46 protein-coding genes and 1 tRNA gene (1 of these 47 running past the window's edge) are annotated in these 57,671 nt (G+C 58.2%); 30 read left to right on the top strand and 17 right to left on the bottom strand.

The genetic code is table 11. The features are described from left to right. The 3 genes in view from WBG04_RS19185 to WBG04_RS19175 are tightly spaced (at most 52 nt apart) and all read right to left on the bottom strand, a layout consistent with a single transcriptional unit that may run on beyond the window. A protein-coding gene (locus WBG04_RS19185; RefSeq protein ID WP_424316332.1) for an RsmB/NOP family class I SAM-dependent RNA methyltransferase crosses the window boundary here: on the bottom strand, positions 1 to 513 show its 5' end (the start). It extends 669 nt beyond the left edge of the window; the window shows 513 of its 1,182 coding nt (coding positions 1-513); its start codon is at positions 511 to 513; its stop codon lies off the left edge, out of view. Between the two features lie 52 nt (positions 514 to 565). Continuing rightward, complete coding sequence (locus tag WBG04_RS19180) at positions 566 to 1,312, bottom strand: cysteine hydrolase family protein (RefSeq protein ID WP_424316331.1); 747 nt, start codon at positions 1,310 to 1,312, stop codon at positions 566 to 568. Beyond that, on the bottom strand, positions 1,309 to 2,580 hold the full coding sequence (locus tag WBG04_RS19175) for a Zn-dependent hydrolase (protein WP_424316330.1): 1,272 nt from the start codon (positions 2,578 to 2,580) through the stop codon (positions 1,309 to 1,311). The genes WBG04_RS19180 and WBG04_RS19175 overlap by 4 nt, the downstream gene beginning before the upstream one ends. A 174-nt stretch (positions 2,581 to 2,754) precedes the next feature. On the opposite strand from WBG04_RS19175, the gene WBG04_RS19170 reads away from it, so the two are divergent. The 12 genes from WBG04_RS19170 to WBG04_RS19115 all read left to right on the top strand — a co-directional run bounded on the left by WBG04_RS19170 (position 2,755) and on the right by WBG04_RS19115 (position 15,161). Beyond that, positions 2,755 to 3,198: a hypothetical protein gene (locus WBG04_RS19170; RefSeq protein WP_424316329.1), complete on the top strand. Its 444-nt coding sequence runs from the start codon at positions 2,755 to 2,757 to the stop codon at positions 3,196 to 3,198. Further along, positions 3,195 to 4,616, top strand: coding sequence for a sodium:solute symporter family transporter (locus WBG04_RS19165; protein ID WP_424316328.1), 1,422 nt, complete (start codon positions 3,195 to 3,197; stop codon positions 4,614 to 4,616). Before WBG04_RS19170 ends, WBG04_RS19165 begins: the two co-directional genes overlap by 4 nt. 150 nt (positions 4,617 to 4,766) lie before the next feature. Further along, positions 4,767 to 5,846, top strand: a complete 1,080-nt coding sequence (locus WBG04_RS19160) for an aspartate/ornithine carbamoyltransferase family protein (protein WP_424316327.1) — start codon at positions 4,767 to 4,769, stop codon at positions 5,844 to 5,846. Between the two features lie 47 nt (positions 5,847 to 5,893). Next, positions 5,894 to 7,843 (top strand): asparagine synthase (glutamine-hydrolyzing), encoded by a 1,950-nt coding sequence (asnB, locus tag WBG04_RS19155; protein ID WP_424316326.1) that lies wholly within the window; start codon positions 5,894 to 5,896, stop codon positions 7,841 to 7,843. Between the two features lie 97 nt (positions 7,844 to 7,940). Beyond that, positions 7,941 to 8,942: a beta-ketoacyl-ACP synthase III gene (locus WBG04_RS19150; RefSeq protein ID WP_424316325.1), complete on the top strand. Its 1,002-nt coding sequence runs from the start codon at positions 7,941 to 7,943 to the stop codon at positions 8,940 to 8,942. A 30-nt stretch (positions 8,943 to 8,972) separates the two neighbouring features. Then, positions 8,973 to 10,856, top strand: a complete 1,884-nt coding sequence (locus WBG04_RS19145; RefSeq protein WP_424316324.1) for a POT family MFS transporter — start codon at positions 8,973 to 8,975, stop codon at positions 10,854 to 10,856. Between the two features lie 2 nt (positions 10,857 to 10,858). Beyond that, positions 10,859 to 11,665, top strand: a complete 807-nt coding sequence (locus tag WBG04_RS19140) for a TatD family hydrolase (RefSeq protein WP_424316323.1) — start codon at positions 10,859 to 10,861, stop codon at positions 11,663 to 11,665. A gap of 79 nt (positions 11,666 to 11,744) precedes the next feature. Then, positions 11,745 to 12,164, top strand: a complete 420-nt coding sequence (locus WBG04_RS19135) for a LysM peptidoglycan-binding domain-containing protein (RefSeq protein WP_424316322.1) — start codon at positions 11,745 to 11,747, stop codon at positions 12,162 to 12,164. Between the two features lie 27 nt (positions 12,165 to 12,191). After that, entirely contained in the window at positions 12,192 to 13,142 is a 951-nt protein-coding gene (locus tag WBG04_RS19130) for a hypothetical protein (RefSeq protein ID WP_424316321.1), read from the top strand. Positions 13,143 to 13,312: 170 nt separating this feature from the next. Further along, a complete protein-coding gene (locus WBG04_RS19125; protein ID WP_424316320.1) occupies positions 13,313 to 14,023 on the top strand; it encodes a BlaI/MecI/CopY family transcriptional regulator in 711 nt (236 codons plus the stop codon). A gap of 141 nt (positions 14,024 to 14,164) precedes the next feature. Then, a tRNA-Val gene (locus WBG04_RS19120) sits at positions 14,165 to 14,239 on the top strand. Positions 14,240 to 14,297: 58 nt separating this feature from the next. Continuing rightward, the gene (locus WBG04_RS19115) at positions 14,298 to 15,161 is read left to right on the top strand and encodes a transglutaminase family protein (protein WP_424316319.1); all 864 of its coding nucleotides are present in this window, start codon (positions 14,298 to 14,300) and stop codon (positions 15,159 to 15,161) included. Between the two features lie 54 nt (positions 15,162 to 15,215). On the opposite strand, the gene WBG04_RS19110 is transcribed toward WBG04_RS19115, so the two are convergent. Next, positions 15,216 to 16,289 (bottom strand): phosphate acyltransferase, encoded by a 1,074-nt coding sequence (locus WBG04_RS19110; RefSeq protein ID WP_424316318.1) that lies wholly within the window; start codon positions 16,287 to 16,289, stop codon positions 15,216 to 15,218. A gap of 82 nt (positions 16,290 to 16,371) precedes the next feature. On the opposite strand from WBG04_RS19110, the gene WBG04_RS19105 reads away from it, so the two are divergent. Further along, positions 16,372 to 17,166, top strand: a complete 795-nt coding sequence (locus WBG04_RS19105) for a histidinol-phosphatase HisJ family protein (RefSeq protein WP_424316317.1) — start codon at positions 16,372 to 16,374, stop codon at positions 17,164 to 17,166. Here WBG04_RS19105 and WBG04_RS19100 read toward each other — a convergent pair. Further along, positions 17,163 to 18,497 (bottom strand): alkaline phosphatase family protein, encoded by a 1,335-nt coding sequence (locus tag WBG04_RS19100; RefSeq protein WP_424316316.1) that lies wholly within the window; start codon positions 18,495 to 18,497, stop codon positions 17,163 to 17,165. The two genes, WBG04_RS19105 and WBG04_RS19100, sit on opposite strands and share 4 nt — an antisense overlap. Further along, positions 18,479 to 18,718: a hypothetical protein gene (locus WBG04_RS19095; RefSeq protein ID WP_424316315.1), complete on the bottom strand. Its 240-nt coding sequence runs from the start codon at positions 18,716 to 18,718 to the stop codon at positions 18,479 to 18,481. Before WBG04_RS19095 ends, WBG04_RS19100 begins: the two co-directional genes overlap by 19 nt. A gap of 2 nt (positions 18,719 to 18,720) precedes the next feature. On the opposite strand from WBG04_RS19095, the gene glmM reads away from it, so the two are divergent. From glmM to WBG04_RS19065, 6 genes are all read left to right on the top strand, one after another. Beyond that, positions 18,721 to 20,076 (top strand): phosphoglucosamine mutase, encoded by a 1,356-nt coding sequence (gene glmM, locus WBG04_RS19090; protein WP_424316314.1) that lies wholly within the window; start codon positions 18,721 to 18,723, stop codon positions 20,074 to 20,076. Positions 20,077 to 20,093: 17 nt separating this feature from the next. Next, positions 20,094 to 20,909, top strand: coding sequence for a hypothetical protein (locus WBG04_RS19085; RefSeq protein WP_424316313.1), 816 nt, complete (start codon positions 20,094 to 20,096; stop codon positions 20,907 to 20,909). A 37-nt stretch (positions 20,910 to 20,946) separates the two neighbouring features. Further along, entirely contained in the window at positions 20,947 to 22,788 is a 1,842-nt protein-coding gene (gene glmS, locus WBG04_RS19080) for a glutamine--fructose-6-phosphate transaminase (isomerizing) (RefSeq protein ID WP_424316312.1), read from the top strand. Between the two features lie 316 nt (positions 22,789 to 23,104). Beyond that, the gene (locus WBG04_RS19075; protein WP_424316311.1) at positions 23,105 to 23,914 is read left to right on the top strand and encodes a thymidylate synthase; all 810 of its coding nucleotides are present in this window, start codon (positions 23,105 to 23,107) and stop codon (positions 23,912 to 23,914) included. Between the two features lie 17 nt (positions 23,915 to 23,931). Next, on the top strand, positions 23,932 to 24,393 hold the full coding sequence (locus tag WBG04_RS19070) for a dihydrofolate reductase (RefSeq protein ID WP_424316310.1): 462 nt from the start codon (positions 23,932 to 23,934) through the stop codon (positions 24,391 to 24,393). A 17-nt stretch (positions 24,394 to 24,410) separates the two neighbouring features. After that, positions 24,411 to 24,782, top strand: coding sequence for a DUF3127 domain-containing protein (locus tag WBG04_RS19065; protein ID WP_424316309.1), 372 nt, complete (start codon positions 24,411 to 24,413; stop codon positions 24,780 to 24,782). A gap of 6 nt (positions 24,783 to 24,788) precedes the next feature. On the opposite strand, the gene WBG04_RS19060 is transcribed toward WBG04_RS19065, so the two are convergent. Continuing rightward, positions 24,789 to 26,021, bottom strand: coding sequence for a competence/damage-inducible protein A (locus WBG04_RS19060; RefSeq protein WP_424316308.1), 1,233 nt, complete (start codon positions 26,019 to 26,021; stop codon positions 24,789 to 24,791). An 8-nt stretch (positions 26,022 to 26,029) separates the two neighbouring features. Then, positions 26,030 to 26,395, bottom strand: a complete 366-nt coding sequence (rsfS, locus tag WBG04_RS19055; protein ID WP_424316307.1) for a ribosome silencing factor — start codon at positions 26,393 to 26,395, stop codon at positions 26,030 to 26,032. A 136-nt stretch (positions 26,396 to 26,531) separates the two neighbouring features. Between rsfS and WBG04_RS19050 the strand changes: the two genes are divergently transcribed. Further along, positions 26,532 to 33,284, top strand: a complete 6,753-nt coding sequence (locus WBG04_RS19050) for a hypothetical protein (protein ID WP_424316306.1) — start codon at positions 26,532 to 26,534, stop codon at positions 33,282 to 33,284. A 129-nt stretch (positions 33,285 to 33,413) separates the two neighbouring features. Beyond that, entirely contained in the window at positions 33,414 to 36,155 is a 2,742-nt protein-coding gene (gene glnD, locus WBG04_RS19045; protein WP_424316305.1) for a [protein-PII] uridylyltransferase, read from the top strand. A gap of 11 nt (positions 36,156 to 36,166) precedes the next feature. On the opposite strand, the gene WBG04_RS19040 is transcribed toward glnD, so the two are convergent. Beyond that, positions 36,167 to 37,426 carry a PQQ-binding-like beta-propeller repeat protein gene (locus WBG04_RS19040; RefSeq protein ID WP_424316304.1) on the bottom strand — a complete coding sequence of 420 codons (1,260 nt, stop codon included), beginning with the start codon at positions 37,424 to 37,426 and terminating at the stop codon, positions 36,167 to 36,169. Between the two features lie 88 nt (positions 37,427 to 37,514). On the opposite strand from WBG04_RS19040, the gene WBG04_RS19035 reads away from it, so the two are divergent. After that, positions 37,515 to 37,931, top strand: coding sequence for a hypothetical protein (locus tag WBG04_RS19035; protein ID WP_424316303.1), 417 nt, complete (start codon positions 37,515 to 37,517; stop codon positions 37,929 to 37,931). Between the two features lie 83 nt (positions 37,932 to 38,014). On the opposite strand, the gene ahcY is transcribed toward WBG04_RS19035, so the two are convergent. Together ahcY and metK are read right to left on the bottom strand one after the other, a co-directional pair. Continuing rightward, positions 38,015 to 39,445, bottom strand: coding sequence for an adenosylhomocysteinase (gene ahcY / locus WBG04_RS19030; protein ID WP_424316302.1), 1,431 nt, complete (start codon positions 39,443 to 39,445; stop codon positions 38,015 to 38,017). A gap of 24 nt (positions 39,446 to 39,469) precedes the next feature. Next, complete coding sequence (gene metK, locus WBG04_RS19025; protein ID WP_424316301.1) at positions 39,470 to 40,663, bottom strand: methionine adenosyltransferase; 1,194 nt, start codon at positions 40,661 to 40,663, stop codon at positions 39,470 to 39,472. A gap of 56 nt (positions 40,664 to 40,719) precedes the next feature. Between metK and WBG04_RS19020 the strand changes: the two genes are divergently transcribed. From WBG04_RS19020 to WBG04_RS19005, 4 genes are all read left to right on the top strand, one after another. After that, positions 40,720 to 41,640, top strand: coding sequence for a metalloregulator ArsR/SmtB family transcription factor (locus tag WBG04_RS19020; protein ID WP_424316300.1), 921 nt, complete (start codon positions 40,720 to 40,722; stop codon positions 41,638 to 41,640). Positions 41,641 to 41,682: 42 nt separating this feature from the next. Further along, positions 41,683 to 42,531 carry a phosphodiester glycosidase family protein gene (locus WBG04_RS19015; protein WP_424316299.1) on the top strand — a complete coding sequence of 283 codons (849 nt, stop codon included), beginning with the start codon at positions 41,683 to 41,685 and terminating at the stop codon, positions 42,529 to 42,531. 167 nt (positions 42,532 to 42,698) lie between these two features. Continuing rightward, on the top strand, positions 42,699 to 43,091 hold the full coding sequence (locus WBG04_RS19010; RefSeq protein ID WP_424316298.1) for a hypothetical protein: 393 nt from the start codon (positions 42,699 to 42,701) through the stop codon (positions 43,089 to 43,091). Between the two features lie 56 nt (positions 43,092 to 43,147). Then, a complete protein-coding gene (locus tag WBG04_RS19005) occupies positions 43,148 to 43,861 on the top strand; it encodes a hypothetical protein (protein ID WP_424316297.1) in 714 nt (237 codons plus the stop codon). A gap of 8 nt (positions 43,862 to 43,869) precedes the next feature. Here WBG04_RS19005 and WBG04_RS19000 read toward each other — a convergent pair whose 3' ends face one another. Further along, a complete protein-coding gene (locus tag WBG04_RS19000) occupies positions 43,870 to 45,411 on the bottom strand; it encodes a transposase (RefSeq protein WP_424316296.1) in 1,542 nt (513 codons plus the stop codon). Positions 45,412 to 45,597: 186 nt separating this feature from the next. Here WBG04_RS19000 and ychF point away from each other — a divergent pair, with 186 nt between their 5' ends. The 3 genes from ychF (at position 45,598) to WBG04_RS18985 (ending at position 49,942) form a co-directional block, all read left to right on the top strand. Continuing rightward, entirely contained in the window at positions 45,598 to 46,713 is a 1,116-nt protein-coding gene (ychF, locus tag WBG04_RS18995; RefSeq protein ID WP_424316295.1) for a redox-regulated ATPase YchF, read from the top strand. 183 nt (positions 46,714 to 46,896) lie between these two features. Beyond that, the gene (locus WBG04_RS18990) at positions 46,897 to 48,375 is read left to right on the top strand and encodes a trypsin-like peptidase domain-containing protein (protein ID WP_424316294.1); all 1,479 of its coding nucleotides are present in this window, start codon (positions 46,897 to 46,899) and stop codon (positions 48,373 to 48,375) included. Positions 48,376 to 48,412: 37 nt separating this feature from the next. Continuing rightward, a complete protein-coding gene (locus tag WBG04_RS18985) occupies positions 48,413 to 49,942 on the top strand; it encodes a PDZ domain-containing protein (protein ID WP_424316293.1) in 1,530 nt (509 codons plus the stop codon). A gap of 19 nt (positions 49,943 to 49,961) precedes the next feature. On the opposite strand, the gene WBG04_RS18980 is transcribed toward WBG04_RS18985, so the two are convergent. The 5 genes from WBG04_RS18980 to WBG04_RS18960 form a co-directional block, all read right to left on the bottom strand. Further along, the gene (locus WBG04_RS18980; RefSeq protein ID WP_424316292.1) at positions 49,962 to 50,420 is read right to left on the bottom strand and encodes an acetolactate synthase; all 459 of its coding nucleotides are present in this window, start codon (positions 50,418 to 50,420) and stop codon (positions 49,962 to 49,964) included. A gap of 12 nt (positions 50,421 to 50,432) precedes the next feature. Further along, a complete protein-coding gene (locus WBG04_RS18975) occupies positions 50,433 to 51,971 on the bottom strand; it encodes an ankyrin repeat domain-containing protein (RefSeq protein ID WP_424316291.1) in 1,539 nt (512 codons plus the stop codon). A 31-nt stretch (positions 51,972 to 52,002) separates the two neighbouring features. Next, complete coding sequence (tsaA, locus tag WBG04_RS18970) at positions 52,003 to 52,689, bottom strand: tRNA (N6-threonylcarbamoyladenosine(37)-N6)-methyltransferase TrmO (protein WP_424316290.1); 687 nt, start codon at positions 52,687 to 52,689, stop codon at positions 52,003 to 52,005. A gap of 69 nt (positions 52,690 to 52,758) precedes the next feature. Then, complete coding sequence (locus tag WBG04_RS18965) at positions 52,759 to 54,732, bottom strand: DNA gyrase/topoisomerase IV subunit A (RefSeq protein ID WP_424316289.1); 1,974 nt, start codon at positions 54,730 to 54,732, stop codon at positions 52,759 to 52,761. 140 nt (positions 54,733 to 54,872) lie between these two features. Continuing rightward, complete coding sequence (locus WBG04_RS18960; protein ID WP_424316288.1) at positions 54,873 to 55,811, bottom strand: hypothetical protein; 939 nt, start codon at positions 55,809 to 55,811, stop codon at positions 54,873 to 54,875. 164 nt (positions 55,812 to 55,975) lie between these two features. Between WBG04_RS18960 and WBG04_RS18955 the strand changes: the two genes are divergently transcribed. Then, a partial coding sequence (locus WBG04_RS18955; RefSeq protein ID WP_424316287.1) for a glycosyl hydrolase occupies positions 55,976 to 57,671 on the top strand: 1,696 nt, incomplete at its 3' end.

Below are 57,671 nucleotides of genomic sequence, written 5' to 3'. Positions count from 1 at the left end.
CACCTCGACATTTTCATCGGCCAACCAACTGAGGACCTCTCCCTTGGTCGCCATCAATCGGTTCACTCGGAGAAACACCGGGGCCCGCTGGTTCAGCGCTTCCAGCTCGGTGTCCCAGCGCAATCCCAGTTCGGCGCTCCCCAGTCGATCCAGCCAGTCGGGAATCGACTCCCGGATGGCACGCGGCTGTGAGTTTATCTGGAGTTCACGCGACGCCATCTCATCGAAACTTTCACCCGCCCACTCCCACCAATCCGGCAAATCAAATCCCTGCCTGCGCCACTCCGCCGCCAGCAGGCTGCGAAGGTCACCCGATCCCACGACAAACTCCAGCGCCCGTCGCCAGCGAACCACCTCCCACACCGATTCCGCGACGAATCCCCGGTCTCGCTTTCCCCACTTCGGGTTCGCCTTGAAAGCCTCCGCCATCACGCGATCAAGCACGCGACCTTCCTCGAAAACCTGTTGCAACAAGACCACACAGGCCTCCGCCAGAATACGGTGAATTCTCATCTGAATCCAAGCCTGCGCAGATCCAACGGAGTCGGGCAATGGGAACCTGTCCTCACGCCCCGCGACTGGTCAGAATCCCAGCGGTGGAAACCTGACTGAAGGTCCCGAGATCCCGCAAAACCTCCTCGACCGAAGAAATCCTTGAATACCGATCCCTCAAGGTCGCCAGCGAAGCTTCATGCAGCGCTTCGGTCACCGTCGCGCAGGCATCGTCGACCACGGTCACAAAGTAGCCGAGATCACACGCGTCTCGGGCCGTCGTCTCGACACACTCGTTGGTGTAGACGCCGGTCAGATAGAGCGTCTTGATCCCCATATTACTAAGAACGTAGTGCAAGTTGGTGCTCGAAAAGACGCCACTGGCGGTCTTGTTGATGATGATCTCGTCACCCTGAGGCGCGACTTCCTCAAGAAACTCCGCCTCCTTGCTCCCCGGAGCCGCTAGAAGATTGAGACGCCGATGTCCGGCCCCACGGTCTCGACCGTCCTTGGTCAGGGCACAAATCCGGCAGTGGATAACCTCCAGCTCGCAGCTACGAAACTTGTCCTGCAAGCGCCGGATACCCGGCAGCACGGTCTGCTTGAGACGGTCAAAGTAGTACTTCCTCCCCTCCTCCGGCACGCCACTGCTGTGAGGATCGGCGAACAGCCCGTATCCCTCCGCCGCATCCAGATACTGGACATCAATGCACATCAGCGCCACCCGGCCATCGGCAAGATGCTCGACTCGGCGCGGATTGGTAATGAAAGCCTCGCGATAATTCTCCCGCAGCGGGTCGTTGATGGGTGTGACACTCATGATTCACTTTCCTCCCCTCCTTTGAATGCGAAGCCTTCAATCGCCTGCAGCATCACCCGCGCACCGGCTTCGATGTCATCGTAATCGGTCCATTCCAAAGGAGAATGCGACCGACCGCCCTTCGAAGGCACGAAGATCATCGCAACCGGACAGATCGTCGCCATGATTTGGGCATCGTGGGCGGCGCCCGATGGCATCCGTTGATACCTCACTCCACACTTTTTGGCCGCCGTTTCCACCCCTTCGACCAGCGCAGGATCGCAGTCGACAGGATGAATCCAGCTTTCCGTTTCATAGGAAAAGGTCAGACGCCGACGGCGGGCAATCGCGCTGAGCGCCTTATTGATCGAAGTCGCCAGCTCGCTCATCACGGTCTCATCGGTATCGCGCACATCGATGGAAAAACGGGCCTCGCCTGGCACCGTATTCGCCGAACCGGGAACGAGTTCGACGCGACCGATCGTCGCACGCGATTGCTCGCCACCGTTCTCATCGAGAATCCGGGGAAGTTCGTGAGCAAAATCCGCAACACCCATGAAGGCATCGCGCCTCATCGGCATCGGAGTGGTCCCGGCATGATTGGGTTCCCCCGAAAAAGTGACACTCCATTTGAACAGCCCGGTGATCGCTTCCACCACACCCACCTGCAGATGCTCTTCGCTCAGCACCGGCCCCTGCTCGATATGCAGCTCAAGGTAGGCCGCAATCGTTCGCGGATCACGACGGGCCTCCAGCGCCTGCCATGGATCAAGCCCGAGTTCCTCCATCACGCTTGAGAGTTTCACCCCGTCCAAGTCGGAGGCGCTGTGAATCGTATCCGGCGTGATTCTACCAGCGAAAGCCTGTGAGCCAAACATGCCTCCGAAGCGACCTTCCTCGTCCGAAAATGCGATCAGCTCAATCGAACACTGCGGCACCTTCCCCGCCTCTTTCAGCGATCGCAAGCACTCAAGGCCGGTCAAAACACCCAGCGTGCCATCAAGCACTCCAGCGCAGGGAACGGTGTCGATATGCGATCCGATCAGCAGCACCGGTGCCTCCGGATCTCGACCCGTCAAACGGCCGATGACATTGCCAGCCCCGTCGCGAGAGGTCTCGAGACCAATCTCCAGCATCTGCTTTTCCAGCCAGTCTTTTCCCTCCATGTCGGCAGGCGTAAAGGCCATCCGATAGAGCCCGCCATCTTCCTCCCTCCCGATCTCAGCGAGGCACCGGAGGTCTTCCCGCAGCCTGTCGATGGATATTTCAGCTTTCGTCGTCGCAAGCATTGGAAACAGGGAAACCCACCATCGGCGATGATTCAAACCCGAAAGAAATTGCATTTCAATCATCCGCCGTCAGTCTTTCCCGGACGTTTTTGTCAAAGTAACCCGCTTTCGCTCGAACCTTTCCCTGTCACTGTCGTCATCCGTCATCTTCTTTCCAAACGACGCGCAAGTCTCTTGCTGCTCTGCTTCACCTGCATTTTCGCAGGTTTTTCCCCTGCCCTCGCTGTAGTTCCTCCCGAACTAAACTGTGCCCTTCCCGCAGAAGATGGAATCCATCGAAGTAGCGACGGGGTGGTGGATTTGAAATGGACCGATCAGCGCGCCCTCACCTATCAGCTCGAACAACAGACCAATGGGGGCGACTTCGAGCTCCGCTACGAAGGTCCCGACCAAAGCAGCGTCCGCACGGGACTATCGCAAGGGGATCACGTCTTTCGAGTCAGATCGATTGATTCTGAAGGCCAGGCAAGCGCATGGACGGATATCCGGATCCAGGTCGAATACATGGAACCGGCACGGGTTCGCCTTCTTCTCATCACTGGCGGCATCGTGGTTCTGGCGACGATCAGCGTGATCATCTTCGGTCATCTCAACCACCGAAAGGAGGAATCCGCATGATCCTCGCCCTGACACTTACCCCCACCACCGGCTGGGTCGTAGTGATCGCCCTCGGCATTCTGTGGGTCGGACTCGGTCTCTACTGGGGTCGCAAAGCAAAGGACTCCGAAGGCTTCATGCTGGCCGGACGAAACATCGGTCTCGCCTTGGGATCGGCCACCGCGATGGCCACCTGGATCACCTCCAACACCGTCATGGTCGCGCCCAAGCTGGCCTTCACCCAAGGTATCTGGGGCATGATTGGCTATTCAACCGCAGCCTTCGGCTTGATGCTCTTCGCACCACTGGCGATGCGTATTCGCCGCTTGCTTCCTGAAGGTGTGACTGCCGGAGATTTCTTCCGTCAACGCTATGGCCTGACCGGCTGGATCATCTTCTTTATCATCACGCTGGTCTATTCGATCGCCTGGCTCGTCACCATGGCCATCGCCGGCGGCGAACTGCTCAACGTCCTGACCGGCATTCCCTATGTGCAGGGCATGTCGCTGATCCTGATCGTCTGTGTGCTCTACACCATCTTTGGTGGCCTCTACGCGGTGGTCGGGACCGACTTCATCCAGAGTCTGATCATCCTGATTGGAATCGTGATCATCGGAGTGCTGGTGCTGACCCGACTCGATATCGGCGCTGCCCACGAACAACTTAGCAAGGTCCAACCCGAGCTGCTCAGTTCAACCATGCCCGTCGCCCTGCTCGCCTTCTTCAACATCATGCTGTTTGGCTTCGGTGAGGTCTTCCACAACAACGTGTGGTGGTCGCGCGCTTTTGCCATGCGAGAGAAGATCGCACCGAAAGCCTTTTTTCTCTCCGGCATCCTCTGGTTTCCGATCCCCATCGCCGCCGGATTTGCCGCGCTCGCCGCCGGTCCGCTCGGCGTCAATATCACCGACTCGAATCAGACCGGTCCGGCAGTGGCCGAACATGTGATGGCTCAAGCCGGCCTCGAAGCGTATGCGGGCTTACTGATTCTGATCGTTCTGTTTTGCTCGATTGCCTCGTCGATCGACTCGCTGCTGGCTGCAACGTCCGACCTCATCCTCAATGACTTCTCCCGCAAAGTCGGGCATCAAGAACCATCCGAGAAAAATTTCCGCCGTGGTGCCACCATCGTTACCCTATCTGTTGGTGCCCTCGCTTGGACTCTCGCCGTGCCGCGCTGGCCCTTGGTCGATGTCCTCTATTCATCCGGGCCACTGGTTGCTTCGTTGATCTGGCCGGTGATCGCCGGACTCTACTGGAAACGCATCAACCGCCCGGTGGTGCTCGGCGGGATCATCACCGGATGCACCCTCGGAGTCATCGCCTACTACCACCCGGATTTCGGCTGGTACACCGCGTCGCTCATCGGTGCCGCCATTTCCATGCTTGCAACCATCGCCGCCCGTTGGATCGCTCCCAAACCTTATCCTACCGCCTGAACCATGTTCTCCAGCGCCTTTCTCTTGTTTATCGTCGTCACCAGCCTGGTCTGGACCGCCGGCGGTGCTTTGGCGCTGATCCTGCTGCTCATCCGTGACTGGAAGAACGGGGAACTTTGGTAAAACCCTGAAATTGACCACCCCGTGACGATGAACGACTCGCTCGAACCCAATCCCGCGACGCCCTACTTGCAACCACCCCGCGGCTCCGAAGCCACTCGGCCGGAACCGCGCAACCTCTTCAAGGCCGCACCGCCCGACCTCAACGTCCTCGCTGAGTTGTCCGGACAAAACGTCCTCTACGCCCGCCAGTTCAGCTTCAGACAAGTCGCCGAACTTTGCAAACTGGCCGCCTTTCTCGAACAAATCGAAATCTGGCCTCATCACCCCCTCGACGGCAAGATCGTCACAACGGCCTTCTTCGAAGCCTCCACCCGAACTCGGACCAGCTTCGAAAGCGCCGTCCATCGACTGGCCGGGAAAGTCATTTCCATTCCCGACGGCTCCATCACCGGTGCCAAAAAAGGCGAATCCCTGCAGGACATCGGAGAGATGTTCAACGCCTACTGCGACTGCGTGGTGATGCGCCACACCGAAACGGACGCGCCGAAACGGATCCTCGAGAACCTCCGCGTCCCACTCATCAACGCCGGCAACGGCTCCGGCGAGCATCCAACACAAGCCCTCGCCGACTGGTTCGCCCTCTTGAAGTGGATGCCCTCACTGGCTGCGCCATTCGAAACCGGCGACCGCAGACTGGAGCTCGGCATCCTCGGCACTCCCGGCTCGATGCGCGCGGTAAAGTCATTCCTCTTGATGGCGCTCAACTTCAGCGACCACATCAAAAAGGTCACCGTGATTTCAGAAATGGCCGACCCCTTCGGAGAAGATGTCACCGAGAAGCTGAACAACGCGAATATCGACTACGAAGTGACCAACGACATCCGTGAAAACCTCCCCCGCCTCGATGTCATCTACATGAACTCAATCGCCTTTCTCGGCGACAGCTACAAGTCGCTCGACTCACGATACAAGCTTGATGCCGACAGCCCGCTCAAGTCCGACGCGGTGATCCTTCACCCCCTCGCTCGCCTCGACGAACTCGACACATCCTTGGACAAAACACCCCACAACCTGTACTTCTCACAAGCTCACGGTGCCGTCTTCATTCGTCAGGCCCTGCTCCTTGCCGTGCTCGGACGATTGGATCGGCTGCCCGAGTTTGCCTGAGCCAGCTCAACCACGAAACCTCTAGTTTTTACGGAAAATTCATCACTATGTGCGGTATCGCCGGATCTTTCTCAATCAAGCCACTCAATGACTCACGCGAGTCGATTCTCAACGAACAGCTTCAAGCCATTCTTCATCGAGGACCCGACGCCCAGACGACCTATCTCGACAAGCAGCACGGACTCGCCCTCGGCCACACCCGGCTATCGATCAATGACCTTGAAGGAGGCGTCCAACCGATCCGTTCCTTTGACGAACGCTTCACTGCCACCGTCAATGGCGAGTTCTACGACTTCAAGCATCACCGCTCGGTCCTGATGGCCGAAGGCCAGCGGTTCCGGACCAAGTCGGATTCGGAAATCGCGCTCGGCCTCTTCCGCAAGCACGGACTCGCCTTCACCAAATTCCTTCGTGGCGAATTCGCCTTCGCCCTGCATGACCGCGAGAAGGATGAACTCCTGCTGGTCCGCGACCGCTGGGGCATTCGCCCGATGTTCATCCACCTGCAGGACGATCACACCATCCACTGGGGTTCCGAGGTCAAGGCGCTGCTTGCCCACCCCGAGATCCCCGCCGAACTCGACGAGAAAGCTGCCCTCCACCAGCTCATGCAGACGATCGCGCCAGGCATGAGCGCGTTCAGGAACATCCACTCGCTCGATCCCGGCCACCTGCTTCGCATTCGAAAGAAGGGCGGACGGCTCGATATCGAGAAGATCAAGTACTGGGATCTCGATTTCCCCGAGGAAGGCGGCCACGACCATCCGGAGGATGAGGATTATCACGTCGAACTCGTCCGCGAACAACTGACCCGCGCCGTCGTGCTCCGACTCGAGGCAGACGTCCCCGTCGGCTGCTACCTTTCCGGTGGCATCGACTCCTGCTGCATCCTAGGCCTCGCGACCGGTGCCATGCAGTCCCCGGTCAAAGCCTTTACCATCGCCTTCGACAACGTCGACTACGATGAATCTAGTATCGCCAAAGAGATGGCCGTCTCCATGAGCGCCGATCAGGAGATGATCACGCTCGCTGCCGACGACCTCTACGGCCAAAACTACATCGACACCGTCTGGCATGCCGAACGCACGTTCTACAACACGCTCGGCGTCGCCAAGAACCTCATGTCGAAGCGCGTCTGGGACTGCGGCTACCGCTGCGTCATCACCGGTGAAGGCGCGGACGAACTGTTCGCCGGCTATCCGGGCTTCAAGCGCGACATGTTTCTCCACGGCATCGATCACGAACCGGATCACATCCGCGCGGAATACCAGGCGGCTCTTGAGAAAACCAACTCACTGTTCAAGGGAGCGATCCTCTCCGAGAACGAACGCCACCATCCGGCCTTCGAAGCCATTTGTGGTTTCACACCCTCGTGGATCCAACCATGGATGGAGACCCTGGATCTCGCTCGCCCCTTGCTCAACGACGACCTCGCTCACGAACTGCGCGATTACGACCCCATCGAGGAGATCGCCAACCGAATCGACGGCAGCATGATGGCCGGCCGCCATCCGCTCGATCGCGCCCAATACACCTGGGCCAAATGCCAGCTCGAAGGTCAGATCCTCAATTGGGGCGGCGACCGGGTCGACATGGCCAACTCGATGGAATCACGTCCCGCCTTTCTCGACCACCATCTCGCCGAAGCCGCCTTCAAGGTCCCACCGCACTACCGGATCAAAGGCAACATCGAGAAATACGTGCTGCGTGAAGCGGTCAAGGGCGTCCTGCCCGAGGTCCTCTACAAACGCGAAAAGTTCGCCTTCATGGCACCGCCGGCCCACACCGACGAAAAGAAAAAGGCCCGCGTCAATGAGCTGATCCACTCGTTTCTCAATCGCGATGCCGTCGCCAATTGCGGAATTCTTTCCCCCGACAAGGTCGACCGGTTCATCGCCGATTACCGCGCTGACCGGGACCCGACCTCGCTGGTTCGCAAAGACGCCCTGCTCAACCACCTCCTCGGCCTGCACATCCTGCACCACAAGTTCTGCTGAATTCCGGCCGCAGGTCTAGCAGTGCTGAATCAGGCCCGGCTTCCTGATTTGCATCCGCCCTTGCCCTCGCCGCCCGTGGCGCTCAAATTCCCCACCAATGAGCGACGCTACTTCCGCCGTCCCGGTCTGCATTGCCGGCACGGGCAGCTACCTTCCCGAGAAAGTCCTGACCAATGCCGACATCGAGAAAATCGTCGATACGACCGATGAATGGATTGTGACCCGCACCGGCATTAGGGAACGCCGCATCGCTGCCGAGGGCGAGTTCACCTCCCATATGGCGACCCATGCCGCCGAGAAGGCACTCGCACAGGCCGGTATCGCCGCGGAAGACATCCAGTTGATCATCGTCGCCACCATCACTCCGGATACCCTCACTCCCGCCACCGCCTGCTATGTCCAGCAGCGCCTCGGCGCCTTCGGAGCCGTCGCCTTCGATATTTCGGCAGCATGCTCGGGATTTCTTTACAGCATGAAGATCGCCAAGCGCCTGATTTCCGACGGTGCCTTCGAGAACGCCCTGATCATCGGTGCGGAAAAGCTCTCCTCGTTCGTCAATTGGGAGGACCGTAACACCTGCGTTCTCTTCGGCGATGGCGCCGGTGCCGCCGTGCTCAAAAAGGCCGGACCAGGAGATGGCGAAATCCTCGCCACGGAAATGGGCACTGACGGTCGTCAAACCCATCTTCTCAATATTCCCGGAGGCGGATCCGCGTGCCCGATCACCACCGAGAACGCCGACCAGCGGCTCGCCACGCTCGCCATGCTTGGCAAGGAAGTCTTCAAGCATGCCGTCACCCGCATGAAACAGTCGGCGGAAAAGGTCATCGAGCGCTCGAATCTAACTGCAGATGACATCGCACTGGTCGTTCCGCACCAGGCAAACCTGCGGATCATCGATGCGATTGCCGACCGACTCGACATTCCGGCCGAACGCGTTTTCACCAACCTTCAAAAATACGGCAACACCTCCGCCGCCGCCGTCGCCATTGCGCTCGACGAAGCGAACCGATCGGGCGCGATCAAGAAAGGTGAGCACGTCGTGCTGGTGGTGTTCGGTGCCGGTCTCACCTGGGCCGCGGCAGCAATCAGGTGGTAGACAATCCAAGCGAGGGAATCCCCAACTTCGATGAGCTACCGCACCTCACCCGCCGATCTGAAAGGCATGCCACCCGGCGTGCCCCACATCATCGGCAACGAAGCAGCCGAGCGTTTCTCATTCTATGGCATGAAGGCGGTGCTCGCCGTCTTCATGACCAACTACCTCCACCTCATGGACGCCACACCCGGCACTCCCATGAGCACCACCGAGGCAACCGCCCACTACCACCAGTTCAATTTCTGGGTCTATGCCACCCCGATCTTCGGGGCCCTGCTGGCAGACATCTTTCTCGGCAAGTACCGCACCATCATCCTTCTCTCAATCGTCTACTGCGCCGGACACGCAGCGCTCGCCTTGATGGGGACTTCGGGCTATTCGGGAAATTGGCTGATTGCCGGACTCGTCCTCATCGCCATCGGCTCCGGCGGCATCAAGCCATGCGTTTCAGCGCATGTCGGCGATCAGTTCGGCGCCAAGAATGCCCTTCTGTTGCCACGCGTCTTCAACTGGTTCTACTTCTCGATCAACATCGGAGCCTTCGTCTCGATGCTGCTCACGCCCTGGCTACTTGAGTGGTATGGACCCCACTGGGCCTTCGGTGTTCCCGGGGTGCTGATGGCGATTGCAACCTTCGTCTTCTGGCTCGGTCGACATCGCTTCATCCACGTTCCTGCCCACGGACTCGGTTACCTCCGCGAAATGTTTTCCCGCAAGGGGCTTCCGGCCCTCATGAAGCTCGCACCCCTCTACCTCTTCGTTGCCATCTTCTGGGCACTCTTTGATCAAACCGGATCCACTTGGATTTTCCAGTCGCAGGACATGGACCGACGCTTCCTTGGCATGGACTGGCTGCCTTCACAGATCCAGTCGATCAATTCCATCTTCGTCCTTACCTTCATTCCGCTTTTCGCCTATGTCATCTATCCGGGCATTTCCAGAATCTGGACGCTCACGCCCCTCCGAAAAATCTCTCTCGGCCTCTTCGTCATGGCTGGCTCCTTCGCTCTCATCGCACTCATTCAGGAATGGATTGATGCGGGTCAGCGACCGAATATCTCCTGGCAAATCCTCGCCTACGCACTGCTGACCATCTCCGAGGTGATGGTCTCGATTGTCGCCCTCGAATTCGCCTACACGCAGTCACCTAAGACGATGAAGTCCACCGTCATGTGCTTCTACCTGCTGGCCGTCGCACTCGGAAATCAGATCGTCGCCCAGATCAATCACTACATCCAGATTCCTTCGGCCGCCAACGAGCAGCTCGAGACCGCCATCCAGGGTCTTGAACCCGATTGGAGGGATTCCCCCCGCTCCGTGATCCTTGGCGGCTACGACGAGATCACCGGAACCGACGACGACTTCATCGCACGCATCGCCAAAGGGGGATCTAGCAGCATCGAAATTCCCGGAAGCGAGCAATATGGGAAAACACTGGAGAAACTCCGCACCATCCTTGGACCCACCGATCACTTCCCGGAAGATGACGCCTTTCTCGCCGCAAACGGCAATCAACTTGGCGACGATCCATGGGGAAACCCGATCCGTTACGAGCGGCTCAACGCCACCACCGCAAGACTCATCTCTGCCGGACCCGACAAGACCCCAAACACCCTCTGGGACCAGGGTTACCTGCTGACGAACACTCCGCCCGAGCCACCAGCCAAATCATCGTGGACCGACAAACTCCACCCCGAAAAGTCATGGCTTGAGCGACGCCAGGAAACTCTCGGTTTGAAATCGTCCGAGCAAGGCATCGAAGACCACTTCGAGTTCACTCCATTTTCAGGTGGCCAGGTGAAACTCCAAGGTGCCCCTTATTTCCGGTTCTTTACCTGGTTGATGCTTGGCACCGCCGTCGCCTTCATCCCTTTCACGCTGTTCTACAAACCGCGTGACATCCTGCAGGACTGACGATGCTCACCGATTCCCACTGCCACCTCGCGTCCCACAAGTTTCCGCCAGAAGAAGTCCAAGCCCTTCTGGAGCGCGCAGAGCAAGCGGGAGTCACCCGCATTGTCAGCCTTGCGACATCGCTCGACGACATCGAGGCCAATCTGGCGATAGCGGCCGATCACCCCCAAGTGCACGTCTGCATCGGCATCCACCCCTGCGATGTCCATCACGCTCCCGAAGACGTCATGGATCATCTTCGGCCCCATCTCGCCGACTCAAGGGTCTGCGCCGTAGGCGAAACCGGCCTCGACTACTATCACCCCGCACCCGAGGGCTGGAGCGAAGAGGCGTTTCGCCAACTTCAGCGAAAGCTTCTGGAAGCCCACTTCGTGATGGCCAAGGAAGCCGGACTGAATGTCGTGATCCACACCCGCGACCGAAATGGTGACGCCTCATTCCAAGATGCCCTTGTGATCTATCGGCGCCATGCCAGTTCGGTTCGTGCCGTTTTCCACTGCTTCATCAGCACCGAAGAAAACGCCAGAGCCGTCATCGATCTCGGAGGGCTCGTCTCATTCGGCGGAGTCGCCACTTTCAAGAATGCCCCTGAGGTCCTTGCAGTGACAAGCTCACTGAATCCCGGTGAGTTCATGCTCGAAACCGACTCGCCTTACCTCGCACCCCACCCTCATCGGGGTCAGCGGAACGAACCGGCCCATACGCGCATTGTCGCTGAGAAAATTGCCCAGGCTCGCCATCATTCCCTGGAAAGTCTGGCTCGCGAAACGAACCGGGCCGCCTTTGGGTTTTTCCGCGGAATTGAATAAATCCCCGTCCCGGCATCGTTTGTTGGACGGAACCTTCTCAGTTCTTCACAAATCCAAACCAACCTGATACTCCATCGTCATGTCGATCATTCGCCACCTCACCACCTTGACTTTCATCACCACCCTCTGCTCCTGCGGACTCGGTGGTAGCGACGAGAACTACGACACGACAGGAGGAGGATACGATACCTCTGATCCCTACGGCGTTCCCCATGACGGCGGTGTCGACGCAGCTCCCTACCAGCAGATCAACCCACCCGCTGATGCCAACCCAACCTACGGTGCCGCAGCCTACGAGGAAACGGCACCCGTTCCTCACTCCCCACCCGCGAGCATGCCCGCCACCGCCAGCACCCATGTCGTGGTCAAGGGGGACACGCTTTGGGGCCTGAGCAGAAAGTACAATGTCTCAGCCGACGCCATCCGTGCCGTCAACGGCATGGCCGCGGGCGACAACAACATTCGCCTCGGGCAAACGATCAACATCCCCTCCCAGTGAGGGGCCAATGCTTTTTCCTCCTTCGGAATGAGATGCCTGACCCTCTCCCTGCTCTTTCTCGGGCATCTGCTCGCTGAAGATGCGGAACCCGACCCCTACGCGGGGCTCAACCCGCTGCAGGTGGCCATCGAGCAAATGCTCTCTGAACGGGACTCTCCCGAGGCGCTGGAAAAAGCCATCGCGAAAGCGCGGGAACAGGGTGCGAGCGAACAGTCCATTCTTGAAGCACGTTTCATCTACCATGTCGATCGCCGCGAGGATGATTTGCTGGCCAGGATGGCGCCCCTGTTCGTCGAACGCCGCAACAAGTTCGATCTCTCCGAGTCCGAAATCTTCGGCATGCGCGAGGATTGGCTCGCCGTCGTCGAATACGTTCAAGCCATTGCGGCACTGAAGAACAACGACAAGGCCGCCTTCAAGAAGCACATCACCGAAGCCTTCTGGCTCAGCCCAAAACAGGGCGTCGCCTTCGCTCCCCACATCGAGCGCCTCCGTCTCGACGAATCGATGAAGAAGGTCAAAGTCGACTTCACTCGTCGCTTCACCACTATGGACGGTGAATCAGTCGCCCTTGCCACGCTGGTCGAGAACAAGAAGGCCCTGCTCTTCCACTTCTGGTCACCCTGGAGTCGCGAATGCGAAGCCAGCATTGACGACTTCATCGCCAGCGCACAAGAGATCACCGACAACGACGTTGCAGTGATTTCCGTTCTGGGTGACGCCTCACCGGAGGTGATCACGGATACCGAGGCGATTTTCTCAAGCTTGTCCAAGAGTCCTCCCGGAGTCTGGATCCGCGATTCCGAGAAGGCTTCACTAAGCCAACTACTGCGCATCCAGAACGTTCCAATGATGGTGCTCGTAGGCCTGGACGGCAAAGTAATCTTCAACGGACATCCGGCTGAGAACCGCTTGTGGCAAAGCCTCGAGGGCATTTCCCCGGAAATCGAGAGACCAGCACTCGACAGCGGCCACTGACGCAATACTTCTACTAGATCATTAGTAGCTCATGATCGCTCCAAGACTCACATAGGAATTTGAAACGCTTCGAAGGCAGTCAGGAAGTCCTAAAAATCTTGTAAAATTAACTTGACGGCATTTACCCCTGCAAGCTTTATGGTATCACGAAATTGCCTTTCGGAACCATCATGGCAAAAACATCCCAACCATCGAACCTTGAGTTGCAGGCACTGTCAGTGCTTTGGCACGAAGGCCCATCCACGGTAAGCACCGTACTTGACGCGTTGCCCGACGGCAAAGAGCGCGCCTACACTACCGTCCTTTCGGTAATGCAAAGTCTTGAACGAAAGAATCTCGTCAAGCGCAAGAAATCGGGACGTGCTCATGTCTATGAAGCCGCCCAGTCGAAAGACCGTGTCGTCGACCACGCGACGACTGACTTTTTGACCAATGCTTTCGGGGGCCGTCTCGGAGAGGCGATCCTCACGCTACTCTCGTCCGGAACTTTGACTCCGGAAGAGAAAACAAACATCGAACGCGAACTAAAAAGACACAAAGCCATGGCTGCTAGAAAGAAAGCAAAGAAGGCCTCAAAGAAGGCCGCTAAAAAGAAGGTTACGGTGAAGAAGAAAACCGTAAAACGCGCTACCAAAAAGGTGGCAAAGAAGGCCAAGAAGGCCGCTAAGAAAGTTGCCCGGAAGGTGAAGAAAGCGAAAAAGAAAGTCGCTCGTAAGGCCAAAAAGGCAGCGAAAAAGGTGACCAAGAAAAAAGTCGCTCGCAAAGCCAAGAAGGCCGCCAAAAAGGTCGCCAAAAAGGCCAAGAAAGCCGCCAAAAAGGTAACCAAGGCCAAAAAGAAGGTCGCTCGGAAGGCCAAGAAGGCCACAAGCCGCAAGAAGTAATTCTTCCGATTCTTCCAGAAGATTTGGAAAGGCGGGGAGCTAATCGCCCCCCGCCTTTTTTTATCTCAAAAAAGATCTTTGCAAGACCCCCGGCCACTACCTAGCCTCCCGCCACTCTTCCGGGGGATTCCTCCAAATAACGCGCGGTTAGCTCAGCGGTAGAGCACCTCCCTGACACGGAGGGGGTCACTGGTTCGATCCCAGTATCGCGCACCATCCCCTCGGGGATTTGGACACTTGGCCATCCTTCGGCTCACCCTCAAAGCCATCTCCCATGTCGCTGAACGGCCCTCCGCCCACTGCGGACTCCCTGCTTCTTCTACTTCGCCTGATTGACGACGAGACCCCCGAGGTTCGTGACTCGGTATCCTCTGCCCTCGAAGCTTTCGGTGGCGACGTCAGCGAACTCCTCAGCCAAGGCTCCCTCCGACCCAGTGCGCAAGAATTGGCCATCCTTGCTGAGCTTCTTCATCCATCCCGCCGTGAACGTTTGCGGAAAGAATGGGTGGTCCCCGCCGGAGGCGTGACGGCTTTTGGAGAGGACTGGGATTCACTGGAAGCCCTGCTAAGGATTCTCTCGGACTTTCTTCACGACGGCGTCAGCTTGCGTCAACCTCTGGGTGATGCGCTTGATCTCCTGGCAGAGGACGTCGAACCTGCCTTTGTGCAGGACGGTTGCGCGGGATTGTGCAAGGCCTTGCTCGGAGGTGGTCGCCTTGTGGCTGATCGCAAGGGTGAGATGGATCCGAAACTCCTCGACCTCGCGGCTGTCATCGCGGGCAGCCCATCAAACTCATTCGGACTCGGCATGATACTCCTGCTCGTCGCCCAGCGACTCGATGCAGCGCTCATCGGTGTCAGTCTACCTGGAGCCTTCTTCTGCCGCTATGAATCGGAGCAAGGTCAGATTCTGCTCGATCCTTCGCTGGGGGGAAAACCCGTTGACCCGGCAGAATTCACCCACCGGATCCGCCGCTACCCGAGGGAGATCCGGATGCTTGCCGGACGCGCTGTCGTGCCTGGCGAACTCCTACTACGAACGACCGAGGAACTTGCTACGGCATTTGCCGTCATGAACCTGACGGACGACGCCGAACTCATGGAGGATCTCGTAGACAGCCTACTGCCCAACTCGTAGCCAACGCGGGTTGCCGTGAGCCTGGTGTCCACGAACGATTGTTGCCTGCCTTGATCAGACTTCCCCGTCGGGATAGGCCTCGTGATACTTGATCGCCTCCACGCCGACCGCCGCTGCCGTCCCGAAGATCGTCTCCTCACTCGCGGTTCTCGGAACCTGCGCCGCCGGTCGGGCCAGGCCAACCAGGATTTGCCCGAAATTGAGCGCACCCGCGCAGTGCTGAAGCAGCTTCAGAGAAATGTGTCCGGCATCGAGGTTCGGAAACACGAGCACATCCGCTGACTGACGAACTTCCAGATTGGGGAGCTTGATCTCCGCCGCGGCTGGATCGAGCGCCACGTCCGCCTGCACCTCCCCGTCGATCAGCAGGTCCAAGTGCTGCGAACTCACCCGTTCGCGAGCCAAAGCCACACCTGCTGCCACTCTAACCGCATCCGGTGTTGAAGCCGAGCCCTTCGTCGAATGACTCAACATCGCCACCTGAACCTTCCGGCCAAGGAAGTGTCTCGCGATCTTGCCGGTTTCCACGGCGATTGACGCGAGTTGCTCGACCGACGGTTGCGGAATCAACCCGCAGTCCGCGAGAAACAACAAACCACTGCCACCAAAATGCTTCAAATGAGGCGCCGCCAAAATGGTGAGTCCATACATTTTCGGAACCTGCGGCAGCGGCTTGATCATTTGGATCAACGCTCGGAAAAGGCTCGCCGGGAGGGCTTGGTTGCCACCGACAAGCGCATCGGCCTGCCCGTATTGCACCATCATCGCTCCGAAATAGTGCGGCCTACCCACCATCTCGGCAGGGTCGATGATCTTGAGTTTGCGAAATCTGGAAATCTTGAGGAGCCGCTGGCAAAACTGGGTGAAATCCCCGGACGCCTTCGGTTCGATCACCTTCACGAATGTCAGATTAACTCCGTTGTCGCTCGCCAACTTCAAAATCCTGCCACGGTCACCGAGAAGAATGGGCACCGCAGCTTCGGCCTTCACCAGCCTCTCCGCCACTCGCAGTATCCGTAAATCCTCTCCTTCCGTAAAAACGATCCGCTTCGGATGGCGGCGGAGCTTCTCGATCAAAGGTTCAGTGAAGGAGGCGGCAGCTTGAGCTTGGCTTGATTCGTCAATCATCAGAGAATGCACGGGATTCCGCGCGACTGCGTCACTTTAGAACCGTTAAGCAATTCGCCGCAACTCGAAACCCCGCAAAGCCTTGCCGGCAGATTATCACACCCACACGCCACTCTGCCACCATGCCGAGGGTGAGCCCGAAGCCTTCATCGACGCCGCCATGGCCGCGGGCGTCTCGGAATATGGCATTTCAGACCACGCTCCTGCCAAACCGGAACCCTTCGACGATTGGAGAATGCTGGAAAGGGAGCTACCCGCTTATTGGAAATGGATCGAGCGCGCGCGGGAGCATGCAGCCGGGCGACTGCCCATCCGCAGCGGCTTGGAATGCGATTGGCTCCCTTCCTGCGAAGGTTGGATCAACAATCTCGGCCAGCGCTACCCTTGGGACTACCTGATCGGTTCGGTGCACTACCTCGATGATTGGGACTTCGACAACCCGAAGTGGCTTGGACGGTGGGCGGAAAGCGATATCGAGCACGTCTGGTCCCACTACTGGCAAACGTACAGCCGTATGGCGGAAAGCCGCCTTTTTGACATCCTCGGACACCCGGATCTCGTCAAAAAATTCTCCTACCGGCCACCGGGTGACCTCGCGCGCTTCTACGAACCCGTCATCGAAGCGATTGCTGAATCAGGCAGTGCGATCGAGCTGAATACCGCCGGCTGGCACAAGCCATGCGCCGAAGCCTATCCTGAACCACGGTTTCTCGAACTCGCCTTCGCCGCCGGCATTCCACTCGTGATCTCGTCCGATGCTCACGCCCCCGACGAGGTCGGCCGCGAATTCCCACGAGCCATCGAACTTGCGAAAGCCGCCGGCTATCGCGAAACGCTCACCTTCGAAGCACGACAAGCCTCTTCAGAGCGGCTTTAGCCAGCGACCGCGCGGACAATCTCATCGTAGATGTCTTCCGCACGAGAGACTTTGCCCGATGCACCCAGAATCACAGGCTGCTCCCCGGGTTCGACCTCGTCACGGCCGTGCGATCCCCTCACCAGGCTCGCATCGAGCGGGATCACATCGAGCAGGCCTCGAAAGCCGAGCTTCTTCTTGAGTAGGAACCGGGCGATCTTCCACTTCGGACACTTGATCGCCGGATCAATAAAGAGCTCAACCGGATCATAGCCTGGCTTGCGGTGGATATCGACCGTCCGGGCGAAATCCGGGGCCAACTCGTCATCCAGCCAGTAGTAGTAGGTGAACCAGGCATCCGGCTCAGCGACCACCACCAGGTCACCGCTTCGATCTCCATCCAGAGACTCTCTGACTTCGGAAACTCCTTCAATCCCCTCGAGAAACTCCTTCAGCTCAGCACTCGCTCCCCCTTTGGCATAAACATGGGCAATCTGATGATCAGCCACCGCAAAGACCTCGGAGCCGCCGGCATCCAGCGTTTCACGACCCAGTTCGTTCTTGATTTGAAGCCAGCCCTTTTCACGAAACAAGCGGTTGAGGTGGATCGGCCTGCTGACTGGTGAGATGCCATATTCGCTCAATACGATCACTCCCACATTACCAGACTCATAGTAGTCAATCAGATCGCCTACCACCTCATCGATCTGGCCCAAGGCTTCACTTGCTTCCGGCGTTCCCGGACCATGCTTCTGAAGACTGTAGTCCAGATGCGGAAGGTAAACCAGGCTGAGGGTCGGCGACGCCTTCTCTTCCGTCCACTTCGCGGCTTCAGCAATCCATCGCGAGCACGCGATGCCTGCAGCCGGACCCCAGAAGCTGGGAAAAGGAAACTCACCCAGCGCGGACTTCACCTCCTCCCTCCAGCCCATGGGCTGCGTGTGAATATCGAAGACCTTTCTCCCATCGGCGGGATACAAGGGCCGTGGAGTCATCGAATAATCCACCGTCGAATACATGTTGTACCACCAGAACAACTTGGCGCAGGTAAACCCCGGAATCCTTTCCCGCAGTTCGTCCCACAGCTTGCGACCCCTGACGAGGTGATTGCTCTGTTTCCAGAAGCGGACCTCCGCACTTTCACGATCATACCACCCATTGGCGACAATCCCGTGATCCGCTGGAGGCTTGCCGGTGAGCATGGAAGACTGCGCCGTGCAGGTCACCGCCGGAAAGGCCGGCCGGAAGGACTGTAATCCCGATCGCTCGGCGAATCGGGTAAGACGAGGCATCCCCTCGCCCAGGAGGGATTGGGAAAGCCCCACCACGTTGATCACCGCAAGCCGCTGCATGCGGCGAAGCGTCCCACCTCGAACGGCTCGTGACAATGCCCCAGCTCATCTTTCCAGCGGACGCCAATTCTCCCACCGGCATCCTGAAGGAGGACCACTGCAGGCCCCAAGATCAGCGGACCGTCGACCGATTCCTCCTTGATCGATGAAATTTTCCCGAACAAGCTCCGCCACCACTCCCCGAAGGCGATGGACTCACCCCATGACCTTCCTGATCCCATTTATGAAACTCTTCGGAACCGACGGAATCCGCGGTCGCGCCAACGAATTCCCCATTACTCCCGAAGTCGCCTTGCGGGCAGGCAAAGCCGTGGCGCAGGTTCTCCGTTCATCGGACGCCACACGGAACCGCGTGGTGATCGGCAAGGATACGCGGATCTCCGGCTACATGCTCGAGACGGCTCTGACCTCCGGACTCGTTTCTGCAGGCATGGACGTCCTCCTCCCTGGCCCCCTGCCGACTCCAGCAATCGCCCACCTGACGAAATCCATGGGCTGCGCGGCCGGCATCATGCTCACCGCTTCCCACAACCCGTATGAGGACAATGGACTGAAAATTTTCGGCCCCACCGGACACAAGCTCGGAGATGAACTGGAGGCTGCCATCGAGGCCCACATTCTTGGCGACCATTCTGAGTCCCCAGCCATGTCGGCCGGGAAGATCGGGAAAGCAAAGCGGATCGATGATGCTCGCGGCCGGTATATCGAGTTCGCCAAACATACCGCCGACAACATCTCCTTGAACGGGCTCAAGATCGTCGTGGATTGTGGTCATGGTGCCGCCTACTCCATCGCCCCGCTGATCTTCGAAGAGCTCGGTGCCACCGTCATCAAGACGGGTTGCGAGCCCAACGGGATCAACATCAATGCCGGATGCGGTGCCCTCCACCCGGAAACCGCCGGTGCCCTCGTTCGCGAACATCAGGCCGACCTTGGCATTTCGTTTGATGGCGATGCCGACCGGGTGATTTTCACCGACGCAACCGGCACCCCCATCTCGGGAGACCGGGTGATTGCCCTCTGTGCCCTTTCATTGAAGGATCAGGGCCGACTGCATGGAAACACGATCGCAGCCACGGTGATGAGCAACCTCGGGCTACATGAAGCCATGCGTCGCGAAGGCATCGAGGTGATCACCACCCAAGTCGGCGACCGCCACGTCATCGAAGCCCTGCGCAAGCACTCCTACTCATTCGGAGGAGAAAATTCGGGGCATCTTATTTTTGCCGAGCACGCGACCACCGGAGACGGCATCCTATCCGCCCTCCAAGTCCTCGGAATGATGAAGCGCAAGGGTGCGGCGCTTGCTGAACTCGCTGCCTGCATGCGTGAGTTTCCCCAGCAATTGCTCAATCTTCGGGTCAACTCAAAGCCCCCTCTCGAAGGGCTATCCGGGCTTCGCCAATTGATGCAGGAAGCCAATGACACCTTCGGCGAGGCCGGCCGTCAGCTTATTCGTTACTCCGGCACCGAGAATAAGATTCGGATCCTTGTTGAGCATCGGGATGCCGATATGGTCGACCTGTGGATCGGCAAGTTCGCCGCCGCAGTCGAAGAAGATATCGGGGTCCCCGCCTGATTCGAAGAAACAGACCCATGCCGCTTTCGCAAAAACACCAGATCGAGGAGTTTCCAGTGGGAAACCGCGCTTTGTCAGACCATCAGGACCGACTGGCCAAGGACGGACTGCATTTCCATCCTCACGCCTGGCTCAGCGAATCCGATCTCGACTCTCTCACGAACAACGGTCACCGAACCCTTGTGGATGCCCGTCAAACACCACTCGCATGGATGGGTGACTATCCGTCCAAGGAGAATTGCCTGCAGGCAAGCGATTCGTTTCTCATCATCCACCCTTGGGACTTCCTGCGTGCAAACGAACTCTACGTCGGTGCCCTCAGCGAGTCCGTGATCGACGGAGAAGTGCATCCCATGGCCAACATCGACGGCTTTGTTAGAATTGGCAGCGGCACACGCATTCTTCCCGGCGTTTTTATCGAAGGAAACGTGGTCATCGGTTCCGACTGCAAAATTGGACCCAACTGCTACCTCCGCGGCAACACCTCGATCGGTGATCGCTGCCACATCGGCCAGTCGGTCGAGATCAAAAATTCGATCATCCTCTCGGACACCAACGTCGGGCATCTCTCCTATATCGGCGACTCGGTGCTGGGCAGAAAGGTCAACCTCGGTGCCGGAACCACCACTTCCAACCTGAGACACGACGGAGCCAACCACCGCAGCATGGTCGACGAGACTCTTGTCGACACCGGCCGCCGCAAGCTGGGTGCCATCATTGGTGATGGCGTCCACACCGGCATCAACACTTCCATCTACCCCGGCAGGAAACTATTCCCCAACACCTCGACCCGCCCGGGAGAAATCGTCCAACACGATCTCCACGCTTCCTGAATCTTCACACCTCGGCTTCTTCCATAATTTTTCAATCATGTGCGGCATCGTCGGATACATCGGTAAATCACCTGCTCCCTCCATCCTTATCAGTGGTCTTCGCCGACTCGAATATCGAGGCTATGACTCCGCCGGTATGGCCGTGCTCGAGGACGGAAGCATCATCGTTACCAAGTCACCCGGCAAGGTCGCATCCCTCCAGGAAAAGGCCCGCGCGGAATGGCCGAGCGAACGCTTCGAGAATGCCTCAACCGGAATCGCGCACACCCGCTGGGCCACCCATGGTCCTCCGACCGAACTGAATGCCCATCCGCATCTCGACGAAACCGGCGCCATTGCTCTCGTCCACAATGGGATCATCGAAAACTATCGCCCCCTTCGGGCCCGCCTAGAGAACAAGGGGCACCACTTCGTCTCGGAAACCGATACCGAGGTGCTCTCCCACCTGATTGGCGAGAGTTACAAGGGCGATCTCTTTCAAGCCGTCTGCGATGCCCTTCACCAAGTCGAAGGCACCTTCGGCATCGCAGTCATTTCCGCGAAAGAGCCTGGCAAAATCATCACCGCTCGGCGCGGAAGCCCGATCGTCATCGGCGTGGGCGACGGCGAAACGATCGTCGCCTCCGATGCCTCGGCCATCATCTCGCATACGCGTCAGGTCATCTATTTGGAAGACAATGACATCGCTGTCGTGACGGCAAACGACGTCGAGATCCGCGACCTCGATCAGGTTCCGGTGACCCGTGAGATCGCCGAGCTGGGCTACGATTCCGGCGCGACCGAAAAGGGCGGCTTCGAGCATTTCATGCTCAAGGAAATCCACGAGCAACCTGAGTCCCTTGCCAATGCCATCCGCGGACGGCTCGACTTCAATCTCGGCACTTCCGTGCTTTCGGGAATGGGCACCTCCGCGCGCGATCTTTCGGAAATCCAACGGGTCGTCTTTCTCGGATGTGGAACGTCCCTCCACGCCGGACTCGTCGGCGAATATGCCTTCGAAGACCTCGCCGACATCCATGCCGAAGTCGAGCAGGCCGCCGAGTTCCGCTACCGCAATCCGATCATCAGCCGGTCGGACCTGGTCGTCGCCATTTCCCAGTCGGGAGAAACAGCCGACACCCTCGCCGCAGTTCGCGAGGCCAACCAGAAGGGTGCCTTCGTGATGGGCCTCTGCAATGTGGTCGGCTCCACCATCGCGCGTGAAACCGGTCGCGGCATCTATCTCCACGCCGGTCCGGAAATCTCCGTCGCTTCGACCAAAGCCTTTACCTGTCAGGTCGTCGTGATGCTGATGATGGCACTCAAGATGGGACGCAGCCGTCGCTTTTCACGTGAAGAGGGCATCAAACTCGCCCGTGAAATCGAACGCGTTCCCGAACTGGTCGAAAAGACGATCCAGCAAAGCGACAAGATCGCCGAAATCGCTGCCCGCTACGCCCAGTGTGAGCACGCTTTCTTCATCGGGCGCGGCTATCTCTATCCGGTCGCCCTCGAAGGCGCGCTCAAACTCAAGGAGATCTCGTACATCCATGCCGAGGGCTACCACGCCGCCGAACTCAAGCATGGCCCGATCGCCCTGCTTCAAGAAGGCACTCCCGTGATTGCTCTGGCCACCGATATTGCCGGCAAGGACAAGACCCTTGGAAACGTCGAAGAGTGCCGCGCACGTGGCGCCCGCATTCTCGGTGTCATTACTGAAGGAGACAAGGAGGCTGCCGAATTCATGGACGACGTGATTGAAGTGCCGGCTTGCCACCCCTTGGTCTCCACGATTCCAACCGCCGTTGCGCTCCAGATCCTCTCCTACCACATCGCTCATGCCCGTGGCTGCGAGATCGATCAGCCTCGCAATCTCGCGAAATCGGTGACCGTCGAATAAGCTCGGCGGTAAAGCGCTGATAAGAGCGACTTCCGTCAAACAGCTGCCCGAGGAAAACAAAAAATCCCCGGACGTCGGTGGGGGACACCAGCGTCCGAGGACTTTCTAATCGGGGGGATTGTTGACCCGCGGAATTGCTGTCCCGGCAGGAAAGTCAGCGTGAACCGCTTGGGGGGAGACGGTGGCTCGCGCTGACTCCTTCAACATACCCGGAAAGAGCCGCTCCAACACCCCATGATCACGTAGAAATGTTGAAAAATCGGGACTTTTCCCCACAACGTCTTGCCCGGGCCCTTCATCGAGTCACAATTCCCCCATGCGCCAATACCTGGATCTGCTTCGTGACGTCCTCGAGACCGGCGAAGAGCGTGCCGACCGAACCGGTACCGGAACCCGCGCGGTCTTTGGACGTCAAATCCGCGTCGATCTGCGCGAAGGATTTCCCTGTCTTACAACCAAGAAGCTCCACCTCCGATCGATCATCCACGAACTGCTTTGGTTTTTAAAAGGCGATACCAACATCGCCTATCTGAAGGAAAACGGCGTCCGGATCTGGGACGAGTGGGCTGACGAAAACGGCGACCTTGGTCCCGTCTACGGTCGCCAATGGCGCTCCTTCCCCTCCCCCGACGGCCGGCATATCGACCAAATTTCCGAGCTTGTTCATGGCCTGAAAGGAACCCCCCACTCCCGACGCCATCTCGTCGTCGCCTGGAACCCCGGCGAGATTTCCCGGATGGCGCTTCCTCCCTGCCACTGCCTCTTCCAGTTCTTCGTTCACGAGCCCGAGTCCGATCGGCCCGGCCTTTCCTGCCAACTCTACCAACGCTCGGCCGACATCTTCCTCGGCGTCCCCTTCAACATCGCTTCCTATGCCTTGCTGACTCAGATGATCGCTCAAGTCTGCGGTTTTGAAGCACGCGACTTTGTCCACACCTTCGGCGACCTTCATCTCTACAACAATCATATCGATCAGGCAAAAGTGCAGCTTGAACGCAGCCCTCGCCCGCTCCCCACCATGAAGATCGATCCCTCGATTACCGAACTCGACCACTTCACCATCGAGCACTTCCAGCTCGAAAACTACGACCCCCATCCCCACATCAAGGCATCCGTCTCGATCTGAACAAGAATCATCCCTCCATGAAGCTCACCGCCATCGTTGCCATGACGCCCGACCACATCATTGGTCGGGATGGCACCCTGCCGTGGCACCTCCCCGAGGATCTTGCCTTCTTCAAAAAAACCACCAGCGGTCATCCCATCCTCATGGGTCGAAAGACCTACGAATCGATCGGTCGGCCGCTCCCCAAGCGGCGGAACATTGTCATCACTCGCGACACCGCATGGTCTGCCGAGGGCGTTGAAGTGATCCATCATCCGGCGGATCTGACCAAGCTCGATATCGAGGGTGAAGTTTTCATCATCGGCGGCTCGGAGATCTATCAGTCCTTTCTCGATCAACTCGACGAGCTCCTCGTCTCCCACATCTTTGAATCCTATCCCGGCGACACCCGCTTCCCTGAATTCGAGCATCTTTTCGGATCCCCCGAAGTGGTCGAAACTCATGAAGCCTTCGAAGTCCGCCGTTACCTCTCCAACTGACACACCGACGACAAACCATGGCCAACAACTTCGAACTCACCGGCACCCTCAAACACCTCATGGATCTCCAGACTTTCGCCAGCGGCTTCACCAAGCGTGAATTCGTCATCGAAGTCCAGGACGGCAAGTATCCTCAGATGATCAAGTTTGAGTGCGTCAAAGACAAAACTGCCATCCTCGACGACCTTGCAATCGGTGACAACGTCACAGTCACCTTCGACATCCGCGGCAACGAGTTCAAGGAACGCTTCTACGTCAACCTCGTCGCCTGGAAACTCAGCAAAGCCGACGGCACCTCCGACTCCGGATCACAGGACGGGCCACCCGCATCCTCGCTCGACGAGCAGTTCGACAACGAACCCGACGATTCGGACGACATTCCTTTCTGATCGCGATCAGCTTTCCGCTGCGCGGAAAATCATCTCAAGCGCGGTTTGACTGACCGTCTGCTTGAAGGAAACGCGATCACGAATGTAGCGTTCACGCCGTACCCGGGTTTCTTGCCCCTTGATTGCGAGGCCGATGAAGACGGTCCCTACCGGCTTCTCATCGGAACCACCTCCAGGACCGGCAATCCCCGTCACCGAGACGGCGATGTCCGCCGCGGAAACACGCAAGGCACCGTCCGCCATCTGGCGTGCTACGGGCTCGCTGACCGCACCAATCGATTCAAGATCTTCCCAAGAAACACCGAGAAGGTCCCGCTTGGCCTCGTTGGCATAGGTCACGAATCCGTGGGTCAACACCGCGCTCGATCCGGGAACATTCGTCACTCGATTCGCAATCAGCCCGCCGGTGCAGCTTTCCGCGATCGCGAGTTTGAGACCCCGCTCGCTCATCCGCTTGACGACGACTTCCTCAAGCGAACTTCCGTCTTCCGAAAAACAGCATTCACCAAAAGCAGCCAGCACAATTTCCCGTCCCTTCGAAATGGCGTCGGCATGGCCGATCAGTCTCACATCGACTTCGGACATGCGTGAGCAATAGCCGACCTCAAGGCCGGGAATGGCGGTCAACAGACGGTCCACCTTCTGATGGATCGCGCTTTCTCCAATGCCCGCGAGCTTCAATTCAAGTACGCCATCTGCCGTTTCTCCGCCCGAAAGACCACGCAAGCGCGATGCCACCTCGGCCTCGAACATCGGATAAAGCTCACGCGGTGGACCCGGCAGAAGGAAGACCGCGCAATTCGCCACTCCATTCAATCGCGGTGGAACGTAGATACCCGGTGCCGTGCCATGGGGATTCGGCAGCACATCAGCACCGACCAGCACCTGCGCCTGCTTGCGATTGTCCGGAACCATCTCATAGCCTCTCGCCGCAAAAAACGCCTCAAGCGAGCGCATCGCCGCCTCGTCTTCAATCAACTCAACTCCAAGCACTGCTGCCGTCGCCTCGCGAGTAATGTCGTCACTCGTCGGACCCAGTCCACCCGTCACAAGCACGACGTCGGATCGACCAATGCACTCCGCCAGAGCCTCGCGTATCGCATCGCCATCGGGCACGGTCGTCTGCCGCTGCACCCGCAATCCGAGTTTGAAAAGCTCCTGACCGAACCACTGGCCATGGGTATTCATCGTCGTTCCAAGCAGCAACTCACTGCCCGTATTGAGAATTTCAATCCTCACAGCTCGCTTCACTCCACGGGTGCATCATCCCACTGAACCTCCTTGGCATCGCCCCAAAGGCTCTCCAGCCCATAGAACTCGCGCATCTCAGCGTGCATCACGTGCACCATCACATCGATATAATCCAACACCACCCAGCGGGTATCCGTCTTGCCCTCGGTGTTGACCGGCTTGGCTCCCGTCCCCTCGTCGACGTGTCCCCGGACATCCCGCAAAATGGCGCGCAGATGGGGCATTGAAGATCCTGAACAGACGACCATGTAGTCCGTCAGAGTCGAGAGTCCGCGCAGATCCCAAACACGGATGTCCTCCGCTTGAATTTCTGCCGCTGCTTTCGCACACGCGATCGCCAGTTCCTTTCCTTGTGCTGCCATTTTCTGTTCCCTCTCGCCGGGGGCTCATGCTAGCCGCCATCCGAGCCTTGGCTATCGAAAAAGTCTGCCAATGTCGATGCCACACGCCGAATCCTCCGTTCTTCCCTTCCCCTCCCTGATCAGCTATCCCTGATCCATGAAATTAGCAATTCTCCCCCTGCTGATCGCCCTCCCGCTGTTTGCTGCGGATCTGGATTTCAAAGAAAGCTTCGCCGATCCGGCCACCCGCAGCGCCTCTCTCCAGGAACTCATTCCCGGCACCCGCGACTGGTTCTTCTACCATGCGCTCGACCACCAACTCTCCGGTCGAACTGAGGATTTCGCCAAAGCCATGGCCGACTGGAGGGCCGCAAACGAATCAGCCACCCGAACGATTGAACTCGATGGATTCGAAATCCTCGCCACCCGCGAACTACTGCTCCGCTACGAGTCCGATCCGAAAAGGAATCTCGCCGCGCTGATCGACCGATTCGATCTCAAGTTCGAAGACACCCGGCCAGACGCCCGTGAGGTCGAAAAACTGCCAAGCACTCTCGATCCCACCCAGATCTCACGCGATGCCTTCACCAAGGCCGCCTCGCTCGAGAGCCCGAAGGAAGGGTGGCGCGCCCATCAACAGCATCAGCTCCTGCTCGACCTCGCCGAAGTCGAATCCTTCAACGACGACCGCCTCCGCTACTACCTCAAGGAACTTCAGCGCGCCGATTACCCCGGCGTCACCGCTCTCGTCGCGCGTGGACTATCCATGAAGACACCGATCGGATTCGGTGATGCTCCCCTTCACCAGCAACTCACGCTCGCGCAACTGGACGAACTCCTCATCAGCCGGCCCGACCTGATCTCAGACTTCAAATTCGTACCGCTCTATCTTTCCAAGCTTCGCGTGCACAGCGACGCCGAATTTATCCGGGATACGGCCCTCCACGCGGCCTACCTCGACAAGTGCCGCGCCTTCGCTCTGAACCTACCACCCTCTCAAGTCAGCCTGCGCGCCCATATTCTCTACCACCACCTCCGCCTCCAGCGGGAACTTGGCAATTACCCACTGAACGACTTCATCGCCTACATCGCCATTCCCCGCAAACAGCATCCGATCCTGCGTGATCGTACTCGGAACAACCTGAAGTATCCGATGCTCTCTGTCAGCTACTCCGACGCCACCGGTTGCCCGCCGGTCGGCTCCGACGAGGAACTCGTCGACGACTACCTTCGCCACTTCCTGGGAAAAACCGATACCACCGAAACCTTCGGCCCCTACCTCGAAGTCCAGACATTGAAGAAAATCCACGCCCGCGCGCGACTCCTTGCCGGTGCCGATCCCGGCCGCTGGGGACGCGAAATCGATCCGGCCGAGTTCGCCGATCTTCTCGATGAAACCCGACTCGACTTCGCACCCGGCCAACCTAACAGCCTCGACTCCGACTCGCAGGTCAGCCTGCAACTCGAGCTCAAGAACACGCCCGAGCTTCTCATCCGTATCTATCAACTCGACCTGCCGTCGATCCTCAACCGCCAAGGCAGTGAACCCGGACCGGATTTCAATCTCGATGGACTCGTCCCCCATCACTCGCGAACCATCAAGTTCTCCCAGCCACCGCTTGTCCAGCACCGCGCGTCCATCGATCTCCCCGAGCTCAGCGGCTCCGGTGCGTGGATCATCGAATTCGTCGCCGAAGGTGAAGCCTGCCGCGCACTCCTTCGCAAAGGTCACCTCACTCCTTATGTTCAGCGTGACGCCGAGGGGCAGAGCATCCGCGTCTTTGATGAAAGGAATCAACCCGTCACCAATGTTACGTATGCACTCGGACCCGTCGGAACCCAATTGAAGGCTGACAAATCCGGCGTGATTCGGATTCCCAATTCCGACCTCTCAAGCGCGACCCGAGGCATCATCTCCAGCGGCATGCTCGCGCAGGTTTTCGAAATCAACGACCGCTCGGATCACTTCAAGCTCGATACCCGTATCCACCTCGATCGAGAACAGCTGCTCGCCGACTCCCGCGCGCACGCCCGCATTCATGTAGAGCTCTCAAACCATCGTCACCCACTGCCTCTTGAACGCATCGAAGACGCATCTCTTACCCTTTCCGCCAAACTCGTCAGCGGAGTCACGATCGAACACGTCATCGCAGAAGATCTCGAAATTTCACCGATCTTCGATGTCCCTTTCCAAGTTCCTACCGACGCCGTCCACCTCACCCTCAAGCTTGCTGGCACCATTGTCCCTCGCGACAACGCCGATCCGATAAAACTCGAATCCTCGGCAGCCTTTGACTTCAACACCCTGCTCAAAGGCCGCTTCACCAGCGCCAACTTTACCCAGACACCCCAGGGCCACGTCCTCGAAGTGCGTGGTCGAAACGGCGAACCACTCCCAAACCGCGCGATCCAATTTACCATCCTCCATCACGACTTCAGCAGTTCGGCCCAAGTCACCACCCGCCTCAGATCCGACGACGATGGCCGCATCGAACTCGGCAGTCTCGAAGGCATTCGATTCATCGCCGCCAGCTACGACGGCAAAGACCTTGCAAAACTCAGCCGCATCGAACTCAAACCGAGCACCCAACTCACCAACACGATTCGCGTCTCGACTGAAGAAGTCATCCGCCTTCCCCTCGACTCGCCATTTGACCGCAGCGTCTACTCCCTCGTCGAACTCGACCTCCGCCAACGCCCTCGCATCGACCACGCCGACAAGCTCATCACCGAAGGAAACCAAATCATCCTGCGCGGCTTGACCCCGGGCACTTATCGATTCCGCTCCTCGACAAACGAAATCCGCATTGAGATCGAAAAGGCTACGACGACGGGCGACTTGTTCATCACGGATACCAAGATTGCTCCACAAGTCCTGCTACCGACTCCGATCCTGTCCGACATCCAGATCGAGGGAGATCAACTACGCGTCAAAACCACGGGAGCCAGCCCCACAACGCGCGTCCATGTCATCGGCTCGCGCTACATTCACCCATGGAATCACTGGCAGGCTCTCGCCCCCTTCCAGACGCCGCTACCACCCGTGCTGACACCGGGTTTCCAAGGGAATGACTTCCTCACAGAGCGACGGCTTGACTCAGAGATGCGCTACATCCTCGAACGCCGCTCCGCGAAAACCTTCCCCGGCTCGATGCTTCCCCGCGCCGGCCTGCTCGCGTTGCGATGGAGCAAAGAAGACATCGATTCCGCAATGCTTCCGCCCCTCGATGGAGCAGACGGCAGATCCTCAAAAAGGGGATCGCCCCAACGATCCCGTGACAGCGGCAGCGACCCCTTTTCCGCCGGCGGTGGTGCTTCCCGCTCCGACATTCCGGACTGTCTCGACTACCTCGCCCGCTCATCCGAGCTGCGCTACGATCTCACCCCTGCCGATGACGGCACCGTCCGCCTTCCGCTCGCGACCTTCGACGGCTGCCAAGTCATTGAAGTTGTCGTCGCCGACTCAGGCTCTCTCCACCGCCAGTCCTTCCCGCTTCCCAAGCATCCCATCCCGCTGCGCGACCGACGTCTTTCGCATCCGCTCGATCCGGAAAAGCACCACCTCGGCACCCGCAGCGCAGCCGCCCTGGCAAAGGATGCCGAAGCCACCATCACCAATATTCTCGATGCCGACTGGCGCGCCTTCACCACCCTAACAGAAGCACATGAGTTCCTCTACGGTGCCACTGGTGACGAGAAACTCCGCGACCTGAGTTTCCTTGTCTCATGGCCCGAACTTGATGAGCAAGCCAAGCTCACCCACTGGTCAGAGCACGCCAGCCACGAGTTTCACCTCTTCCTCGCGCGCAAGGACCCCGGGTTTTTCAAGAAGCACGTCAAAGCCCTGCTCGCCGAGAAAGCCGAGCCGAAATTCATCGACGACTACCTTCTCGAGCGCGATCTCAACGGCTACCTCCAACCCTTCGCCTGGAGCCGTTTGAACGCCGCGGAAAAAGCCCTGCTTGCCCAAGCGCTTCCTCAAGCCCGCCCACGCATCGCCTCAGAACTTGAAAACCGGTGGGAACTCGAATCCCCCGCACCCGAACAACAAACCCGACTCTTCAGCCAAACACTAAGAGGCACCGACCTCGCCACTCAGGACTCGCTGGGCTTGGCCCGAAGCGAAAGCCTGAGTGGGCCCGCCACCACCTCGGTGGGTGCGACTCTGATTATCCAGAAACTGAAAAACGTCATCATCCCAGTCATCGATTTTGAGGATACCACAGTCGAAGAGGCGATCGACTACCTCAGAGTTCGTTCAATTGAACTGGATACCTGGGAAATGGATCCTGAACGGAAGGGAATCAACTTTGTCCTGCGCAACCCACGAGACGGCGAAAGCAGCCTTGGACAGACCCGAATCAAGGAGCTTCGCCTCCGGAATGTCCCCTTGGCGGAAGCTCTCAATTACATTTGCGAAGCCACCCGCCTTCGCTGGTCGACTGATGATTTCGCCGTCACTGTAAAGCCCGCTACCGAAGTCGGCGAAGACCTGTTCACGAGAACCTTCAATGTCCCACCCGACTTTGTAAACCGAATCAGCGAAGGATCCGGCAGCAGAAGGCAGTCCATTACTGAGGCACTAAAAGCAAACGGAATCAAATTTCCGCCCGATTCGGTCGCGAGCTACTTTCCATCAAGCAGCACCCTGATGGTTCGAAATACTCCCACCAATCTCGACATGGTGGAGACCATCGTATCTGTCGCAGGTATCGACGGCTTCGCGGCCATCCCATCGGACGGCAGTGGAATTTCCGATCCTTTCGCCGCACCAGATGACATCCTACCTCCCCTCATCGGCCTGGAATCGGAAGACCAGGGAAGTTCCGAACTCCAGAATGCCGTCGGTCAACCCTTCTACGCCCGCCCTTCCTGGTCCTCCAAGCGAGGCCAGACACGCCTTTGGCTGGCTTCGAACTACTACCGCCATAGTGGTGCCACCGACGAATCCCTGATTCCTCTCAATCCCTTCTGGCTCGATCTCGCGAAATGGGATGGCAAAGGGCCGTTCATTTCACCCCACTTCAACACCTGCACCCACAGCGCGAACGACGCCCTGATGTGCCTCGCCCTGCTCGACCTCCCCTTCAAGGCCGAGCGCCCTGAAGTCAAAGTCGAGGGCTCATCCCTCACGGTCAAAGCACGCGATGCGATGCTGCTCTTTTACAAAGACACTCGTGTCACCGACCAGATCGCGCCAGACGCCCCCCTGCTCGTCCGCGAAACCTTCCACCGCCTCGACGACCGCTTCCGCACCGAAGCCGGCCGCAAGATTGAAAACACCATCACCGGAAACTTCCAAACGGGAGTTGCCTACGGGGCTTCGCTCGTCGTCACCAATCCTTCCGGTAGCGGCCGCCGTATCGATGTGCTCGCGCAAATCCCCGCCGGAGCAATTCCCATCGCGGCCAAACCTCCGACCCTTTCCGAGACCCGTGAGCTCACCCCCTACGGCGTGCTGACCTTCGACCTCGCGTTCTACTTCCCTGCCCCCGGTGAATTCGGCGTCTATCCGATGCAGGTCGCCGAGAACGACATGATCCTCGCTTCCGCTCTGCCGAGGACGCTGGTGGTCCGTGAAGATTCCATCGAAGACGACCGTGCCTCATGGACAGCCCTTGCCCGCGACGGCAGCGACGAAGACGTGCTCGCCCGCCTGCGCAGCGCCAATCTGCACTCAACCGACCTCGGACTGATCCGTTGGCGTTTGCGTGAACGCCCCTTCTTCCTCGCAGCCTCCGCCATTCTCCACGACCGACTCGTCCATTCCCAGTCCGTCAGCGCCTACGGCTTCCTCCACGCCGATGTCCCCAGCATCCGGACTTGGCTGATGGTTTCAAATGCCCGCAATGAAGTCGGCGCGTCCTTGAGAAGTCCGCTACTCACGATCGATCCCGTCCAGCACCTCGACTGGCAGACGCTCGAATTCGACCCTCTCGTCAACCCACGCAGTCATCCCTTCGGAGAAAATCCACGACTCAGCTTCGATGCCGCCCGCATGCACTACGAGGCTTACCTTGAGCAACTCGCTTGGAAGCCAAAACTCAGCTCCTCGGAACAACTCAAGCTATGCTGGTTCCTCTTCCTCCAGGATCGGATCGGCGAAGCCCTCGAGCGATTCGAGAAAGTCGACGCGAGCAAAGTCATCGGCCAACTAAGCTACGACTATCTGCTGGCGGTCGTGCATTTCCACCGCTCCGAGCCGAACAAGGCCCGTATCCTTGCCGAAAAACACAAGAGCCTGCCACCCGGTCCGTGGCGTGAACGCTTCGCCGCCGTGCTGGCCCAAGCCGAAGAGATCACGGCGTTTTCAAGACCGCGGACGAAGGAACAGAAAGCTATCGAAAAGGCAGAACCGACTCTTGAGATCGCGCTCAATGCCGATGGCACACTACGTCTCAGCCACACGCGCCTGAATCAAGTCGACCTGAAGCTCTATCATATCGACCTTGAGATGCTTTTCTCCAAGAACCCCTACCTCTACGACACCGACGATCTCCCGGGCACCCGTCCGAATCTCGTTCGCCAAGTCGGACTTCAAGGAACGGAAACGGACATCGAGCTTCCAGCGGAATTCCGTCGTGGCAATGTCCTGATCGCCGCCGACGCCGGTTCGGCAAAGACCCTCCAGATCCTCGACAGTCAGTCGATCAAACTGGAGCACCGCAAAACCGACAGAACCTTGCAAGCACTCGATGCCAGGAAAGGCACACCACTTTCCGCCTGCTACGTCAAAGTCTACCGCGAGGAAGACGGTGAGCCTGTCTTTCACAAAGACGGCTACACCGACCTACGCGGAAAGTTCGACTACCTGACGCTCACCAACGGCGAAGCCCAACCCACCGGCGACATTGCCATTTTCGTCGACCATCCTGAAAAGGGCTCCCGAACTCTCATCATCGAGCGCTAGCCAAGGAGCCCACTGAAGGACAGGTAGGGGAGGTTCTTCTTTCTCGATTCATGTGCCGGAGCCTGCCCCGACTCCCTCGGATTTTGCATTTCACAATCCCACCATCCCCATACAACCTCGCGGCAGTCCATGTCCGCCCACCTCAAGACGCTCAAAGACCACGCCAAACAGGCCCTCAAACCCGCCACCCAGGGCCAGCTCTCCCCGGCCGAGCGCATCGCCCTCTTCAAGCGTTTCCTCAAAATCGAAGAACATCGGATCAAACTCCGCCATCGCGCCGGGGCCGGAGGCCTCGAAATTGCCCGCGACCGGGCCGAACTCATCGACGTCGTCCTCCGCTCCATCTTCGAAACCGCCGACAGGAAGAACGAGTCCACCGCAAAGATGACCCTGGTGGCGACCGGTGGCTACGGTCGGGGCACCCTCAATCCCGGGTCCGACATCGATCTCCTCTTTCTGCTCCCCCGCGCCTCCCACAACCTGCCCAAAGACCTCGAGGCCGTCGTTCACGAAGTCCTCTATCTCCTCTGGGACGTGGGCTTCAAGGTCGGCCATGCCGTCAGATCGATTGCCGAATGCATTCAACAGGCCAAGGCGGATCAGGAAAACAAGACCTCGTTGATGGACGCCCGGCGTATCACCGGCGACCGCACCTTGTTTTCCGACTTTCGCAAACGCTTCAAAAAAGAAGCCATCGACAAAGGACAAGCCGCCTTCTTCGAACTCCGCCGACAAGACCTCCGTAGTCGCCACGAAAAGTATTCCCGCACCGTCTTCCTTCAGGAGCCGAATGTCAAAGAAGGCTGTGGCGGCATGCGCGATTACCAAAACATCCTTTGGGTCACTCAAGTCAAACGCGGCAGCGCCAAACTTCAGAAGCTGGTTGATGCCAAGTTACTCACCGCCACCGCCCACCGCGAGATTGAGGAAGCCTACGATTTCCTCAACCGAGTACGCAATGAACTGCACTACCAGGCTGGTCGCGGCTCGGACCAGTTGACACTGCGGCTTCAAGGGGTCGTCGCCACCAAGTTCCGCTACCCTCAGCGATCGATCCTCCGTCGTGTGGAGTTCTTCATGCGCGACTACTATCGGCACACCCGGCACCTCTATCAGCACACCAATTCGCTGATGGAGATTTTCGAGATCGAACAGGATGACCGGTCAGAAGTCGGGATCCGCTCCTTCCTCACCTTCCGCAAAAAGAGAACCGAGACCTTCGATGGCTTCATTTCTCGTGATGGTCGCATCTTCCCGAGTAATCAGAACATCTTCAAAGAGGACAAGCATCGCTTGATGCGTCTGTTCCAGCACACCCAGCTGCGCAATCTCAGGCTGAGTCCTCCCATGCGCAAACTGGTCAAGGCTCATTGGGAAGACATCGATCGGTCCTTCCGTTACAACAAGGCCAATCGCGAGACCTTCCAGGCCATCCTGAGCCGCAAAGGCGACGCCGCCCGCACCCTCCGACAAATGCACCGGGTGGGATTCATTGGCCGCTATCTCCCCGAATTCGGAGCACTGGATTGCCTCGTGCAGCATGAGTTCTTTCACCGCTACACCGCAGACGAGCACACGCTGAGGTTCATCGAGACGATCGACCGACTGGTGGACACCCCACACCAGAACCTCCGCCTCTTCCATACGCTCTTTCACGGCATCGAGGACCCGTATGGCTTCAACCTGGCGATCCTTCTGCACGACAGCGGCCGCTCGGAGAATGTGCGTGAGCACATCGACGGCTCCGCGATGCTTGCCCAACGGCTTTGCAACCGCCTTCAGATCAAAGGTAGCCGCCGTAAAATGATCATGTTCCTCGTGGATCACCATCTCACCTTCTGGCGCTACGCCACGACGAAGAACATCGAGGATACCGAAGTCATTGAGGAATTCGCCAACCTGATGAAGACCACCGCACGGCTCGATGCGCTGATGCTCTTCACCTACGCCGATTCCAATGCCACGGCGCCGGACGCCTGGACTTCGTGGAAGGAGACCCTGCTCAAACAGCTCCACCGCTCGACGCGAAAGTTTCTCACCGAGGGTCGCGAGAACTTTACCAATGCGATTCGTGCCGAGAAGAAGACGCTGCGAGACAAGGCGACGTCAGTCCTTGGCGAGGATTACAAAAAGGATATCGCCGATCATTTCTCCAAAATGCCCGGCAGTTACTTCAGATTCCGTAATTCCGACAGCGTTCCCATTCATATCAAGACCGTGCGCAGCTTTCTCCGTAAGGAGGCAAGTGCCAACGGCGCTTTCGAATGCGCCGGTCAGGCCACCGATTTCATCGATCGCGGTTACACGGAGTTGGTCATCGTCTCACGCGACCGTCCCCACTTCCTTGAAAAGGTCTGCTGTGCGATTGCTGCTCAGGGCATCAACATCGTCTCCGCCGATTTCTTCACCCGCACTGACGGCGTGGTGGTCGATATCTTCCGGGTTTGTACGACCGACTTCGAACCCGTCGTGGACCCGAAGATGAGGGAAGGCTTCACCAAGACCCTCTACCAACTCGGAGCCACGGAAGCCTACGACCCGGGCAAGTATCTCAAGGCGAAGACAAGCTTCCTCCGACCCCGGGACGAATGGGGAATCGCCTTCCCCACCAGGGCCCACATTTCAAATGATCTCCACCCGACCTGCACGGCAGTCGAAATTCAAGCCATCGACCGAATCGCCCTGCTGCACGATCTTTTCCATGCCATCAACCAGTGTGGATTGGACACGGTCCACGCCCGGATTTGCACCGAAAAGGGAGCGGCCATGGACACCCTGTATGTCACGCTTCCGGGCGGAGGAAAAGCAACGGACGGCTTTCAGTTGGCCTGCCTGAATGAAAAACTTCAGGAGGCCATCAAGCCAAGATGAGCTGGCCAATCTCAACCTCCAAAGCAGAACAAACTCCGGTCGCCACGTAGGAGCAGCTTCCCGTCGACAACCACTGGCGATGCAATCACTCCTTCGCCAAGCTCGTTCTTGGTGACATCTTCAAGGCCGTTCTTGCCGGCCTTTGCCGTGAAGGTGATCCCATCTTCCCGCGGGAAAATCATGAGCCCGCCTGCAAGCAGTGGCGACGCATAGTAGGTCTGCGCTCCCTTTGGCAATCGATCCGTCCAGAGAACCTTGCCACTTTCCGCTTCAATGCAGGTCACGGTGCCACGCTTCGGACCACTATCAGTGAGTACATAGAACTTCCCGTCATCAGCAATCGGCGTGGCCGAGTCACTTCCCAAATCGTATTTCCAAAGATGTGCCGACTCGGTGACATCGCCTTTGCCACCCATCTTCACCCCGGCAACAAATGCTCCGCGTGAATAAGGGACGAGCGCCACATCACCTTCAGCCACCGGAGAGGCAATCACCCGCCACGCCTTCTCTTTGTTCGGATTGAATCCTCCCACCGTCCAAAGAATCTCTCCGGTCGAGGCATCCTGGCCTGTCAGATGATCGGCACCCCAGCAAACAATCGTCTCTTTTCCATCGAGATTGAGAACTAGCGGTGTCGTGTAGGCATCTCCCGATTCAACGCCGGTTTCGAAATACCTGTTATTCTTCCAAACCATTTCACCGGTCTTGGTATCGAGCGAGACAATGTAGGAAGGAGCATCGGTCTGCATCATCGCGACGACGAGCTTGCCCCCGGCGATGACCGGCGATGTCCCGACATCCCACCAAAGTTTGTCCTCCCCGAATTCCTCGAACAAATTGATTTCCCAGCGCAGTTCCCCGTCCAGTTCAAGTGCGGCGACCTTGCCTGACTTGAAGAAAACATAGACCGCTTCGCCATCCGTCGCAGGCGAGGAATTGGCGGAACTCCCGACCCGCTGACCGCGTCCCGGCCTGAGTTTCCCCAAAGACGTCTGCCATAATTCCTTTCCGTCCATATCGTAGGCGACCACTCCGTCCATCTCTCCAATCGAGGTGGTGACAATGATTTTCCCGTCCACCACGAGCGGAGTCGAACATCCCCGGCCGGGCAATTCGACTTTCCACAATAGATTCTTCTCACCTGAAAATTCCGCCGGAGGCGCGGCGCCTGATACTGAACCGTCTTGATCCGGACCACGCCAGCTCGGCCAATCAGCGGCGGAGCCGAGATTCATCAAAGAGGCGAATAGCAGGAGAAATGGTGCTTTCATCGTTCCTATCTACTAGCCCCACAAAGCCAATCTCTCAAGCATCCTTCCTGTCAGATGCTCAGGCCTACATTCTTGTTATCCGATTCCAATGGAGCTTGCCAGAAACATCGTGGGAGCATCGGGGCTTCAAGGAATGAATTGGAACGAAAACCCAAACCGCCACACTTTGGGCGACATCGAGGACCTGGCGCATCCACCCTCGGGTGGCAGACTCAAGTTCATCGCCCTCGGGATTCTGCTTCCCGCCGCTATCGCTGGATATGCGGCAAGAGCGTGGGTCCTCGAAGAAGCCATCTGGTTGGGTCAGAACGGGTCCAGCATGGATCTCACGGGAGATGCGGCTCGCTCGCTTGCCGTCTGCTACGCCGCGGCGGCGATGTTCTGCCACTTCCGCTGGTTCTGGGGCCTCGTTCCGTCCTACAGGATCTTCTCGACTGGTATCGTCATTTCCATGCTCACCGGCCTCGGTGCCTGCTCTGCGACGCTTTACCACGTTCTGAAGTAGGGGCTAAAAAACAAAAACCCCGCCGGCGTTTCGCCAGCAGGGTTTTCAAAAATGAGGGAGCAGGAATCACCCCGATCCAAGATTCAGTAGCGGTAGTGCTCCGGCTTGTAGGGGCCTTCGACCGGCACGCTGATGTAGTCGGCTTGATCCTTGGTCAGCTTGGTCAGTTTCGCGCCAACCTTCTCAAGGTGGAGGCGAGCCACTTCTTCATCGAGGTGCTTCGGCAGAACCTTCACCTCACCGGCCTTGTAGCTGTCCTTGTTCTGCCACAGATCGATCTGCGCCAGCGTCTGGTTGGTGAAGCTGTTCGACATCACGAAGCTCGGGTGCCCGGTCGCGCAACCAAGATTCACAAGACGCCCTTCAGCCAGCATGTAGATGCTGTTGCCGGTCGGGAAGGTGTACTTGTCAACCTGCGGCTTGATGTTGGTCTTCACCACACCTTCCGCCTTGTCGAGCTTGTCGATCTGGATCTCGTTGTCGAAGTGGCCGATGTTACAAACGATCGCCTGGTCCTTCATCTTCTCCATGTGCTCGAGCCGGATGATGTCGTAGTTGCCGGTGGTCGTGACGTAGATGTCACCCCAGCCGAGCGTGTCCTCGATGGTCAGCACGCGGAAACCTTCCATCGCGGCCTGGAGCGCACAGATCGGATCGACTTCCGTCACCACCACCTGCGCACCTTGGGCGCGGAGAGCCTGGGCGCAGCCCTTGCCGACGTCGCCGTAGCCGCAGACCACTCCGACCTTGCCGGAAATCATCACGTCGGTGGCACGTTTGATGCCATCCACGAGCGACTCGCGGCAACCGTAGAGGTTGTCGAATTTCGACTTGGTGACCGAGTCATTCACGTTGATCGCAGGAACGAGCAAAGTGCCAGCCTTGGCCATCTGATAGAGGCGGTGGACACCGGTGGTCGTCTCCTCTGAAACGCCCTTCCAGTCCTTGACGATCTTGGCGAAAATACCCGGCTGATCCTTGCCGATCTTCTTGAGGAGATCCTTGATGACCTGCTCTTCCTGGCTCGCAGCCGGGCCGTTGACCCAATCGGAACCGTTCTCCATTTCGTAACCCTTGTGAATCAGAAGAGTCGCGTCACCGCCGTCGTCGACGATCAGTTCCGGGCCGAGACCGTCGGGATTGACGAGCGCCTTCCAGGTGCACCACCAGTATTCCTCAAGCGTCTCACCCTTCCAGGCAAACACAGGAACACCCGATGCAGCGATTGCCGCAGCAGCATGATCCTGGGTCGAGAAGATGTTGCAGGAAACCCAGCGCACTTCGGCACCGAGTTCGACGAGGGTTTCGATCAGCACGGCGGTCTGAATCGTCATGTGGAGCGAGCCCATGATCCGGACTCCCTTGAGCGGCTTCTCAGGACCGTATTTTTCGCGCGTGGCGACGAGACCGGGCATCTCGTGCTCGGCGATTTCGATTTCCTTGCGGCCGAAGTCGGCCAGCCCGATGTCCCGGACCTTGTAGTCCTGGGTCGTAGGTTCTGCTACTGCACTCATAATAGTTTGTTGTTTCTTGATTGGTTATTTCGCGGCCTTCTTGAGCGCCGCGGCCTTGTTGGTCTTTTCCCAGGGAAGATCGCAATCCTCCTTGCCGAAGTGACCGTAGTTGGTGGATGCCGAGTAAATCGGCCGGAGAAGTTTCAGCTGCTTGACGATGTCGGCAGGTTTGAAGGAAAACACCTTGAGCACCGCACCCAGGATCTTTTCATCCGAGACCGCACCCGTGCCGAAGGAATCAACGTGGACGCTGACCGGAAGCGGATGACCGATCGCATAGGCGAACTGGATCTCAACTTTTTTCGCCAGTTCAGCGGCGACGATGTTCTTCGCGACCCAGCGACCCATGTAGGCGGCGGAACGATCAACCTTTGATGGATCCTTGCCGGAGAAGGCGCCACCGCCGTGACGTCCGGTGCCGCCATAGGTGTCGACAATGATCTTGCGACCCGTGAGGCCCGAATCCCCTTGGGGGCCACCAATCACGAAATTACCCGTCGGATTAATCAGGAATTCAGTCCGCGAATCCATCATGCGCTTCGGCAGAACTTTCTTGATGACCTGATCGATACAGAACTTCTCAATGTCAGAATGCTTGGTCCCGGCGGCGTGCTGGGTGGAAATCACCACGTTGACGATGCGCTTGGGCTTTCCCTCCACGTATTCGACCGAGACCTGGGTTTTCGCATCGGGACGCAGCCATTTGACCTTGCCGGTCTTGCGAATGCGGGTGAGTTCACGGCCAAGACGGTGCGCGAACATGATCGGGGCCGGCATCAACTCCGGAGTCTCATCGCATGCGTATCCGAACATGATGCCCTGGTCACCCGCGCCCTGCTCGGCGTGCTTCTTGCCCTCAGCCTTCTTCGCATCAACACCCTGCGCAATGTCCGGAGACTGAGTGGTCAGGTAGTTGTTGATGAACAGCGTATCGGCGTGAAAAACATCATCGTCATTGGTGTAACCAATGCCGCGCACGGCCTCACGAATCACCGTATCGATATCGATCACCGAGCCAATCGGCTTCTGGCCGATCTTCGGAATGGTCACTTCACCGCCGACAACGACGATATTCGACTTCACGAAAGTCTCGCAGGCGACACGGGACTTGGGATCGACCGCGAGACAGGCGTCAAGAATGGCATCGGAAATGGTGTCGCAGACCTTGTCAGGATGACCCTCACCAACGGATTCAGAGGAAAAAATGTAGGAACTCATAGCTGTTTTGTTTTTCGTATCGTCAAATCGTGATGCGTTGATGTATTAGCTTTTCCATGCCGTCAATGCTGAAATCCCTGAAGCTTCTGGCCGATCCGACCCGCCTCCGCATTCTGCTGCTACTCGAGCGCGAGTCCCTCAGCGTCGCCGATCTTCAGGAACTCCTCGGGATGGGCCAGAGCCGCATTTCCACTCAACTTTCCCAATTGAAGATCGAAGGCCTCGTCAGTGATGAGCGCAGTGGAAAGAACAACATCTACCGCTCGTCGATGCCTCCCGAGCTGGCATCTCTGGCAATCAAGGCCGCCGCGGAAATCCCTGAAGTGTCCAAAGACGACACCGCCTTGCGACACTTGCAACGGAAGCGCCAGGACCGGGCACGGACCTACTTCGACGAGTTGGCGGGGAAATTTGGCCGTGACTATGTTCCCGGCCGCTCCTGGAAGGGGCTCGCCGAAGCTTTGATCAAGGTCATGGCCAGCGGCACCGTGGCCGACCTCGGAGCTGGCGAAGGCACCCTATCCCAGCTTCTCGCCCAGCGGGCCGAGAAGGTCATCGCGGTGGACCTTTCTCCAAAGATGGTCGAATTCGGCTCCGAACTCGCCAAAAAACATGGCCTGAACAACCTTGAATACCGACTTGGAGATTTGGAGTCCCCGCCGCTTGAGGATAATTCTCTCGACCTCGCCGTCCTTAGCCAGGCACTGCATCATGCCGCCCATCCGGATCTCGCGGTCCTTGCGGCCCACCGCGCGCTGAAACCGGGAGGGCGTCTGGTGATCCTCGATCTCGTGCAACACAACTTCGAACAAGCCCGCGAACTCTACGCCGACACCTGGCTCGGCTTCGGTGAAGGAGAACTCTCGGCGATGCTGGAAAAGACAGATTTCGCGGAAATTGAAACGGCCGTCGTCGATCGCGAAACCGAGCCCCCTCACTTTCAGACCCTGCTGGCCGTCGCCCGGAAGAAGGCGTGAAGGATTTGCACGAACCTTCTACTGCGAGCACGCTAAGCCCTCATGCGATCCCTATTGCTCATCGCGCTTGCCTTGGTTTCATGTGCCCCTGATCCCTCAGGGCCACTGGCTCCGCTGCCGACGGCTGAAAACCAGCCAAGCCAAATCGAGGCGGCCAGCTCTGCTCTTCGGGTCGATCCATCATCGGCAAGCTCACCCACACAGCCAACACCATCCAGACCTCTCGTCGCCCCAACCCTGGTTCGCACGTCGTTGGGCGGTATTTCCATCGAGGCCATCTGCTTCGACTCGCTGACCCACTACCTCGCCGTCGTCGATCAGTCAGCGGGACCAGGAACCCAATGGCCTGACGGTCGTAGCGCCGGCAAGTCAGTGAATGGAATCGCAGCGATCAACGCAGGATTCTTCACCCCTGAGGGAAAACCGCTCGGGCGGGTCATCGCTGACGGAAGCTCTGTCGGAGCCATCAACCGTGTCTCATCGCTGGGCTCCGGCTTTTACGTTCGCGACGCCGCGGGAGCCATGGACCTGCTGCGCAGAGAATCATTCAAAGGAGGCCACCATGCCCTCCAATCCGGACCATTCCTGATCGAGGGCTCGCGTGCAGTTCAAGGACTCAGCAACAAGCAATCATCGGCCCGGACCTTTGTCGCCTACGACGGCCAGTCACGATGGATCATCGCCAGAACCGGCGCCTGCTCGCTGGCCTCCCTCGCCCAAGCCTTGTCGGGACAATCGATCGGCTCAACTCACCTCAAGCAAGTCCTCAATCTCGACGGCGGTCGGTCCTCCGAAATCTGGGCCTCGGGAAAGGTGACCAACGGCCCCCTCTTCGAGCGGCCTTTTTGGAATAAACCGGTTCGCAACTTCCTTGTTCTCAAAGCACGGTGAAGTTCTTTTTAAAAGGTATTCCCCAATTACTTAAGGTAAGTTAAATAACTGAAATTCAAGCGAATGAAACTCCTGAACCCAGTTGACTGAAAGGGGATTTTCAACTAATTCGTAGGCCTCTTGGACGAGCTTGATTAAGCCTTCGTCCCGTAAATGATTTTCTCCCCATGAAGTTTTCTTCAAAGCAATTGAAAGCCTTAATCCTCCTCGGCTCATCGCTTGTCCTCGCCTCATGTGGGTCGATGGATGGAATGAAAAGCACAACGGCCAGTGGCGTCAGCAAGGTTGGTGAAGGCTTCGGAAAGGTCGGCAGCGGCATCGGAAGCGGATTCGGCAAAGTGGCGGACTTTACGATGTCCCCCTTCCGTCCGGGTGTCCCTGTGGTCGAAGCGCGCGAAGACTCACTCAAGGAACTTCCCAGCGGACAGGAGCAAGCCCTGGCCTATCAGCAGAAAAACGGCGGCTTTTGGAGCTTCCTCGGCCCGGTCAGCTTCAAGGAACCGACACTCCCCAGTGACAGCGGAGCGATCGACGGCGGGCTTCTTCCGCCGCTTGAGTAATTTCTGCACAAAGTTGTAAACCGTTTTGGCTCGTCTGCCGTTTCCTTCTGGAACGTATGAAAATCCAATTTGCGCTAGTTCTTACCGGACTGATCCCCATGTCCTCCTTCGGTGCCCTCTCTATTACTGAGACTGACGGTGCAGCCCCGACCATTTACTCCAACGGCGGAGGTGCAGACTTCGGCGGAGCCTTGGGTGCCGGGTCATTCTCATTCGACGCTGATACGACGGCAGGAACTCTCACGGTCGGCTTCACTCCAGGGGGTGGTCTGGGGTCGAATATCGTGGCTCTCTATCTTGATACTCGACCAGGAGGCTTCGGAGACGCTGACATGAGTGACACCCTCGACGCCGGACGGAATGTCATCACCAACCTTGGGTCTTTCGGCAATGAAGTGTTTCCGACCGGGATGTCTGGTGGCCTGCCGGATTACGCGATCGCATTCGGGTCCTTCGGCAGCGTTGCCTTTGAATTGACCGGAGGAGAATTGGGCTTTCTCAGCTTTGATGCCGGATCATCCGTGACCGTCAACCTCTCTGATATCGCCAACCCAACGAACATCGATTGGTTCGCCGGACTGGCCTCCGAGACGCTGTTTCTCTCAAACGAGTCATTTCCCGCCAGTGCGACCCTGAACGCCTCCGGCAATCCCGGCTTTGACGCGATCGGGACCTACGAAGATTTCAACCGTTTCGTTGTGCCGGAACCTTCCGTCGCACTTCTCGGTGGCCTTGGGATTCTCGCCATGCTTCGCCGCCGCCGTTCCTAATCGTTTTTCTAGGAGCCTGTCGGAGTTAGCACAAGTTTCGCGGTGGATTCGGTGGTCAGGCGGTTGAGTCGCCGGAAGATTATGTAGATGATTCTCCCGAGCCACTTGTCCACTGGCAAAGTTGGAGTGGGATTGCTGCCAATGGGCCGCGATTTCGGTCTGCCCGCTCCCTTCGTCACACTTCCCATCATTCTGTGGAGGCGTCTGAGGTTGTAGGCGAGGCAGACCAGCGTCCATTCGCCCGATACTTTCTCTTTGCCGCGCAGACTGAACTCGCGGAAGCCCATCGCTGCCTTGATGATCCCAAAGACCGGTTCGACGGTGTGGTTGCGCCTTCCATACAGAGCCTTGCCCTTCTCGGTGCGGAGCTTGTCGCGCATCGCCACGAGTCTCTCATCGGCGGGCTCCTTCACCGCTCGCCCGCTTGCCGATTGCGGACGGAAGTCGTAGTGGCGCTCGTTGTGCGCATCCTCGCGATGGACGCTGCAGTAGATCTCCACGCTTTCCTGTTCGAGGCGATCGAAGGCATCACCGTTGACGTAGCCCGCATCGGCCAGAACCGACTTGGGCTTACCTAACTGACTGGGGATGCTGGCCACCCCGTTCTCCAACTCGGCGTAGTCGCTTGCGCTCTGACTGACATGCTGACCGACGACGAGTTGACTGCCGTCGGCGTCCACTGCGGCCTGCGCGTTGTAGCTCTGGGTGAAGCTCGCCCGCTTGTTTTTTCGCATGATCCGCGCGTCGGGATCGCTCAGATTGCACTGCTCCTTGGAGTCCTCCGCTTTCTTGTCCGGTCGCTTTGGCTCTCTGCCGGTGCATTTCTTGCCGGTCTTCTTTTCCTTCTCGCGCCGCTCTGCCTTCTTCGCTTCATACTTGCCCTCGGCCTTTTGCTGGCGTTGGTGGGCTCGGGATTCCAACTCCTCGATGGCCCGCTCCATCTTGCTGGCAAGCTTTTCACGGCGCGCGATTTCCTCGGGCAGCTTCTGGCCGTCCTGTTCCTCAGCATCGGCCGTTTCGGCCTGCGCCAACAACTCGTCGATATCGAGTCGAAGTTGATCGCGGATTTCCAAAGCGCGCTGGTAGCTGACGTTCTTGTCGATGGAAGCGTTGGCCTTCAGGTGGGTGCCGTCTAGCGAGACGTTGCCGAGCTTGAGCAGCTTGAGTTCGCGCGCCAGTTCCAGCACATCGACGAAGCTCTCGCGGAACGCCTCGAGGTTCTCGCGGCGGAACTTGCAGATCGTGTCGTGATCGGGATGGGTCCCCGCTGTCAGGTAACGGATCGCCACGTCGCGGTGGGTGGCTCGCTCGATCTTACGCGAAGAAAACAGGCCGTTGGCGTAACTGTAGATCAGCAGCGCCAACATCATATGGGGCGGGAACTGTTTGGCCCCCGTACCCCGATGATTGACGCGGAAGCTCTCCAACGGGAGCCGGTCCACCGCCTCGATCACAAAATGAACCAGGTCGTCTTCGGGCACCCACTCACGCAAATCCGGCGGCAGAAGCATCGGCGTGTCACGGTCGACGGAGACAAATCGTGCGGGCATGGATTGAGGCTACCAAATCACCGAAGGGGTTCAAAGTCCGACAGACTCCTAGCTTACTCCGATTCTCCAAACAGCCTGCCGCCACCGGCAGGCTGTTTCTTTTTTCAAGCAAGACACGAGATTCTCGGCGCACAAGCCGGGATTTTTCTCGCTCCCTACGCTCGACTCCCCTAAGCCTCGCCCGCCATGCTCAAGGCCGGAATCGTAGGACTACCCAACGTCGGGAAATCGACACTCTTCAATGCTGTCACCCGAACCCGCAATGCGGAGGCGGCCAATTACCCCTTCTGCACGATCGACCCGAATGTCGGGGTGGTGACCGTTCCAGACGAGCGTCTTGCCGTCCTCTCGAAAATGTCGGGCTCGAAGAAACTGATTCCGACAGCCATCGAATTCGTCGATATCGCCGGCCTCGTGGAAGGCGCTTCCGAAGGTGCCGGCCTCGGCAACAAATTCCTCGCTACGATCCGCGAAACGGATGCCATCGTTCAAGTCGTTCGCTGTTTCGAGAATGACGACATCATTCATGAACTCGGTTCGGTCGATCCGGTCCGCGATATTGAAATCATCAACTCCGAGTTGATCCTCGCCGACATCGCCGCACTCGAAAAGCGTCGGCAATCGCGCGACAAGAAAGCCAAGAGCGGCGACAAGGAATCGAAGGCCGAAGTGGAGCTCATCGACAAACTCTTGCCCAAGCTCAATGAAGGCACGCCTGCGATCATGATCGATCTCAGCGATGACGAACGGAAACTCATCCGCGAGTTCTTCCTGCTTTCCTCGAAGCGCACCATCTACGCGTGCAACGTCAGCGAAGGTGATCTGGGCGAGGCCCAGAAGAACCCCGACAAGCACCCGCTCGTTGCCAAAGTGCGCGCCTATGCTGCCGAGGCCCACGGTGCCGAGGCCGTCATCATCTCCGCCAACATCGAGGAGGAACTGATCGACTTGGAGCCTGAAGAAGCGGCCGAGTTTCTTGCCGACATGGGTGTCAGCGACTCCGGTGTCTCGACCCTCATCAAGGGTGTCTATCATCTTCTCGGTCTGCGCACCTATCTGACGACCGGCGTTCAGGAGACGCGCGCCTGGACGATCGTCGAAGGCGATAAAGCTCCGGCGGCCGCTGGCGTGATTCATACCGACTTCGAACGCGGATTCATCGCCGCGGAGGTTGTCCACTACGATGACCTCGTCGGCCTCGGCTCAAAATCCGCCGCTCGCGACGCCGGCAAGCTCCGCATTGAAGGCAAGGAATACGTCGTCAAGGACGGCGATGTCGTCGAGTTCCGCTTCAACGTCTGAGAGTGGTTCTTTGGATTGGCGCTTTCCCGAGCGCCATAGGTGGGCAAGGCGGCTTTCCAGCTGCTCCGCCCCTCTCCCCTCAACTCCAGCACTCATCAGCAAGAACCCACCCTTTGGCGCAACCAAGCATCGCCCCCATCCATTCCTCTTGCACAGGCGGGATTCCCCCGTAGCCTCCCGCCAATGCTTGCGAAACTCTTCGCCCTTTTCTCCGTTCTTCTCTCCCTGCCGGTCATCGCTCAAACAGCGATTCCGGAAACCCCCGCCGGGGCTCCCTCGGACATCTACCGTTCGGTCGTCCGGATTGAGTCGGCGGTCCAGGTTCCCGACTACGCGACGCCATGGAATAGCGGCCGCTTCGGAGGCGGTATCGGCACCGGATTTCTCATCGGAGAGAATCGCTTCCTGACCAATGCCCACGTGGTTTCAAATGCTCGCCGACTCCTGATCACGATTCACGGCAGCCCGGTCAAGTATCCAGCCAAAGTCGAGTTCATCGCCCATGATTGCGACCTCGCCCTTCTCTCCGTCGAAGACTTCTCCGACTTCAAGGATTTCCCTGTGTTCGAAATCGACGGCGTGCCGAAACTCGAAAGTCAGGTGCGGGTCATTGGCTACCCCATCGGAGGTGAGCGCCTTTCCGTCACGCGTGGGGTCGTCTCCCGAATCGATTTCTCCTCCTACTCCCACTCCCGTGCCGATCAGCACCTCGTTATTCAAATCGATGCCGCCATCAACCCCGGAAACTCCGGCGGCCCCGTGATCCAGAATGGCAAGGTGGTCGGTGTGGCATTCCAAGGGCTGCGTGAGGCGGACAACACCGGATACATCATTCCCACTCCGGTCGTCCGACGCTTCCTCACGGATATCGAAGACGGCCGCTACGACCACTATGTCGACCTCGCGGTGTCCACCTTCCCGCTCTATAATGAAGCGATGCGCAATGCACTGAAGCTGCCGAAAAACGGCGTCGGTGTCTTGGTCACCAACGTCGTCCCTCAAGGCTCCTGCGACGGTGTGCTTAAACCCGGTGACATTCTGTTCGCCATCGATGGGAATCCGATTGATAGCGCGGGGCAAATCCTGATCGACGGCGCCAAGGTCAATCTCAACGAGATTGTCGAACGCAAGTTTGCGGGCGACAAAGTCCAACTCCGCTTCCTTTCTGACGGCACCTGGCACGATGAGGATATCGAATTGAAGACGCTCCCTCAAAACCGGATGTATGCCATCCAATACGAGAAGGCCCCACGCTACATCGTCTTCGCAGGGCTGGTTTTTCAACCTCTCGACACCAATCTCTTTGCCACCAAGAACTTCACGGACATCAACGTTCGTCGTCTCTATCAGGATTACCTTCCAAAAGGCATCTTCACGGAACGCGAAGACATCGTTGTTCTAACACGGATTGAAAGTGATCCCATCAACAGTCAGATGAGTGGATTCACTGGTAAGGCCGTCGACACGATCAATGGGGTCAAGGTGAAGAACCTCAAGCATGCCCACGAGCTTCTCTATCCGGAGACTCCTCCAGAGTTTCACGTGATCGAACTCTTTGGAGGATCCCGCCCTCTGATTGTTCCAAGCGAGAATGTCGACGAAGCCAATGAGCGCATCCAGCGCATCTATTCCATCGACGAACTCTCAAATCTCGAAGACTGAGTTCTCGCCAGCAACAGCCCTCGCCCCGATTCTTACCATGCGTCCTTGCATCTACATCACCGCCCTCTTGGCTTTCCTGTTCGCTTCCTGCGACAAACCAGCACCGGTCTCGACACCCGTCGTCGTCGAGCCCGCTGAGCCTGCCGACGAGGTTGTGGATCCGAAGCTTTCCGTCCTTCGCGTCAATTCCACTCTCCAAAGATGGAACCCTGGGCAGCCCTGGGAGAAACAACCGCCACGCAAGCGCCGCTCTCTGGCCGCCGTCGTCGGAGAAAACCAGGTCATCACCACCGCCGAGATGGTCGCTGATGCCACCATGATCGAACTCGAGTCCATCGACGGCAAACGTCTCGCCCAAGGCAAGGTTGACGCCGTCGATTACGAGGCCAATCTGGCCCTCATCGGTCTCAGCGACCCGGAAGCTGACCAATCCTTTTTCGAAGGCATGGTCCCTCTTGAGATCGCCGAACCCGTCGGACTCGGTGACTTGATTGACGCCATCCAAGTCGAGGAAAACGGCACCCTGCTGGTCACAAGTGGCCCGGTTCAAAGCATCGACATCGTCGCCAATTTTCTACCCGGCGAGTTTTTCCTGACCTACGAAGTGAAGGCATCGATGCAAAGCGCTGCCAGCAGCTTTTCCGTTCCAGCACTTCACGACGGAAAGTTTGCCGGCCTTTTGACCAGCTACAACGCGAAGGATCAGATCAGTGACATCACGGGTACTGAAATCGTCGCCCGCTTTATCGAAGATGCCTCCGATGGCGACTACCAGGGTTTTCCTTCGCTCGGTGTGTCCACAAGCCGGACCGAAGATGCAGGCTTCCGCGCCTGGCTGAAGCTCCCTGAGGACGATGGAGGACTCTACGTTGCCAGTGTCCGAAAAGGCAGTGCCGCCGAAAAGGCGGGCGTTCTCAAAGGAGACGTCATCACCGCGATTGACGACTATCAAATCGACCGGATGGGTTACTTCGAACATCCGGTCTATGGCCGCACCTACTGGAGCCATCTGGTCCGAGGGGCCAGTGGCGCCGGTGAAAGCATCACCATCGACCTGCTGCGAGATGGAGAAGCCATGGAGGTCACGGCGGAACTTGAGCGCCGGGACCGCCAGAACGAACTCGTTCCCGGTTATACCTTCGGCAAGGCACCCCACTTCCTCGTCAAGGGAGGCCTCATTTTTCAAGAACTCACCCGCCCGCTGCTCGAATCCTTCGGCGAAGAATGGGAATCGCGGGCACCGCTGAATCTTCTCGATGTGATTGAGAACCCGGACAAGTACGAAGAGCGCTATGATCGCGTCGTCTTCCTTGCCGGGGTCATCGCCACGCCTGCCACGGTCGGCTACGAGCCCCTCCGTAATTTGATTGTCACCGAAGTGAATGGCAAACCAGTGAGGGACATGAAAAGCCTCATCGCCGCCTTTGATGAAATCCCTTCCGATGGACTTCACGCCATCGAGTTCGATGAAGAGAACTTCAAGGTTTACCTCGATGAAGTCGTCTCAACCGCAGTCGACGGACAGTTGCTTGAACGAGGGCTGACCAAGCTTTCTCGAACTGAATAGTCCACCAATCGCAATCACTTCAGCGGCTCAGGTCTTCCTGAAAGACCAGCTTGAAACCCGCCTGATTCATCACGGAAACCGCGAAGTCGTAGTCCTCGACGTGCATCGCCAGCATTGCCCTGCCATTGCTTGAGGGCATCAGCCCGTAGGCAAAATCGATATTGGTCTCAGCGACCATCAGGGTATCGAGCACTGGCAACAACTCGGGTCCAGCCTCCTTCAAAGCGAGCACAAGTAGTTCACATTTGGTGAAGGGAATTCCCTTTTCCATGAAGATCTGCTCGGCTAATTCCGGATCGGTCACCACGAGCCGTGCCACGGTGGCATCGCGCGAGTCCTGCACGCTGATACCGACCACTTCGATCGCATTGTTCCGCAGCAACTTTACCAGCGAGGCGAGGGCACCTGCTCGGTTCTGAAGAAGAATGGAAAACTGGCGAACCGGCGAACCGGGGCTAAGCGTCGTGGATTCATCCATGGGTCGAGAGGATCAGCCGCGCGGTCCACGCAGCGGAATCGTGGCCGTTTCATGAGTGTTCATGTTCTCGATGACAACCTGATTCGGTCTCACATCACCAACAAGGTAGTCGGTTCCATCCGCCGACTGAAACCTCTGGCCCGTTCGAGCGACATAGTAGCGACCGCTTGCCGTGTCCTCGACCAAGGCCACGGGATCATGGGCCAGTGCGGGAAGCTCCGCCACCAGCTCACGCTTCATTCCCGTATTGGTGTCCTCAATTTCAACCACGGAAACCTCCATCAACTCACCCCCGTTCTCCTTGCCACTCTGCATCTTCCGATCGACCCGGATCACCTTGAGTGAGGTGCCAGGAATCGTCGAGCCCTCTCCAATCTTGCGGGGCTCGCCACCTGCAATCCTCACTTCAGCCACTCCCTTGTCTGCGGATTCCACCTGGAGGGGAAGCTCCCGCTGCCGATAGGATCTCATGACGAAGACCTGACCACTATCGGCCACGGAATCGTCGACAGAATCCGGACTCCGGCTACTTCCAGGCGGAGAGTTCACGGATTTCAGCACGGCCCCTTCGAGTGAGAGTGGCACTTTGCCAACCGTCATTAGTGCTCCCAAGGCGCCCACTTCCTCACCCACAGGTGGCAGGGTTGAAATCGGGGAATCTCCGGTGGTCCCCTGATCGTTTGATGCGGCAACCACCTCGGCCTGGATGACCCGCTCTTCTACCATCGCCGCCATCTCAACACCGAGTTCGGCAGGCTCACTCAATTCGAAGTCGCCCTCTTTCGGCTCCTCCGCCAGTCGTGCGGCGAGCAAATCGTGACCCGACTCCGCCGCCAGCAACTGGGCCGTCCGTCCCTCCTGATCCATGGCAAAGCGATTCGCTCCAATCTCAAGCAGCAGTTCGACGACCTCAGTATGCCCGTTCTGGGCGGCCAGCATAAGCGGCGTCCGACCGTCGCCGATCCTCGCGTAAATGCTGGCACCAAAATTCGTCAGCTCATCAATCACTCCGGCTTGCCCGAGGATCGAAGCCGCCAGCATTGCATCATCCAAATCCTCCCGCACATAAGGAGCCAGCTCAGGAACCATGTTTCGCCTGCCGTCACGAACCGCCAGCATCAGTGGCTTGTACTTCTCGTTGTCCTTGAGTGAGGGATCCGCACCCTGCCTCAAGAGATAGCGGACCGTCTCAGGCGTCGAACGAAGCACCGCCTCCATCAACGGCGTGCGCCCGTCGGAATCCGTCACATTCACATTCATCCGACGATCGAGCATGAAATTAATCGACTGCATCGCCCCTGAACCAGCGGCGGCATGCAGCGCGGTCCGGCCCTTGGCATCCAAGACCTCAAGTGCCAGACCAGTTTCGACCATGGTCTTCATCGCCCGGATGTCATCACTTTCAGCCGCTCGAAAAAACGCCGCTTGAGTCACCTCGTAACCTGCCTCGGAAAGACTCTCCAGCTGCACTTCCCCTCGCTCTTTGCAGCCAGAAAGGAAGCTCATCGCCACCAGGCCAACACCAAAAATCATCGGACGAATCGCAGTCACGGCTGGAAACTAATTCGGAAATCCTAAATTTTCAATCTCGAACCCTGCCCTTGTCCATTCCTTTGATCCGACAGATCCCGCCTTCAATCTCAAAACGGACGTTCTGACCACAAATCATGACTCCATGCTCTCTTCCCGGCTCATGGCGGGCGCCAGCCGGGCGCGGATCAAGCGACAAGGCTTCCTCGATCACCCTTCGATCCCGTTCAGAAAGCCCTTCGAGCTGCTCGACCCCTTCAAGCTCAAGCCTCACCGGTGCCTCCTCAGCATAACCGCCCTCGGCTCCCTCCGGTGCCTCGGCGTAGGGCAAATACGGCTTCACATCAAATACCGGCGTCCCGTCGACCAGATCAACACCCCCCAAGAGCAGCACCGGACCTTCATTACACTCGCGATCAATCCCATCCAGCCGGACCAGCGACAAACCCAGCCCGTTCGGCCGAAAGGTCGAACGACTCGCGAAAACTCCGACCCTCTGGTTTCCCCCGAGTCGCGGGGGTCTCACCGTCGGTGACCACCCACGATCTGCGGTCTGATGGAAGTGAAAGATCAGCCAAACATGCGAGAAGCCCTCCAAGCCCCGCAACGCCTCTTCACTCCGAAACTCCTTTTCAAAAACAAGCTCTCCCCATGCCGAAGGACACAAGCCGGGCTGTCGCGGCACCGCGAACTTTTCTCCGAAGCAAGTCCGGACCCGACCGATCGGCGTGATCTCCATGGCACCAGTCTGCAAAGCCTGCCTCCGCCTGCCAAGCCCTCCCGGCACACGAATGGACTTCGCCGCGCTTCACCCATCCAGTTCAAAATCCTTCGGCGCACGCGCAATGCGCTCGACCTGCAGCTTGGTCACGATGTTACCACCGCTTCCACGCCCCTTGATTCCCACTTCAGCAAAGTGAAACGGCCGGCTGACGTTACGCAGGCGAAGTGCCGGCTTGAGATGAACGATCAGCATCTGATCATTGCTCGAAGCCTCATCCTTGTGGACCGCGAAGTAAAAAACCCGGGAACCTTTCTTCCCCTTTGTTAGATCGTATTCCTTGTCACGGGTAATCCCTCCGACACGAAACCTCTTCGCAAGCACGGCTCCGTCCTTCCCGTCACGATAGATCATCGAATAGATGAGGTCCTCATCCTTGCGGAAGACCGCCACACGCAGTGGCCTCTGACCCACGAAACTCTTCGCAGCGACTTTCATCACCTTCAGCTTGCCGTCGGCAGTGAAGGAAATGATGTCGTCGATCGATGAACACTTCTCGATCGCGGTCTCCTTCTTCAGTCCGAAACCGGCAAAACCGTTCTTCTCATCGAGATAAAGCGTCTCTGTCGCCGCCACAACCTGACTTCGATCAACCTTCTCGAAGGAAGAAATCTCGGTCCGCCGCTCACGGCCTTTGCCGAAGTTCTTCTTCAGATCCTCAAACCAGCGGATCGTGAAGCGGGTCAGATTTCGAATGTTCTTTTCCGTCTCGGCGATTTCATCCTCAAGCCCCTTGATCAGTTCATCCGCCTTGAAGGCATTGAACTTCGAAATCCGCTTGATCTTGATCTCCGTCAGCCGGATCAGATCATCTTCCGTCACCTCGCGCTTCAGCAACTTCTTGAACGGTTTCAGCCCGTCATCAATGGCCTTCAGTACCGCCTCCCATGTCTCGCATTCCTCGATATCCCGATAGATTCGATTCTCAATGAAGATCTTCTCAAGCGAACTGAAATGCCACTTCTCCTGCAACTCGGCGAGCTTGATCTCCAGCTCCTGACCCAACAGATTGCGAGTCTGATCGGCACTCCTTTTCAGGATGTCCGAGACGCCCATGAACTGCGGCTTGCCGTCGGCGATGACGCAACCATTGGGTGAGATACTCAGCTCACAATCGGTGAAGGCGAAGAGCGCATCCCGACTGGTCTCGGCATCGGTGCCCGATGGCAGGTGCACCAGGATATCGGCCTTCTCCGCCGTGTTGTCTTCGATTTTCGAAATCTTGATCTTCCCCTTGTCGCCGGCAGCGACGATCGAATCCATAAGCGCACCGGTCGTGGTTCCAAAGGGAATCTCCGTGATTCGTAGTAGGTTCTTCTTCTCGACGTGCATCCGGGCCCGCACCCGGATCTTGCCGCCACGCAGACCGTCCCGGTAATCGCTGGCATCCATGATTCCGCCGGTGGGGAAATCCGGTAGCAGCTCGAAAGGCTGCTTCCGCAGGACCGCGATGCAGCCGTCGATGATCTCGATGAAGTTGTGCGGCAGCATCTTGCACGCGAGACCGACCGCAATCCCTTCGACGCCTTGCGCCAGCAGCACCGGGAACTTCGATGGCAGTACCACCGGCTCGCGGTTGCGGCCGTCGTAGCTCGGGGTCCACTCCGTGGTCTTCGGGTTGAAGGTCACCTCGAGCGCGAACTTGGTCAGACGGGCCTCGATGTAGCGGGGGGCGGCCGCATTGTCACCGGTCAGCGTATTCCCCCAGTTTCCCTGGGTATCGATCAAGAGCTCCTTCTGCCCCATGTTGACCGTTGCCGCGCCGATCGCAGCATCGCCATGCGGGTGATACTTCATCGTGTTCCCGATCAGGTTGGCCACCTTGTTGTAGCGCCCATCATCGAGTTCCTTCATCGAGTGAAGAATCCGCCTTTGCACGGGCTTCAGGCCGTCGTGCAGATGCGGCACCGCACGCTCGAGGATGACATACGAAGCGTAATCGAGGAAATAGTCCGAATACATTCCCCGCAGGGAGTTGGGTTCATCGGCGTCTGGGGTCATTGCTGAAGCGATGCTTAGGATTCCCGAATCAATGGGCAAGGCCGAATGTGCCTCCCTGCAGAGCAACAATACGCATCATGTGTTTCAAGTGAGGTGAAACGCCAACTCCACCGTGACTTTTGGCGACAAATAGCACGTCCTCAATCCGAGTCCGGCCCAAAGGGCGACTCTGGCAATCCTCCTTCGTGCGGATCAAGTCCCGGCGGTCTCACCAGCACGCCGCTCGATGGCGCCCGTGGCTTTGCTAGCGGTTTGAGCCTCAAATCCGGCATCGGCAAGCCACTGCAACCCAGCACCGGACCATCATCGAGGATATCCGTAAAGTGGGGTCGATCGATCTTGTTCCACTTCACGCAAGCGAGGACGTCGATCATCCTTTGATAAGAAGCACTCGGTGCCACATAAATCTGGACCAGCGCGACACTTGAAGTCGCTGCGGCGACTCGGTGAAAGGCCCAGAGACTCCGATCCAGATGCGTCAAAGTCCGGTCCGCTCTGTCACGGTCCATCACCACCCGTGCTGGACCCGTTCCCACCGACACCTTCTCGTCCGCATCCACGATGATGAAAAATGGCTCGATCTCAGGCGGCACCGCACAGCCTGCGGCCAACGCGAGACTCAAAGGCAAGGCCGACGGCTTCGAAACTCCATTCACCTGATCGACCAAAAACCGGATGTCACAAATCCCCGACTTCGCTGCCGTGCGAACCACCTCACGAATCTCCCGAAACGGAGTCTCCGCCTGAGCCGACACCACAAGTTTCGTTTCAAAACCCTGCAAACAATGCCGATCCCGAAGGTCGTGGAAGCGATTGATCAATTCTTCCTGATTGCGGCATGAAGCTTGAAAGCGCCCCCGGTCGTAGCACATCCACCCCTCCTCACCTTTTAAAATTTCAATCAGTCCCCCATCCTGCAGGTCCAAGCTCGGAGCCCCATACGACTCCACTAATCCCTCAAGTCTCACGCCCCAAATCTCCGCTGGTTCCCGCACCACGTCCCGCTCCTTCTGGCATCCTGCCAGTAGGAAAAGGCCGCCAAACGCTATCGCCACCTCCACTTTCGTCAACCGACTCATCCCCTTCAAACGCCCATCCCACGAAACATCTTATGCCTGTCTCGCCCCAAGCAACGATGATCACCACGGCGCTCTTGCCACCCTCCTGCGATAAATTTCGCGTCCGGCGGCGTTACTCAAACAGAAGACTAGCCGCTCAAGCCAATATCCCCGTAACTTCTTTCATGCTTCGCCTGCTCGCCCTGCTCGCTTCGCTCGTCGCTCCCCTGTGGGCGCACGATGCGGAGTGGCCGGAGGTGACGCAGAACCATCGACCACTCGTCCGCTGGTGGTGGCCGTCCGATCTATCTGCCCTTTCCGAGCCTGGTCCCGAGCTTGAAAGCATGGCACGCGCAGGCTTTGGAGGGGTCGAAATCCTCCCTTCGCCACCCGCTCGCGGAGGGCCGCCAAGCGAGCTGGAATGGCTCGCCCAGGCATGGGTCGAACGTTATGCCCTCGCCTCCGAGACAGCCGAGCGCCTTGGCCTTCGGCTCGATCTTTCCTGCAATGGCCCGGCACCCGGAAACCTACCCGCCATTTCTCCTTATGAATCGGCCTTTCGTTCGGTTCCCATCCTCGCCACGACACGCGGCGGCCCCTTCGAGCTTGTACTTCCTCCGGGAAGTATCGACTGCTTGGGAGCCTGGCCGCCGCATGGCCCGCCGATTGATCTCCGACCCTTCATCAACCTCTCTGAGCAGAGTCTCAAATGGCAAGCCCCTCCCGGCACTTGGAATATCTATGGCATCGGAAGGGACCCGGCCAACTACCCGGATCACTTCTCCACCAACACGGCCAGCCAATCCTTGGCTCGCTACGCCGAAGCTTTCATCGATTCCACCGCCCCTTTTCCCCGAGCCTACTCCTTGAGCTTTTCCGAGCTTGATGCGGATTGGTCGAGCGCCTTGGTCGCCGCCTTCCAGCGTCGACGCGGATACGACCTGCGCGAGCAATTGCCCGAGCTCTACGGAGACGCGAATGCCGGTACCGTCGAACGTGTCCTCAGCGACTACCGGGAAACCCTCGCTGATCTGCGTCGCGACACCCTCATCACCTGGCACAAGTGGACCCACGATCAAGGCGCTCTCAGCCGCTCCCAAGTCAAAGGCATCTTCGGCAACCCGATCGATCTCCAAGGCGTTCCCGACATTCCCGGCGTGATCGTCAGCGGCATCCCGACCGACGACGATTTGCCACTACTGGCCTTCGCATCCTCAGCCGCCCATCTGCACACCAAGCCTCTCGTCGCCGCGACCCTGCTGCACGAAACCGCCGATCCCGAACGCATCACGCCCTCTCAGATGAAGGAAAGCGTCGACTTGCTGTGGCTTGCCGGAGCCAACCAAATTCAGCTCGACGGCATCCTGAGCGGCCCCGCCCCTGACCGACTGCGAACGATGCTGGACACTCCATTCACACCGCTCGGCCCGGGATCCGGGCGCGGAGAAAACATGGCCTCTTTCAATGCCTACATCACCCGTTGCCAGAGTATCCTGCAATCCGGCGCACCCGACCCGGAAGTCCTGATTTACTACCCCTTTCACGACCTCCTGACCGAGCGCGGCGGCATCCCCGCCGACCCCGCCAAACAGAATGAATGGTTCCGCCCCACGAGCTTCCATCGCAGCGCCCGCACACTGCTGACAAACGGCATCCCCTGCGACTACGCTTCCGATCTTCTGTTAGAAAATGCCACCGTTAGCCAAGGGAAGATCATTCTCGGTGGACTCACCTACAAAACGCTGATCATTCCCGAAGTACGGCAGTTGCCCGAGAACACCGCCCGACAGATCCTCGCGCTGACCCGTCGCGGCGCAAGCATCACGATCCTCGGCGATTGGCCGCGCGACGTTCCGGGCTTTCCGATGCCAGACATTCGGC

The sequence above is a fragment of the Haloferula sp. genome, assembly GCF_049672945.1.
Classification (GTDB): domain Bacteria; phylum Verrucomicrobiota; class Verrucomicrobiia; order Verrucomicrobiales; family Akkermansiaceae; genus Haloferula.
Note: the sequence above shows the minus strand (reverse complement) of the source record. Positions and strands in the feature narration are given on the sequence as shown.

Excerpts from the sequence above, each read along its gene's own strand:
- ychF (WP_424316295.1), top strand. The coding sequence starts at position 45,598 with ATGCTCAAGGCCGGAATCGTAGGACTACCCAACGTCGGGAAATCGACA.
- rsfS (WP_424316307.1), bottom strand. The coding sequence starts at position 26,395 with ATGGCAGCACAAGGAAAGGAACTGGCGATCGCGTGTGCGAAAGCAGCG.
- WBG04_RS19065 (WP_424316309.1), top strand. The coding sequence starts at position 24,411 with ATGGCCAACAACTTCGAACTCACCGGCACCCTCAAACACCTCATGGAT.
- WBG04_RS19110 (WP_424316318.1), bottom strand. The coding sequence starts at position 16,289 with ATGATTGACGAATCAAGCCAAGCTCAAGCTGCCGCCTCCTTCACTGAA.
- WBG04_RS19145 (WP_424316324.1), top strand. The coding sequence starts at position 8,973 with ATGAGCTACCGCACCTCACCCGCCGATCTGAAAGGCATGCCACCCGGC.
- WBG04_RS19175 (WP_424316330.1), bottom strand. The coding sequence starts at position 2,580 with ATGCTTGCGACGACGAAAGCTGAAATATCCATCGACAGGCTGCGGGAA.
- WBG04_RS19040 (WP_424316304.1), bottom strand. The coding sequence starts at position 37,426 with ATGAAAGCACCATTTCTCCTGCTATTCGCCTCTTTGATGAATCTCGGC.
- WBG04_RS19160 (WP_424316327.1), top strand. The coding sequence starts at position 4,767 with ATGAACGACTCGCTCGAACCCAATCCCGCGACGCCCTACTTGCAACCA.
- WBG04_RS19095 (WP_424316315.1), bottom strand. The coding sequence starts at position 18,718 with ATGGGATCAGGAAGGTCATGGGGTGAGTCCATCGCCTTCGGGGAGTGG.
- WBG04_RS19135 (WP_424316322.1), top strand. The coding sequence starts at position 11,745 with ATGTCGATCATTCGCCACCTCACCACCTTGACTTTCATCACCACCCTC.
- WBG04_RS19150 (WP_424316325.1), top strand. The coding sequence starts at position 7,941 with ATGAGCGACGCTACTTCCGCCGTCCCGGTCTGCATTGCCGGCACGGGC.
- WBG04_RS18960 (WP_424316288.1), bottom strand. The coding sequence starts at position 55,811 with ATGAGTCGGTTGACGAAAGTGGAGGTGGCGATAGCGTTTGGCGGCCTT.
- WBG04_RS19130 (WP_424316321.1), top strand. The coding sequence starts at position 12,192 with ATGAGATGCCTGACCCTCTCCCTGCTCTTTCTCGGGCATCTGCTCGCT.
- WBG04_RS19180 (WP_424316331.1), bottom strand. The coding sequence starts at position 1,312 with ATGAGTGTCACACCCATCAACGACCCGCTGCGGGAGAATTATCGCGAG.
- WBG04_RS19015 (WP_424316299.1), top strand. The coding sequence starts at position 41,683 with ATGCGATCCCTATTGCTCATCGCGCTTGCCTTGGTTTCATGTGCCCCT.
- WBG04_RS19020 (WP_424316300.1), top strand. The coding sequence starts at position 40,720 with ATGCCGTCAATGCTGAAATCCCTGAAGCTTCTGGCCGATCCGACCCGC.
- glmS (WP_424316312.1), top strand. The coding sequence starts at position 20,947 with ATGTGCGGCATCGTCGGATACATCGGTAAATCACCTGCTCCCTCCATC.
- asnB (WP_424316326.1), top strand. The coding sequence starts at position 5,894 with ATGTGCGGTATCGCCGGATCTTTCTCAATCAAGCCACTCAATGACTCA.
- WBG04_RS19165 (WP_424316328.1), top strand. The coding sequence starts at position 3,195 with ATGATCCTCGCCCTGACACTTACCCCCACCACCGGCTGGGTCGTAGTG.
- WBG04_RS18985 (WP_424316293.1), top strand. The coding sequence starts at position 48,413 with ATGCGTCCTTGCATCTACATCACCGCCCTCTTGGCTTTCCTGTTCGCT.
- WBG04_RS19070 (WP_424316310.1), top strand. The coding sequence starts at position 23,932 with ATGAAGCTCACCGCCATCGTTGCCATGACGCCCGACCACATCATTGGT.
- ahcY (WP_424316302.1), bottom strand. The coding sequence starts at position 39,445 with ATGAGTGCAGTAGCAGAACCTACGACCCAGGACTACAAGGTCCGGGAC.
- WBG04_RS18965 (WP_424316289.1), bottom strand. The coding sequence starts at position 54,732 with ATGACCCCAGACGCCGATGAACCCAACTCCCTGCGGGGAATGTATTCG.
- WBG04_RS19140 (WP_424316323.1), top strand. The coding sequence starts at position 10,859 with ATGCTCACCGATTCCCACTGCCACCTCGCGTCCCACAAGTTTCCGCCA.
- metK (WP_424316301.1), bottom strand. The coding sequence starts at position 40,663 with ATGAGTTCCTACATTTTTTCCTCTGAATCCGTTGGTGAGGGTCATCCT.
- tsaA (WP_424316290.1), bottom strand. The coding sequence starts at position 52,689 with ATGGAGATCACGCCGATCGGTCGGGTCCGGACTTGCTTCGGAGAAAAG.
- WBG04_RS19035 (WP_424316303.1), top strand. The coding sequence starts at position 37,515 with ATGGAGCTTGCCAGAAACATCGTGGGAGCATCGGGGCTTCAAGGAATG.
- WBG04_RS19050 (WP_424316306.1), top strand. The coding sequence starts at position 26,532 with ATGAAATTAGCAATTCTCCCCCTGCTGATCGCCCTCCCGCTGTTTGCT.
- WBG04_RS19125 (WP_424316320.1), top strand. The coding sequence starts at position 13,313 with ATGGCAAAAACATCCCAACCATCGAACCTTGAGTTGCAGGCACTGTCA.
- glnD (WP_424316305.1), top strand. The coding sequence starts at position 33,414 with ATGTCCGCCCACCTCAAGACGCTCAAAGACCACGCCAAACAGGCCCTC.
- WBG04_RS19115 (WP_424316319.1), top strand. The coding sequence starts at position 14,298 with ATGTCGCTGAACGGCCCTCCGCCCACTGCGGACTCCCTGCTTCTTCTA.
- glmM (WP_424316314.1), top strand. The coding sequence starts at position 18,721 with ATGAAACTCTTCGGAACCGACGGAATCCGCGGTCGCGCCAACGAATTC.
- WBG04_RS19100 (WP_424316316.1), bottom strand. The coding sequence starts at position 18,497 with ATGCAGCGGCTTGCGGTGATCAACGTGGTGGGGCTTTCCCAATCCCTC.
- WBG04_RS19085 (WP_424316313.1), top strand. The coding sequence starts at position 20,094 with ATGCCGCTTTCGCAAAAACACCAGATCGAGGAGTTTCCAGTGGGAAAC.
- WBG04_RS19005 (WP_424316297.1), top strand. The coding sequence starts at position 43,148 with ATGAAAATCCAATTTGCGCTAGTTCTTACCGGACTGATCCCCATGTCC.
- WBG04_RS19000 (WP_424316296.1), bottom strand. The coding sequence starts at position 45,411 with ATGCCCGCACGATTTGTCTCCGTCGACCGTGACACGCCGATGCTTCTG.
- WBG04_RS19010 (WP_424316298.1), top strand. The coding sequence starts at position 42,699 with ATGAAGTTTTCTTCAAAGCAATTGAAAGCCTTAATCCTCCTCGGCTCA.
- WBG04_RS18990 (WP_424316294.1), top strand. The coding sequence starts at position 46,897 with ATGCTTGCGAAACTCTTCGCCCTTTTCTCCGTTCTTCTCTCCCTGCCG.
- WBG04_RS19075 (WP_424316311.1), top strand. The coding sequence starts at position 23,105 with ATGCGCCAATACCTGGATCTGCTTCGTGACGTCCTCGAGACCGGCGAA.
- WBG04_RS18980 (WP_424316292.1), bottom strand. The coding sequence starts at position 50,420 with ATGGATGAATCCACGACGCTTAGCCCCGGTTCGCCGGTTCGCCAGTTT.